Origin of the sequence: Vibrio sp. 1F255 (assembly GCF_041439145.1) — a bacterium.
Lineage (GTDB): Bacteria > Pseudomonadota > Gammaproteobacteria > Enterobacterales > Vibrionaceae > Vibrio > Vibrio crassostreae_C.
This window is the reverse complement of sequence record NZ_JBGONQ010000034.1, coordinates 1-57,671: the sequence shown is the minus strand read 5'-3', so window position 1 is coordinate 57,671 and position 57,671 is coordinate 1. Positions and strand designations below refer to the sequence as shown.

Annotated in this window: 56 protein-coding genes (1 of these 56 running past the window's edge); 28 read left to right on the top strand and 28 right to left on the bottom strand. The window is 42.7% G+C overall.

Features of this window, described 5'->3' with window-relative positions; all coding sequences use genetic code 11:
* Positions 1-105, top strand: the final stretch of a protein-coding gene (locus ACED41_RS17820) for a DUF808 domain-containing protein (RefSeq protein WP_017059964.1). Its footprint begins 801 nt before the window's first position; only the last 105 of its 906 coding nucleotides appear in the window; its start codon lies beyond the left edge, outside the window; the stop codon is at positions 103-105.
* Positions 106-222: 117 nt separating this feature from the next.
* Here the strand turns inward: ACED41_RS17820 and pyrC are convergent, their stop codons facing one another.
* The 3 genes from pyrC to ACED41_RS17805 form a co-directional block, all read right to left on the bottom strand.
* Positions 223-1,251 carry a dihydroorotase gene (gene pyrC, locus ACED41_RS17815; protein ID WP_371725373.1) on the bottom strand — a complete coding sequence of 343 codons (1,029 nt, stop codon included), beginning with the start codon at positions 1,249-1,251 and terminating at the stop codon, positions 223-225.
* Positions 1,252-1,443: 192 nt separating this feature from the next.
* Positions 1,444-1,602, bottom strand: coding sequence for a YqaE/Pmp3 family membrane protein (locus tag ACED41_RS17810; RefSeq protein ID WP_017059962.1), 159 nt, complete (start codon positions 1,600-1,602; stop codon positions 1,444-1,446).
* A 296-nt stretch (positions 1,603-1,898) separates the two neighbouring features.
* A complete protein-coding gene (locus tag ACED41_RS17805) occupies positions 1,899-3,884 on the bottom strand; it encodes an adhesion domain-containing protein (protein ID WP_371725372.1) in 1,986 nt (661 codons plus the stop codon).
* A gap of 467 nt (positions 3,885-4,351) precedes the next feature.
* Here ACED41_RS17805 and ACED41_RS17800 point away from each other — a divergent pair, with 467 nt between their 5' ends.
* The 7 genes from ACED41_RS17800 (at position 4,352) to ACED41_RS17770 (ending at position 11,613) form a co-directional block, all read left to right on the top strand.
* Positions 4,352-4,882, top strand: coding sequence for a hypothetical protein (locus ACED41_RS17800; RefSeq protein ID WP_229647383.1), 531 nt, complete (start codon positions 4,352-4,354; stop codon positions 4,880-4,882).
* A 66-nt stretch (positions 4,883-4,948) separates the two neighbouring features.
* Complete coding sequence (locus ACED41_RS17795; protein ID WP_371725371.1) at positions 4,949-5,476, top strand: hypothetical protein; 528 nt, start codon at positions 4,949-4,951, stop codon at positions 5,474-5,476.
* Positions 5,476-8,277 carry a CS1-pili formation C-terminal domain-containing protein gene (locus ACED41_RS17790; RefSeq protein ID WP_371725370.1) on the top strand — a complete coding sequence of 934 codons (2,802 nt, stop codon included), beginning with the start codon at positions 5,476-5,478 and terminating at the stop codon, positions 8,275-8,277. Before ACED41_RS17795 ends, ACED41_RS17790 begins: the two co-directional genes overlap by 1 nt.
* Positions 8,278-8,290: 13 nt before the next feature.
* Positions 8,291-8,995 carry a hypothetical protein gene (locus tag ACED41_RS17785; protein ID WP_229647381.1) on the top strand — a complete coding sequence of 235 codons (705 nt, stop codon included), beginning with the start codon at positions 8,291-8,293 and terminating at the stop codon, positions 8,993-8,995.
* Entirely contained in the window at positions 8,952-10,079 is a 1,128-nt protein-coding gene (locus ACED41_RS17780; protein ID WP_017059956.1) for a hypothetical protein, read from the top strand. The genes ACED41_RS17785 and ACED41_RS17780 overlap by 44 nt, the downstream gene beginning before the upstream one ends.
* Entirely contained in the window at positions 10,076-10,816 is a 741-nt protein-coding gene (locus tag ACED41_RS17775) for a LysM peptidoglycan-binding domain-containing protein (RefSeq protein ID WP_017059955.1), read from the top strand. The genes ACED41_RS17780 and ACED41_RS17775 overlap by 4 nt, the downstream gene beginning before the upstream one ends.
* 533 nt (positions 10,817-11,349) lie before the next feature.
* Positions 11,350-11,613, top strand: a complete 264-nt coding sequence (locus ACED41_RS17770) for a hypothetical protein (RefSeq protein WP_017062773.1) — start codon at positions 11,350-11,352, stop codon at positions 11,611-11,613.
* A 255-nt stretch (positions 11,614-11,868) separates the two neighbouring features.
* Here ACED41_RS17770 and ACED41_RS17765 read toward each other — a convergent pair whose 3' ends face one another.
* Complete coding sequence (locus ACED41_RS17765; RefSeq protein WP_108110722.1) at positions 11,869-12,879, bottom strand: helix-turn-helix domain-containing protein; 1,011 nt, start codon at positions 12,877-12,879, stop codon at positions 11,869-11,871.
* 96 nt (positions 12,880-12,975) lie between these two features.
* Complete coding sequence (locus ACED41_RS17760) at positions 12,976-13,932, bottom strand: helix-turn-helix domain-containing protein (protein ID WP_371725368.1); 957 nt, start codon at positions 13,930-13,932, stop codon at positions 12,976-12,978.
* 269 nt (positions 13,933-14,201) lie between these two features.
* On the opposite strand from ACED41_RS17760, the gene ACED41_RS17755 reads away from it, so the two are divergent.
* A complete protein-coding gene (locus ACED41_RS17755; RefSeq protein WP_017062770.1) occupies positions 14,202-14,966 on the top strand; it encodes an EAL domain-containing protein in 765 nt (254 codons plus the stop codon).
* A 209-nt stretch (positions 14,967-15,175) separates the two neighbouring features.
* A complete protein-coding gene (locus tag ACED41_RS17750; protein WP_017064304.1) occupies positions 15,176-17,047 on the top strand; it encodes a hybrid-cluster NAD(P)-dependent oxidoreductase in 1,872 nt (623 codons plus the stop codon).
* A gap of 106 nt (positions 17,048-17,153) precedes the next feature.
* Here ACED41_RS17750 and nadE read toward each other — a convergent pair whose 3' ends face one another.
* Positions 17,154-17,984: an ammonia-dependent NAD(+) synthetase gene (nadE, locus tag ACED41_RS17745; protein WP_017062768.1), complete on the bottom strand. Its 831-nt coding sequence runs from the start codon at positions 17,982-17,984 to the stop codon at positions 17,154-17,156.
* 109 nt (positions 17,985-18,093) lie between these two features.
* On the opposite strand from nadE, the gene ACED41_RS17740 reads away from it, so the two are divergent.
* Positions 18,094-18,615: a nicotinate-nicotinamide nucleotide adenylyltransferase gene (locus ACED41_RS17740; protein ID WP_017064305.1), complete on the top strand. Its 522-nt coding sequence runs from the start codon at positions 18,094-18,096 to the stop codon at positions 18,613-18,615.
* Positions 18,616-18,642: 27 nt separating this feature from the next.
* Positions 18,643-19,128, top strand: coding sequence for a hypothetical protein (locus ACED41_RS17735; RefSeq protein WP_017064306.1), 486 nt, complete (start codon positions 18,643-18,645; stop codon positions 19,126-19,128).
* Between the two features lie 133 nt (positions 19,129-19,261).
* Here ACED41_RS17735 and ACED41_RS17730 read toward each other — a convergent pair whose 3' ends face one another.
* A complete protein-coding gene (locus tag ACED41_RS17730; RefSeq protein ID WP_017067957.1) occupies positions 19,262-19,888 on the bottom strand; it encodes a hypothetical protein in 627 nt (208 codons plus the stop codon).
* Between the two features lie 175 nt (positions 19,889-20,063).
* On the opposite strand from ACED41_RS17730, the gene ACED41_RS17725 reads away from it, so the two are divergent.
* Positions 20,064-21,170, top strand: coding sequence for a 1-acyl-sn-glycerol-3-phosphate acyltransferase (locus ACED41_RS17725; RefSeq protein ID WP_017062764.1), 1,107 nt, complete (start codon positions 20,064-20,066; stop codon positions 21,168-21,170).
* A 157-nt stretch (positions 21,171-21,327) separates the two neighbouring features.
* On the opposite strand, the gene ACED41_RS17720 is transcribed toward ACED41_RS17725, so the two are convergent.
* Positions 21,328-21,927 (bottom strand): hypothetical protein, encoded by a 600-nt coding sequence (locus ACED41_RS17720; protein ID WP_371725367.1) that lies wholly within the window; start codon positions 21,925-21,927, stop codon positions 21,328-21,330.
* Positions 21,928-22,030: 103 nt separating this feature from the next.
* Here ACED41_RS17720 and ACED41_RS17715 point away from each other — a divergent pair, with 103 nt between their 5' ends.
* Entirely contained in the window at positions 22,031-22,327 is a 297-nt protein-coding gene (locus tag ACED41_RS17715; RefSeq protein ID WP_017067955.1) for a YnjH family protein, read from the top strand.
* A gap of 36 nt (positions 22,328-22,363) precedes the next feature.
* On the opposite strand, the gene ACED41_RS17710 is transcribed toward ACED41_RS17715, so the two are convergent.
* A complete protein-coding gene (locus ACED41_RS17710; RefSeq protein ID WP_017062761.1) occupies positions 22,364-22,663 on the bottom strand; it encodes a YfcZ/YiiS family protein in 300 nt (99 codons plus the stop codon).
* Between the two features lie 530 nt (positions 22,664-23,193).
* Here ACED41_RS17710 and ACED41_RS17705 point away from each other — a divergent pair.
* Positions 23,194-23,655 (top strand): TetR/AcrR family transcriptional regulator, encoded by a 462-nt coding sequence (locus ACED41_RS17705; RefSeq protein ID WP_004731875.1) that lies wholly within the window; start codon positions 23,194-23,196, stop codon positions 23,653-23,655.
* A gap of 385 nt (positions 23,656-24,040) precedes the next feature.
* Here the strand turns inward: ACED41_RS17705 and ACED41_RS17700 are convergent, their stop codons facing one another.
* The 6 genes from ACED41_RS17700 to ACED41_RS17675 form a co-directional block, all read right to left on the bottom strand.
* Entirely contained in the window at positions 24,041-24,823 is a 783-nt protein-coding gene (locus ACED41_RS17700) for a heme ABC transporter ATP-binding protein (protein ID WP_050620596.1), read from the bottom strand.
* Complete coding sequence (locus ACED41_RS17695) at positions 24,823-25,860, bottom strand: FecCD family ABC transporter permease (RefSeq protein ID WP_371725366.1); 1,038 nt, start codon at positions 25,858-25,860, stop codon at positions 24,823-24,825. Before ACED41_RS17695 ends, ACED41_RS17700 begins: the two co-directional genes overlap by 1 nt.
* Positions 25,861-25,963: 103 nt before the next feature.
* Entirely contained in the window at positions 25,964-26,851 is an 888-nt protein-coding gene (locus ACED41_RS17690) for a hemin ABC transporter substrate-binding protein (RefSeq protein WP_017064313.1), read from the bottom strand.
* Between the two features lie 165 nt (positions 26,852-27,016).
* Positions 27,017-27,430, bottom strand: coding sequence for a biopolymer transporter ExbD (locus tag ACED41_RS17685; protein WP_017064314.1), 414 nt, complete (start codon positions 27,428-27,430; stop codon positions 27,017-27,019).
* Positions 27,427-28,128, bottom strand: coding sequence for a MotA/TolQ/ExbB proton channel family protein (locus ACED41_RS17680; RefSeq protein ID WP_371725365.1), 702 nt, complete (start codon positions 28,126-28,128; stop codon positions 27,427-27,429). The genes ACED41_RS17685 and ACED41_RS17680 overlap by 4 nt, the downstream gene beginning before the upstream one ends.
* 2 nt (positions 28,129-28,130) lie before the next feature.
* Entirely contained in the window at positions 28,131-28,922 is a 792-nt protein-coding gene (locus ACED41_RS17675) for an energy transducer TonB (protein ID WP_102321339.1), read from the bottom strand.
* 161 nt (positions 28,923-29,083) lie between these two features.
* Here ACED41_RS17675 and hutW point away from each other — a divergent pair, with 161 nt between their 5' ends.
* The 4 genes from hutW to ACED41_RS17655 all read left to right on the top strand — a co-directional run bounded on the left by hutW (position 29,084) and on the right by ACED41_RS17655 (position 32,423).
* The gene (gene hutW, locus ACED41_RS17670) at positions 29,084-30,493 is read left to right on the top strand and encodes a heme anaerobic degradation radical SAM methyltransferase ChuW/HutW (protein ID WP_371725364.1); all 1,410 of its coding nucleotides are present in this window, start codon (positions 29,084-29,086) and stop codon (positions 30,491-30,493) included.
* A gap of 48 nt (positions 30,494-30,541) precedes the next feature.
* Positions 30,542-31,063, top strand: a complete 522-nt coding sequence (gene hutX / locus ACED41_RS17665; protein WP_371725363.1) for a heme utilization cystosolic carrier protein HutX — start codon at positions 30,542-30,544, stop codon at positions 31,061-31,063.
* 155 nt (positions 31,064-31,218) lie between these two features.
* Entirely contained in the window at positions 31,219-31,749 is a 531-nt protein-coding gene (gene hutZ, locus ACED41_RS17660) for a heme utilization protein HutZ (protein ID WP_004731858.1), read from the top strand.
* Positions 31,750-31,862: 113 nt separating this feature from the next.
* Positions 31,863-32,423, top strand: a complete 561-nt coding sequence (locus tag ACED41_RS17655; RefSeq protein ID WP_371725362.1) for an ATP:cob(I)alamin adenosyltransferase — start codon at positions 31,863-31,865, stop codon at positions 32,421-32,423.
* Positions 32,424-32,517: 94 nt separating this feature from the next.
* Here the strand turns inward: ACED41_RS17655 and ACED41_RS17650 are convergent, their stop codons facing one another.
* Positions 32,518-33,432: a chemotaxis protein gene (locus tag ACED41_RS17650; RefSeq protein WP_371725361.1), complete on the bottom strand. Its 915-nt coding sequence runs from the start codon at positions 33,430-33,432 to the stop codon at positions 32,518-32,520.
* Between the two features lie 170 nt (positions 33,433-33,602).
* Here ACED41_RS17650 and ppiC point away from each other — a divergent pair, with 170 nt between their 5' ends.
* Both ppiC and ACED41_RS17640 read left to right on the top strand, forming a co-directional pair.
* Positions 33,603-33,923 (top strand): peptidylprolyl isomerase PpiC, encoded by a 321-nt coding sequence (ppiC, locus tag ACED41_RS17645; protein ID WP_017630085.1) that lies wholly within the window; start codon positions 33,603-33,605, stop codon positions 33,921-33,923.
* Positions 33,924-34,206: 283 nt separating this feature from the next.
* Positions 34,207-35,613 carry an alpha-amylase family glycosyl hydrolase gene (locus ACED41_RS17640; protein ID WP_017062749.1) on the top strand — a complete coding sequence of 469 codons (1,407 nt, stop codon included), beginning with the start codon at positions 34,207-34,209 and terminating at the stop codon, positions 35,611-35,613.
* Between the two features lie 128 nt (positions 35,614-35,741).
* Here ACED41_RS17640 and ACED41_RS17635 read toward each other — a convergent pair whose 3' ends face one another.
* From ACED41_RS17635 to ACED41_RS17620, 4 genes are all read right to left on the bottom strand, one after another.
* Positions 35,742-37,613, bottom strand: coding sequence for a methyl-accepting chemotaxis protein (locus ACED41_RS17635; protein ID WP_371725360.1), 1,872 nt, complete (start codon positions 37,611-37,613; stop codon positions 35,742-35,744).
* Between the two features lie 435 nt (positions 37,614-38,048).
* Complete coding sequence (locus ACED41_RS17630) at positions 38,049-39,419, bottom strand: YjiH family protein (protein WP_017067418.1); 1,371 nt, start codon at positions 39,417-39,419, stop codon at positions 38,049-38,051.
* Between the two features lie 228 nt (positions 39,420-39,647).
* Positions 39,648-40,322 carry a YoaK family protein gene (locus ACED41_RS17625; RefSeq protein WP_102427987.1) on the bottom strand — a complete coding sequence of 225 codons (675 nt, stop codon included), beginning with the start codon at positions 40,320-40,322 and terminating at the stop codon, positions 39,648-39,650.
* 175 nt (positions 40,323-40,497) lie between these two features.
* Complete coding sequence (locus ACED41_RS17620; protein ID WP_170926836.1) at positions 40,498-40,980, bottom strand: GFA family protein; 483 nt, start codon at positions 40,978-40,980, stop codon at positions 40,498-40,500.
* Between the two features lie 32 nt (positions 40,981-41,012).
* Here ACED41_RS17620 and ACED41_RS17615 point away from each other — a divergent pair, with 32 nt between their 5' ends.
* The 3 genes from ACED41_RS17615 (at position 41,013) to ACED41_RS17605 (ending at position 43,625) form a co-directional block, all read left to right on the top strand.
* A complete protein-coding gene (locus ACED41_RS17615; protein WP_017064322.1) occupies positions 41,013-41,666 on the top strand; it encodes a hypothetical protein in 654 nt (217 codons plus the stop codon).
* Between the two features lie 124 nt (positions 41,667-41,790).
* Positions 41,791-42,090 (top strand): isoamylase early set domain-containing protein, encoded by a 300-nt coding sequence (locus ACED41_RS17610; protein WP_009845720.1) that lies wholly within the window; start codon positions 41,791-41,793, stop codon positions 42,088-42,090.
* Between the two features lie 224 nt (positions 42,091-42,314).
* Entirely contained in the window at positions 42,315-43,625 is a 1,311-nt protein-coding gene (locus ACED41_RS17605; protein WP_371725359.1) for a peptidoglycan DD-metalloendopeptidase family protein, read from the top strand.
* A 106-nt stretch (positions 43,626-43,731) separates the two neighbouring features.
* Here the strand turns inward: ACED41_RS17605 and ACED41_RS17600 are convergent, their stop codons facing one another.
* Positions 43,732-45,576, bottom strand: a complete 1,845-nt coding sequence (locus tag ACED41_RS17600; RefSeq protein ID WP_065583705.1) for a bifunctional diguanylate cyclase/phosphodiesterase — start codon at positions 45,574-45,576, stop codon at positions 43,732-43,734.
* Positions 45,577-45,718: 142 nt separating this feature from the next.
* Positions 45,719-46,615, bottom strand: a complete 897-nt coding sequence (locus ACED41_RS17595) for a LysR family transcriptional regulator (RefSeq protein WP_017062741.1) — start codon at positions 46,613-46,615, stop codon at positions 45,719-45,721.
* A 108-nt stretch (positions 46,616-46,723) separates the two neighbouring features.
* Between ACED41_RS17595 and ACED41_RS17590 the strand changes: the two genes are divergently transcribed.
* The 3 genes from ACED41_RS17590 to ACED41_RS17580 all read left to right on the top strand — a co-directional run bounded on the left by ACED41_RS17590 (position 46,724) and on the right by ACED41_RS17580 (position 48,800).
* Complete coding sequence (locus ACED41_RS17590; protein WP_371725358.1) at positions 46,724-47,929, top strand: multidrug effflux MFS transporter; 1,206 nt, start codon at positions 46,724-46,726, stop codon at positions 47,927-47,929.
* Between the two features lie 100 nt (positions 47,930-48,029).
* Positions 48,030-48,380 (top strand): hypothetical protein, encoded by a 351-nt coding sequence (locus ACED41_RS17585; RefSeq protein WP_017057980.1) that lies wholly within the window; start codon positions 48,030-48,032, stop codon positions 48,378-48,380.
* Positions 48,381-48,665: 285 nt separating this feature from the next.
* Positions 48,666-48,800 (top strand): hypothetical protein, encoded by a 135-nt coding sequence (locus ACED41_RS17580; protein ID WP_371725357.1) that lies wholly within the window; start codon positions 48,666-48,668, stop codon positions 48,798-48,800.
* Positions 48,801-48,953: 153 nt separating this feature from the next.
* Here ACED41_RS17580 and ACED41_RS17575 read toward each other — a convergent pair whose 3' ends face one another.
* The 3 genes from ACED41_RS17575 to ACED41_RS17565 all read right to left on the bottom strand — a co-directional run bounded on the left by ACED41_RS17575 (position 48,954) and on the right by ACED41_RS17565 (position 51,659).
* Positions 48,954-49,571, bottom strand: a complete 618-nt coding sequence (locus ACED41_RS17575; RefSeq protein ID WP_017062739.1) for a glutaredoxin domain-containing protein — start codon at positions 49,569-49,571, stop codon at positions 48,954-48,956.
* A 68-nt stretch (positions 49,572-49,639) separates the two neighbouring features.
* The gene (locus tag ACED41_RS17570; protein ID WP_017068384.1) at positions 49,640-50,530 is read right to left on the bottom strand and encodes a DMT family transporter; all 891 of its coding nucleotides are present in this window, start codon (positions 50,528-50,530) and stop codon (positions 49,640-49,642) included.
* Between the two features lie 154 nt (positions 50,531-50,684).
* Complete coding sequence (locus ACED41_RS17565) at positions 50,685-51,659, bottom strand: porin (RefSeq protein ID WP_371725356.1); 975 nt, start codon at positions 51,657-51,659, stop codon at positions 50,685-50,687.
* A gap of 376 nt (positions 51,660-52,035) precedes the next feature.
* Between ACED41_RS17565 and ACED41_RS17560 the strand changes: the two genes are divergently transcribed.
* Positions 52,036-53,049: a succinylglutamate desuccinylase/aspartoacylase family protein gene (locus ACED41_RS17560; protein ID WP_371725355.1), complete on the top strand. Its 1,014-nt coding sequence runs from the start codon at positions 52,036-52,038 to the stop codon at positions 53,047-53,049.
* Between the two features lie 277 nt (positions 53,050-53,326).
* On the opposite strand, the gene ACED41_RS17555 is transcribed toward ACED41_RS17560, so the two are convergent.
* The 3 genes from ACED41_RS17555 to ACED41_RS17545 form a co-directional block, all read right to left on the bottom strand.
* On the bottom strand, positions 53,327-54,046 hold the full coding sequence (locus tag ACED41_RS17555) for a DsbA family protein (RefSeq protein ID WP_371725354.1): 720 nt from the start codon (positions 54,044-54,046) through the stop codon (positions 53,327-53,329).
* A 127-nt stretch (positions 54,047-54,173) separates the two neighbouring features.
* Complete coding sequence (locus ACED41_RS17550) at positions 54,174-54,743, bottom strand: protein disulfide oxidoreductase (RefSeq protein ID WP_371725353.1); 570 nt, start codon at positions 54,741-54,743, stop codon at positions 54,174-54,176.
* Positions 54,744-54,746: 3 nt separating this feature from the next.
* The gene (locus tag ACED41_RS17545) at positions 54,747-56,810 is read right to left on the bottom strand and encodes a protein-disulfide reductase DsbD family protein (protein ID WP_371725376.1); all 2,064 of its coding nucleotides are present in this window, start codon (positions 56,808-56,810) and stop codon (positions 54,747-54,749) included.
* Between the last annotated feature and the right edge of the window lie 861 nt (positions 56,811-57,671).

Genomic DNA, 57,671 nt, shown 5'->3' with positions numbered 1-57,671 from the left:
GCGACTGCGGTGGTACCAACGCTATTAAATGGTGTGATTGGGGTTTTATCTGGATTGATTGTCGTTGCTATTTGGACTGCTATCGGAAAAATTCGCGGTAAGTAATCGTTAAATTACTGCTGGGAATAAGACAGTCTTTCATCGAAACAAAAAAGGGTCACCATAATTACTATGGTGACCCTTTTCGCTAAATGGAGGGTGTTTATTTAACAGCCCAAGTGCTTATTTTACAGACCAAGCAATCGCCTCGCCGCCACGGATGGGCACAACAATGTCTGAACCGAAAGGCATTGTCTCAGATACATTCCACTCTTCTTTTACTAGAGTGATGGTGTCTGTGTTACGTGGGATACCGTAGAAGTCAGGGCCATTGTGGCTCGCGAAACCTTCTAGGTTCTCAAGCTTACCTTCTAAATCGAATACTTCAGCGTACAGTTCAACCGCAGCGTGCGCTGTGTAAGAACCTGCACAACCACACGCTGACTCTTTTGCACCTTTAGCGTGTGGTGCAGAGTCTGTACCCAAGAAGAACTTCTTGCTACCGCTTGTTGCTGCTTCAATAAGTGCTAACTGGTGTGTGTTGCGCTTAAGGATAGGTAGGCAGTAGAAATGTGGCTTAATGCCGCCAACCAACATGTGGTTGCGGTTATAAAGCAAGTGGTGAGCAGTAATGGTTGCCGCTACGTTCTCGTTAGCGTTCTTAACGAAAGTCGCAGCATCTGCCGTCGTGATGTGCTCTAGAACGATCTTCAGGTTAGGGAAGTCGTTAACAATCGGTGCTAGAACTGTGTCTAGGAACTCTTTTTCACGGTCAAAGATATCAACATCGTGAGCCGTTACTTCACCGTGTACCAGCAGCAACATACCCACTTCTTGCATTGCTTCGAGTAAGTGGTAAATCTTTTGAGCTGAAGTTACACCTGAATCAGAGTTAGTCGTCGCGCCAGCAGGGTATAGCTTCGCTGCTACAACAGCGCCAGATTCTTTCGCTTTACGAATTTCATCAGGTGTTGTGTTGTCTGTCAGGTAAAGTGCCATTAGAGGCTGGAATTGTTCACTTGGCTGCTCTGCCATGATGCGTTCACGGTAAGCAAGAGCCATTTCGGTATCGGTTACCGGTGGGATGGTATTTGGCATGATTAACGCTCGACCATTGTAACGGCTGATATCGCGAACTGTATCTTTTAATACTTCGCCATCGCGTAGATGAACGTGCCAGTCGTCAGGACGAGTAATCGTAAGTTGTGTCATTGAAGGCTCCCACCATTTGAAGTGTTATGTAGTTGGAGCCTAAACTCAGCGAAATCTGTGAAAGCAATCGCTTACGTTTAGGCGACAGGATGATAGTGGAAAAGTACTTTCATTTCATCCTATTTTTAACTCTTCATGGCTAGGAGCTTGTTTTTATGGATATTTTATTCGGTATCTATTTGTTAATAAGGGTTAGCGGGTGGCTACCCACAGACCATGGATCATTCCTGGAACCCAGAAGAAGAAAGTAAGAATGATATTAATCACCAAATCTTTCCCGGCGCCGCGAGCGAAGAACACGCCAACAGGCGGAAGCAGTACACATAAGATGATAATGACGAGTTTGTTCATGATAAATCCTTTTTATTCAATGAAAGTTCAATGCGGTAAACGTGTTCATATTATAGAACGTCTCGAGAGTGTTACTGCATTGCTGCCTTAATGTATCAAGATAGAAAGCTAAACATCTCAAGATACTAGCCTAGTATCAAGTGTTTAATGCCTGCCAGTTCGACTAAAGTTAGATTGGATGTAATAGTGAGGTTTGAGTTGAAATTGTTTAAATTGAAACATAAATAGTGTGCAGTCTAGCGTTAAACTAGTTACGAATAACTAGTTTAACGCTAGCGTCTTAGGATTATTCGGTATCAATCCCAAAGCTCTAATCCATTTTCGGTATCAACCCAAAGCTCTAATCCATTTAGGTAGCTGTCTCCTGTGGCCCTAAAGCCTGTTAACTGCTCATCTGCGGTTAGAGTATATTCATCGGCATAGTGACCTGAGTAAGATTTGTTACCACAGGTTAACAGTAAGCCACCAGATCTATTATATAGAAAGAGTCGAGACATATCGTTTCCAGACCCAAACTCTGTGGGTCCCCAGAGAGCTCTAACTCTACCTATGTCAGCAACGTCTATTGTATGTTTGGCTCCGCCAGTGCCTCCAATATGAGCACCTCCTACCTGCGAGATAGAATCTACAATAAACCCACAGCCAAACGTCACTTGAGCATTGATACGAGTATCAAATAGATAATCATCACCAATGTCATCACCAAGGAATTTAATTGGATGCCCTGGAGGTGTTTCATCGACGCAAGCAGTAAATCGAACACTCGAATTGACATCATTTGTACTAACAACTCCATCTGCCATGTTTACGGAACGATGATAGCTAATTCCACTTGTTCCTTGGTCACTAGCCCAGTAGTTAACGTCAATTGGCCAGTTGTGATTAGTAAACAAACGGCCACTAGTATTGCCATCATCATATAGGCTTTGAAGTTCCATCGCCGTTGGCAATCGTGCTCCTCTAGCTTGGCACAAGTAATTAGCAGTGTGCCAATCGTGAGAAGCCGTGGTGATACCATTTAAAGCGGTAGTACCGTTACCAACTTGAGGTGTGGCGATGATTTCAGCATCTTTAGTATCTGCGTACATCAACGGTGGTAGGTAGATATTCACTGAGACGATTGGCTCATATGGGTTACCGACGTAACCTTGCAAAATTCCTGTGGCATAGCCCCCTTTTCCATCAGACACAACATAGGACACAGATGTTTCTCCAGGTTGGGTACTAGTGAAATCAAACTCAGTATCATTGAAAAGATTACCATCGTTGTTGGCATCGTTTGGAATTAAGATGGTTGCACCAAAGCTATATATGTCAACGAGATGAAGAGTATCACCGTCAGGGTCACTTATAAGATCCGCAACATTGAACCTTAATTGTTTACCATAAGGAATTTTAGCTACCTCGTCACCAGAGTCTGGATCTATATAACTGATTTTCCTACGAGATTCTGCTGTTGGTGCACTGTTTGTGTCTGTTGAGACCGCGATATCAATACTACCAGCTAACACACTTGAACCATCACTATAGCTATATAGGATGCGTTCTACGCCGCTTGGTATGCCATCTCCTGGGGTGTAATCAATCGTATTAGTTGATGTGTTTGCAATAGCAGTTGAATTTGTCGCATCACCATTAGGCAATGTAACCGTGGTTGCTAATGCATATGTGCTTGTGTCTAGAGAGTACCCCGCGTTCCCAAGCTCTTTAGCGATATCTATTTGTACAGATGTGAAAGAGGAGGTTAGTCCTGAAATCGGTGTAAGTTGCTCAGTTGACTCACCGACAGCCGCACGAACTGTCGCTTCAGCAAAACCATCTCCTGATGTTGCTGAAGTAGCGCTAATACGCGCCTCTCCATAGTTACTATGGGAGCTCATAGCGATGTCAGAAGGTAGCGCAGCGCCAACTCGATAGCGGTAGTCGCACACTTTTGCACTTTGAGCGCTAATGGTGAAGCCATTGGCATTTTGGGATACAACATTACAATCATAGCTATTATTCAAAGACGTAACTGTCGTTAATGTAACTGACGAATCATCAGATGACTCCATATTATTCGACAAATCAACAAAAAAGGTATTTGTGGGAGTGCTTTGACGAATTACATCCTGAGCATAGTAAAGGGTATCTCCTGATGTTGGAGATTCGGGTTTGGAGTTAGTAGTCGCTTCGTCGCTAGATGCACCACACCCAAACAGCGCCAATGATATCGCTACTGACAGGGATAATTTATGAAAAGGTGCGTATGTACTTATTCTCATCATGTATTTAATACTCATTAGTGAATGTTATGGGAATTAAGCAAAGAGAGCACAGCCCATTATTTATTTGCGTATTCTAACAAGGCTAAATCACTTAAAATTAGCACGAGCTAGTATTTGGCACTGGTGAGTGCCTAGTTGACAGCTGGCGCTATTAGCAATGATATAAGTTAAAACTCAAACTGTTATACGTCTCTAGTATTTATATTGAAGTGGGGTTGTTCATGTGAATAACTACTTTTATAAGATAAGACCGAAGGTGGGATCTAATACCAGTTACTAAATTAGCGAATGAGTAACCTAAGGAATTAAATGCCTAGGTTATTTTTTAGGTGAATGGTTTTCTTGCTCAAATATCCACTAGGCATATCGGAGGGTCACTTTTCTTTACTTGCTAACAAAAACGTTTATTCATTGCATATCATACACCCGAAGTTAGCAAGGGGCTAACTAATCATATTATGAATATATCGAAGGAAATAAAAGTGAAAAAACTAACACTTATTACACTGCTATCTGCAATTACATCTGTTCCAGCTTTTTCTGCACCTGGCGATACCTCTACTGGTTCTGCAGTATTCAGCGGCTTTGTTCCTGGTTTTGTAACCAACGGTGACATCCTTGTTACTGGTGCGGGCGGTAGTGAAGACTCTGCTTCTTTTGTTGGTACGTTACAGGTGAACGCTGACGGTACGTTCGAAACAACTAAACCTGTTGTTTTGGAAGCGCATGACTACACGGGGGCTGTGCTTGGGGCTTTAACTCCAGCTAACTGGACGGTATCACAAGTAAATGTGCTTCCAGCTTTAATGGGTGAAGTACAGCCTAACATTGTCGTCGGCGATAACCTTTCAGCGACGGAACTTACTGCAGCTGAATACTTAGCTTCAACTCAACTTTCAACAGGCGATACGATTCAACTGTATGTTGCTAACGATACAGCACACTCAACTCCAGATGATATTGCTGGTACAGAAGTTATCGTTAACGTTGATATGATTGCAACTTTGCCATAAGAAAAAATCTCATTATTTGATAGGCACTTAATTAATTAAGTGCCTTGTTTTTCGAGGCTGATGAAAATGAATATCTATATAAATTATTTCTTTCTATTATTGCTTGTTATTTTTAGTTTCAATAGCTTTGGCTATGAAAGCTATTCATTTCCAGTAAATACAAAAATAAATAGAGCGAATTTGTATGACTATTCTATAAATGTAGATTTATCTGATGAGTTTATTGCACTGAAGTATGATGGTGAGAACGAAACCTTTCTAAATGGGCGTTTTTATTCTTATATTAGAACGAATATACCAACAAGCTCTGGGGATTCGTTTGAATACAGTTATAACATATCAGAGTTCACTTCTAAATGTGTTTTCAACGATAGCGGTGAGACTATGTATGATGATTTTGTCGATCTCTATATCGATAGAAAACATTACTCTGATATTTCAGATATACCAAACTTTGAATTTAATAATATTAAAAATACTGAATATGAAAACTCTACCAATGAATTTGAATTAGTGACAAATAAAAATATACCGAGTGATGAGCCATTAGATTGCAATGGTCGTATTACGTTCAATGTGGAGCTTCAACTATAATGTTTATTAGACTTTGGTTTGGTTTAAACTTAATTATCATATTTTTCTTGGCCATAATATATAGTTCAAAATCCGTCGCAAATATTCCAGATGGATTTGAAGATATGTTTGAAGAGAAGTTGATAAGAATGCCACTAATTCTCTCGGCTGATAACAACAAATTATTCTATTCGGAAGCTTTCATCTCGGGTGATGAAGTAAGAATTCCCACTTCACAAAAACAACTTGTAGCACAAGCATTGGCGAATGAACTTGGTATTGAGAAAGATGTTAGCGATGCGATGGCAACAACACTGGTAAATGGGGTTGAATCGAGCCTAGATTGTAAAGGTTATCGAAGTGAATGTGGTCTACTACCTGATTTATATGATTTTGTTTATGTGCCAGATAGCCAATCATTGATTATTCATGTTAACTCACAATTCTTAACTGAGATAATAGAAGAGTCAGAAATAAAATTTGTAAAAGAAGAGATCGATCAAAACGCGATCATTATGTCACATGGTTTGAATCTATCTGGTTCTTATAGCGACAACACTGATTATACATCGTCTTATTCTTATCAACATGAAAATTATGCAGGTTTTGGCAAGTATGGCTATTTGCATAATGATCTAAACTTTAGTGATGTCAATGGTTTCAGTTCGGATGACTCATCGTATAACTATGTTGGTGGTAATACTCGTTTCTCTGTCGGGTATAAATACCAAGAACGCTCTTGGAATAGTACTCAGTTTTTAGAAAATGGCAGCAAAACTTCTGGTTACATGTTGTCGATTGGATCGACGAGAGAGCTAGTAAAAAAATCATCTCCTAATTCTAGACGAGTATATTTGAACATTTCAAGAGCTGGTCGACTAGAAATTAATGATGATAGAGGCCGTGTTCTATTAAGTCGTAATGTGGATGCAGGGCAAGAATACTTTGACTATAACGAGCTACCATCTGGTACTTATACTGCGACAATTCGAATATTTGATGGCAGTGAAGAGTTTTACACAGAAGATAGGTTGATAGTCAATACAAGCTCTTCGTCGATTAAAACCGGCGAACTAGATTATCATATTACAGCCGGTTATTTATCAAGAGACCTGACGAATACGGGACTAGAGGACGATTTTGACCAGAAATCCATCAACTTTGCTTATGATAATTATGAAAGTCCAATGTTCACCAATGGGAAATTGAGCTATCAAGTTACGGATTTTTTTGCACTGGGTGCAGGTTCGTTTATTACAGGGGAAGATAATTATAATTATGTTGGTGGTCACTTATCTTTAGGGGAAGTGTCCAGAATATCGGCAGTAACAGGATTATTTGACGATGGATCTAGTTTTTATAATTTTGATGTGGGGATTTATAACTTAAGTGTATCTTACACAAAATTTGATAGTGAAAATGATAATAGTATTGGAGATATTAGTTTGTCTCAACTTTTATTCAGTAACTCGAACTATACATCATTATCAGTAAATTACAACAAGTACTTAACGAGAAATATATCATCATATATATCGGGTATATTAACAAAAAACCAATATAAAGATTTTAGTAATCGTTATAATAATGAATCAGAAAGTTGGTCTGCAAGAAGTGGCGTGCAGATATCATCATTACCACTTGACTCAAAGGTGAACTTAGAGTTATCAGCAAGTGAATCGAGCGATATAAATTATGGTGTTATGGCCTCAATAATTATTCCAATAGGCCAGGAAAACACATACACACATAGTACACAAGCACAAATAGATGATAGTGGTGATGTTGCGCTATCGCATAGAGATACAGTCTCAAGTAGTCTAATTAACAGAAACAATCTAAATGTATCAAGCTCTGCGGGACTTTATTATCAAGATTCTACTGAAGACCAAAGCAGTGCCGATTTATCATTGTCTGCAAATTATAAGAATAAACATATTGACTCAAACTCTTATGCCTATATCAATTCAAGTAGTAATACAAGTGTTTCTGCATATATTGGTACAAGTAATATCATAACTTCTCAAGGAATAGAGTTTACGAGTGAAAAGTCATCTTCTTATTTTATTTCGAATAATGATACAGGGGAACTGTCTTCGGATGGAAAATTCTTGGCGGTAGTTAACTCCGAGCAGAATGGAAAACAAAGCAATGCTTATGTTAGTGGAGATGCTTTGACGGTATATCCATTAAAAGAGTTCTATGAATATGAATTCAAGCTTGATACGGAAGCCTCTGATTTTTACAACAATGGTGAGTCTTATACGTCGGCTACTAGTTATCCAGGAACTGTTATCCGTTTGGATACGTCGTTGTCTGAGTTGAAATCATTTATATCGACGTTTAGTGATATAAATGGAAATCCAATAGACGGAGTTGAATGTATCGGTGGAGGTTGTGTTTCTACTGACAAGCTTGTTGAAGGTGTGTATCAATTTAAGGTGAAAGATAAACAACCTTACAAAATTATATCTAAGGCAAATCAATGTGTAATACCGGAGTTATCATCGGTTAATAATTTGAATTTAGGTAATAACTTCTGTATGCCATCATTCGAAGAAAATAGTGAAGGTTATCAGATAGCCCTAGTTGATGGTGTTTATTATTACTACTTAGGGCAATACAAGGATAGTAATATTGTATTGAACTATCAGAACAAACTGAACAACTCAGGTGTTGAAATTATAAACAAAAAGCTTGGCGGTTATTTGTATATATTCGCTAAGTCTCCTGAGCAACTAACTACGGCAAACAAACTGTATGTTGATGAACTCATTAATTATGCAGTTCATATGGAGATGACGCCATATGCTTATAACTAACATAGAGAAAATTATGCAACGTGTAATATTTACTTCGATACTATTAATGACGACCTCTTTTAGCCATGCATTTAGCATAGATAAAATGCTTCTTATAGCTGGAGAAGATGGTAATGGAGTTTTTACTCTGACTAGTTCGAAAACTGAACCTGAATATATAAAAGGTAACGTTAGCCAAGTAAAGGTTGAAAACGGAGAGTTAGAAAAGGTAGAGCTAACAAAAGATAATTTACCTTTATGGGATCTTGCGCTATTACCCAATAAACTGATATTAAATCCGGGGGAAAGACGTCGTGTATCAGTAAAGAATTTATGTCAGGTTAATTGTGATGATTTAGAGAAGGACAAAGTTTATCAAGTGACTTTCATGCCTAGCGTTATCGATGGAGATAAAAAAGAAAGTATAATTGGTATTAATTATGGTTATGCTCCTTATTATATTGTACCTGCAAAAAATACTAATGTTGACTACAAAGTTAAATATAACGGTTCAGAAGTTTATGTGGAAAATAATGGTAACACATTTTTCTACATGCAGTTTGATAACTGTAAACCGAATTCTGTTAGTAACAAATGTAAACAAACTAATACAATACTATCTGGTCGAAAGAAAACCATAAAATTAGCAGAAGGCCTGCAAAATGTCGATTCGTTATCCGTTAAGGTAGCCAACCATGATTACAGTTATAACAAAAATATCACTATTAAAAAGAAATAGCCTAATTAGTATAGCGCTATTATTCACGGCTTTAGATAGTAGCCATGCTGCAGATGTATACGGAACGATTACAGCAAACAACTCTGTGGTTTGGAACAATGCGGCGCCAAATAGTTATTTCGGTAGTGAAGCTATATCTCCATCTGCATGGACGATAGCGCAAGAGCAACCAACGGCAGAGTGGTATCCCGCAACGATGGATAACCAACCCGTTAATAACGTTAGCTTTGTTAATCATTCTACAGGCGAAAGTTTTAACACCAGCCTGGAGTTGTTAGGCGTTGAGTACAATTTGGGTAGCTCGGCTAGTTATTTCACATCAAAAGACTACGGGTCAAATGTGGGAATGGGAGTTGCCAATGAGTGTGCAGCTACAAATATAAGTGGTTCGAGTGCGAAAGTGGGCCAAGAGTCGACTTTGTGTGTGTCGCGAATGGGTTACACAGCAACAAGCCGAATAGAGCCTTTTAAGTTTTATCGACCTGCTTTCGCTTTGCCTAATATCAGTAATGATGTGTTCGCAGCCCCTGTTGGATCTGGAACTTTTACGGCATCAATTAACCTTTCACCCACTTACTTTTTTACAAGTCAAACCGGTACGATGACTTATACCAGAGTGCCGGAGACGTTAATTATCACGATTGATTATCAAGCTGCGATCCTTGAATCATTAACGGTACTTGGAGACGGGAATATTGAACCCCAGTATGATACTGCAACAAAAAGGATCTCTGGTACAACGAGGTATGATGTTAGCTTGTTAGGGACTTTACCTACAGGCGTTATTATGACATTTAGCCCTACGTCAGGTGACTATGAGCTTACAAATATTGATAACTCGCTAGAAAAGATACCCTACACAATCACGTGTGCCATTGGCTGCGAAAGCCCTGACAAGGTGATTGTCCAAGACGGAGTACTTAATACCGCATCTTTTCCTGATTCAGAAGTGATTACAGTGAATGGAGAAGGTAGTAACAAAGTTGATGTAGCATACGATGTTAGTTTTGATGTCGATGGAAATGCACTTAGTTCAGGTAATTACCAAGGGTCGTTTAATGTTGTTTATGAGGTGAACCTGTGAACCGACTAATTAATAATATTTGTTTTATGTTTCTAGTACTAACCAGCGGTGCAGCGGTTGCTGAGAAGCCAACTGCTCATATTTTGGGGGTAGGGGCAAACTATGGCTATAATTTTGATGGAGATATGTATGAAAATTCTCAATCTTTTTATTTTCTCTACCAATATAACCGACTTCAATTGAATCTAGGTATAAAGCACTACAAGTTATTGGGTGATTCAGAGTACATACCTGACCTTGATTTGCTCTATAGTATACATGATGGTGATACTCTTGATTTAAAGGTAGGAGTTGGAATCGAAGACAAATACCCAACAATAGAGTACCTTGTCGAGTATGCTTTGAATGAATATTTCGGTGCGAGTATCGCACTTAATCAAACGTTGAATGATGATTTTGGGAAAAACCAACGAGAAGCCGTGGTTGGATTATCTTATTATTTCAATGACAGCAAGCGTAAGATTGAGTCTGATCAAGTTGAACCTCGCCCTTCTTCGCTTGAAATTACAAAAGCTCCGGATTGCACATCTGACCCAGATGATATGGACTGTGATTTCGATACTATGTCTAACAGTATATCCGAAGTTGCTGTTAAGCCGACATTACCTTATGTCGTACAAGAAGGTGATTGGTTATATGAACTGCGTAGAAAGTTCGGCTTCGATTTAGAAGAGATCATTGAGAGTAATGATATTGAAAATCCGGACTTAATCTATCCCGGCCAAGTCTTAGAATAAGCTCTTACCGGTAACCTGATCAATATTAAAGTATTACTAGACCTATTTCTTATAAGGTATGGTGATGCTTTTTTTTTGCACTCGATTAAATCTGTCTAACTATTCATCTATGATCTTACATAGCTTACGTTGATGTGAATAATCAAGTGTTGCCAAGAATCATGGTTTACATTCCAGATCTTAGGTTCAGGAATTAAATATTACGAAGTTAGATAAAATTTAATTCTCTTAATGTAAAACCATTAAACTACTATGAAGACTTGCAAGATATGTATTAGCGTTTTACTCTTCGGTCTCTCCCTAAGGTTTAACTGCCATCAAATAGCTAACCAGCGCATAATATGTATAAGCCTGGTGAATTGATGTGGCTGTATCCATGCTATATCATGATTATTATGAATGGACTTTTCTGAACAAATTAATGTTTACAAATCTAACATCACGGATGCAAGAGTGGCTGGTAGGCATTAGACTTCTTTTTTCCTGCGAATAAGCTAAACTCTCATATGTAACCAATTACATTTGAGGTGTTTATGAAGTCGTTTGTCAATATTAAGGTCGTTTTATGTTCGTTTTTATTTTTTGCAACCTCAGCGATTGCTTCTATTAGTGCTGATGATGTCACGTTTTCAGGCCGAGTCGATGGAGATATACGAGCAATTTATTCTGACAAAAGTCTAACGAATGTGGATGGCATGCAAAACACGAAAGCTGTAAGAGGCATGACTCAGAGCAGTTATGTAACATTACTAAACAATGAAGTAGATGATGTAATTGTTCGTGAGGTTGACATGTAGTCAAGCGAACATAGCATATTAGATTCTAACTTTTTACCATATGCTTTAATACTCAATCGCTTAATTACATAGTATATAGATTGTACTGATAATTTAAGTGGGAAAATAATGAGGTATATTGGTTCAATAATATCGAATACGAATGTCAAAACTGTAGAGCTGTGTTTTGAAAGATTGAAGCAAGCAGGAGTTCATCCATCAGAACTATCTTTCGATGGATTGGTACTCCTGTTAATGTGCGCGGAAAGAGACCGCTTAGCAACACTGAGAGCTAATTGAGCATGGGTTTGAACAGGTTTGACAGCCTGTAAGCAAGTTCAAGAACTCGGGTTGAGTAAATAGCTGGCTTGTTTTTATGTGCATTAAAGCTTTAGAATAATAGTGTTTACCAATTTTGATTGCACCGTTGGTTGATTTTTTCTCGTACGAAACAACAGAAAATCCCATTTTTTCGAGTACTTCTGCTGAGCTCTTTATAGCAACTGTTGTGTAGTAGTCGGTAATGTTAGCGTGTTTTGCTAGAAACCTGAATTCTCTATTTAATTGTAGACGAAAAGGTCGCTCGTACAGCGAATGCTGGCTCACCGCAAAATAAGCTAATTTTCGGCTTTTATTATAAGGAACGGTTTTTCTTAAATCTATTTCATCAATCGACTTTTGAGAAAGTGTTTCAATTTCGGAGATCATACCTTCAGTCGTGAATATAGTGCCTATGTTATGTCCTAATAGCTCCCCTGTGACGCTGTCGACATATTTATAGGCAATGAAACGTTTTTCATTGCAATAGTTTAAAAAATCGATTTTATAGAGTCCATGCTTAATATTCTCATCAGAGGTTTTCTCATGAAAAACAAGTACAGAATTTACAATCTCACTATCATTAGAATTTCCAATCGGATATTCACAAACAGGATTGTGTTCGATCATCGATGTTGACTGATAATTTGCTCTGGCGATCAAGTTATTTAGACTACGGTATTTCTCTTCCATCAGAGTATTGAATTGATCAACTCTATTTTTAGAACTAGGGTCTTGATGTTGTAAATGACTAACTTTAGATAGATAAGGCTCAAGATCGTTGGTAAATTCTCGCAAAACACGAATACTACGGCTAAGAGTTGGTTTAGTTGTTCCTCTTTCCCATCGACTAAGTGTAACGGTATCAATGTTCGATAGATCTCCTCCGAGTAAGTTGAGCTTTGTAGCTGCTTGACTTTGTGTTAGTTCATTCGCGATTCGATATTTTTTTAAGTATTCGCCAAACACAGTAGTTTTCTCCAATCTTTTGCATAAGGCGAAGTATTATTATGTGTAGAAACTTAAGATGGTAGGCATCTTAATTTAAAGGCTGTTTGGCTATGCCTAATGATTTTTGATTGAGTATTGGTTATCCCACTGGGTTGTTTTTATGAGGGTTATTATTTCGGGTTGAGAAAGAAGTGTCGCTGTATCAATTTCGTATAAGCAATGTTCGAATGAGCGGTTGCCTAATTTAAAACCTCCTTTTTCTGACTCAATATCAAATGCTATTTTCTTAAATCCAAGTTGCTCTAAAATTTGTCCGCTTTCAGGCCATGCATTAAAGAAATAATAACGTTGAACATTTGAATAGTGAATTAGGTTTATAAATTGAGAAACTAACATACATCGAAATATCTGGAAATTAGAAGAGTAACGATTATAATTACAAACCGATAACTTAGTCGAATTTTTATAACTGACAGATTTTGTCAGGTCGATATCAATGATTTTTGAATGAGTAACTTTGTCAAAATAGTCACTTTCGAATATAAAACTAAGTGAGTGACCTACCAACTGCCCGCTTTCTGTTATAAATCTTTTTAAAATAGCTCGTTTGTTTTGTTGGTAGTCATATAGATTAATGTCGAAAAAACCCTTCGGTGTATGGATGGCTGTTTCGTAAAAGATTTTAAGGCTAGATAGTATCTCGTCATCATCTTTCAAAAGAAGTGGCATCTCAGTAATTAAAGCTGATTGTGGCTCTTGTGGCTCTTCATAACTTAATGATGAAAGCTTCGTTACCCTGTTATTAAAACGAAGTTGTTCAATCTCGTCTAGTAGCTTTGTTTCGTTTGGATTAGGTATTAATTCATAAAAGTCACTCAGGTCAACCTGTAAACAACGCAAGATTCTTAGGCATTTGGCAAGTGTTGGTTTGGTTTTTCCTCGTTCCCAACGACTGAGAGTTACCACGTCTACAGAGCGAAACTCTTCATTTGCAAGGTTTAACTTAACAGCAAGCTCACTCTGAGTAAGACCTAGTGAGACTCTCAATTCCTTTAAATAGTCACCAAACATACATTATCCCTAAGCGTAATTTGATCTAATTGAAGTATAGTCATCTATGATAGTTTATGGCGTTTTTAATAACCTATCTAAAAGTAACAGACTCGAGATTACCGTTTTGAAACGGCATTGTGTATTTGTACAGGAGTTCGTTTAACTACTTATGCAGTTTGTCTTCACGGTTAAGAAGTAGGCATGTAAAGCTACATATGATTTGTTCATGCTAATCCTTGCTAGTTATTGATCTGTAGTATGGATTAATCACAAAAAGAGGTTTGTTTATGAATACGAATATGTTGTCTGAAAATTTACAAGCCGAAGCACTTATTGACGATGTTAATCAGGGATTGTTTTATCCTGTTTTTCAACCGATAACTAATGGCAATGGAACTGTCGGTGCTGAGGTTTTGTTACGTTGGGAAAAAGGGCACGATGTTGAATCGTCAATTCGCTGTCTGTTAGACTCTAAGAAGATTGCATGGTTTACTCAAATATTCTTGTTAAGAGTGTCCGAGGAATTATTGTCTCAGAAGAAAATGATTGATTTTCTGACTATTAATATCTCCCCTGATCACGTTTTAAGTTTCACTTTTCTACGTGATATTTCCCCAATTTGGCAAGCATGCAACAAGTTAGGTATAACCTTATGGATTGAGCTTACTGAGAATGAACAATACCCGGTTGGCATTGACGAGAAAAGGATGATGTCCCAGTTTGGAGTATGTCGTGGTCTTGGAATTAAAATCGCGATAGACGACTATGGCAGTGGTTATAACACTGGTGAAGCACTGATTAGGGTTGTTAAACCGAACATAGTGAAAATAGATCGGTCGTTAATGAGAAACCGGAGTGATAATTCGACCTTTTGGGAGCGTCTTAGATTTTTAGCTCGGAAGTATCAGATTGAATTGTTATCTGAAGGTATAGAAAACCATGAAGATTTACGTTTTGCACAATCGCAGGGCATAGATTATTTTCAGGGCTATCACTTAGGCAAACCTGGCTCATTGAGTCAATTGTCGAAACAAGGTGCAGCATATTGCTGATCTACTTAAAAATAGCGTGAATAAATTCGGGTTACTTTTAGTGTGTAAAGCATCATCGTTAGTTTCAATAGTTTTAGGTTTGCCGGAACATAATGCCATTCTATTAGTTTAATCATGCCTACTTAGTATCAAGTGTTTAATGCCTGCCAGTTTATCTATTTATAACCATTTGTTAGCATTGGGACAAACAACAAAACATTGGAATCGTTATGTCGCAGTCACCTTTGGATCAAAAGGCTTTGGAGCAAGAGCTTTCAGGTCAACAGCCCTCCTTATCTCAAATTAATGTGTTTCCGGTTAAATCAGTAGGTGGGATTGCACTCTCTTCTGCTTGGGTCGAAAAACAGGGCCTTACCTTCGACAGACGTTTTATGTTGGCCTTGGCTGACGGCTCAATGGTGACGGCGCGTAAGTACCCTAAAATGGTCAAGGTGTCTTCTAGCTTGCAGCCAGACGGTTTTATTTTTACTTACGAAGGCAAAGAACCGCTGCGCCTAAAATATGCAAACTTCAAGATGCAAGAAGCGCCTGCAACAGTGTGGAAAGATAGCTTCACTGCGTATACCACCAACGACGAGGCGGATGATTGGTTTAGCGATGTGCTTGGTGTTCGCGTAGAACTTCTGTTCTGTGGTGAGCAATCTAATCGTGTTCGAGAAAAGCTTGGTCAGAATGTCAGTTTCGCCGATGGTTACCCGATGTTAATCATCAGCCAAGCTTCGCTTGATGAGTTGAATCGCCGTAGTCCTGAAACGCATTCCATGGATCAGTTCCGCACCAATTTTGTCGTCTCAAACACTGAAGCGTTTGCTGAAGATGGTTGGAAGCGCATTCGAATTGGTGAGGTTGAATTCGAAGCGGTGAAGCCTTGTGAGCGCTGTATCCTAACGACAGTCGATGTTGAGAGCGGCGAATTCAGAGCAACAAAAGAGCCACTCAATACCTTTTCTACGTTCAGAGCCAATGAACGTGGTGGCGTTTTCTTTGGTCAGAACCTTGTGGCGAAAAATGAAGGTCTGGTGAAAGCGGGTGACGTTGTTGAGGTACTTGAAACCAAAGAGAAAGAACACTACGAAGACTCTTGGGTCGAGTCACTGCACTTAACTTGCGTCGAGCGTGAAGAGATCGCTCGCGACTTCACAACCTTTTGGCTAGAGCCAGCGAAAGAGAACAATTTATTACCAAGCTATCAGCCGGGGCAGCATCTACCGATTGAAATGGTGATTAATGGCGAGAAAGTGTCTCGTCGTTACACGTTATCTTCTAGCCCTTCACGCGCAGGTCGTTTGGCGATTTCCGTGAAGCGAGTGGACGATGGTCAAATCTCAAACTGGCTCAATGATCACTTCCAAGTCGGTGACACGCTAGTTGCTCAGAATCCAGATGGCGCATTCTACTTAGAAGATAACCCAACACATCCATTACTGCTGTTATCAGCGGGAAGCGGCATCACCCCTATGTTGTCGATGCTTCGTTACTTAGCCGACCATGGTCAGATTGATGATGTGGTGTTCTATCACCAATGCAGCAGTGAAGAAGATATCCCTTATCAAGCTGAGATTGATAAGATCGCTCGCGAACATGCTGGTCTAAGTGTGATTTATTCACTAAGCCAACCAACGAAAGAGTGGGATGGTTTGTCAGGTCGTTTGAGTGTGTCTCATGTCGCCAAAATTGAGGACCTTCATAAGCGCCAAGCATTCGTGTGTGGCCCTGACGGCTTTATGGATAATGCCAAGAAATTGCTGATTCAAATGGGGCTGAATCCTCAGCATTATCATCAAGAAGCGTTTGGTGTTGCTCAATCAACGGAAGAAGCGGTGAAGCAACTGCAGTTGAGCGTTAACGGCTACCTGTTCGAAGGCAACAACCAATCAACACTACTAGAGCAAGCTGAGTCGGCAGGTGTGTCTATCGCATCAAGCTGTCGCGCGGGTTTCTGTGGTGCTTGTAAAGTGACCCTTGAGTCTGGGCAAGTTCATCAACCTGATGTACCGGCGTTGCAAGAGCATGAACGCAACATGGGGCAAATACTGGCGTGTTGCAGTGTGCCTCAAACTGATATCGAAGTTGTAGACTAACTCGGTAGGTCGGAAGGCCAGAAAGAAAAGCACATTGAATAGAAAAGGCCGGAAGTTCACTGAAATGAACTTCCGGCCTTTTTGATTCTAAGATTAATTCAAACAATTAATCGTAGATCGTTGGGATCGGTTGACGCTTGTGCTGTGTTGCTTTGTAGATGCCTACTAAGCGGTCTGACACGTCTTGAGGGACTTCTTTACCTTCAAGGAAATCATCGATTTGGTCGTAAGAAAGGTTCAATGCTGCTTCATCGGCTTTCTGTGGATCAAGCTCTTCTAGGTCGGCAGTAGGCACTTTCTTAACCAATAGCTCTGGCGCACCTAGCGTTGCTGCAAGTTCACGAACTTGACGCTTGTTCAGGCCAAACAAAGGCGCTAAATCACATGCACCGTCACCGTGTTTGGTGTAGAAGCCAGTGATGTTTTCTGCTGAGTGGTCAGTACCAATCACAAGACCACCAACGTAACCCGCAATTTCGTATTGCGCGATCATGCGAGCGCGAGCTTTCACATTACCTTTAACAAAGTCGATTTTTGCTGAGTCTGTTGGTAGTAAACCTGTACCTTCAAGTGCAACGTGAGATGCTGCGTGAAGCCCATCAACACCCGCTTTGATGTTTACAGAAACAGATTGAGAAGGCTGGATGAAAGAGAGAGCAAGTTGTGCTTCATCTTCATCTTTTTGTTCGCCGTAAGGTAGGCGAACCGCAATGAATTGGTAGTCGTTGCTGCCAGAGTTTTCATTCAGGCTATCCACGGCCATTTGTGCCAAGCGGCCACAGGTCGTTGAGTCTACACCGCCACTGATACCAAGGATCAGAGACTTGCAGCCTGACTGCTGAAGTTTCGTTTTAATAAAGTCCACACGACGAGTCACTTCGAAGTGAGGGTCAATTGAAGGTAGTACGCGCATTTCGTCACGAATTAACTGTTCCATTCGTATTCCTTTCCTGCAAGCAAATTAAAAATCTAGTGTTATCATACCTAAATCATCCGATTTAAAAACCTCTTTGCACAAGCTTAGAAAGAGAAGGCAGTAATAAACAATGGAAAAAATAGCCATTTTCGGTAGTGCGTTTAATCCACCGAGCCTAGGGCATAAAAGTGTGATTGATTCGTTGGCTCACTTTGACAAAATTCTACTCGTTCCAAGTATTGCCCATGCTTGGGGAAAAGAGATGCTAGACTTTGATACGAGATGTCAGTTAGTTAATGCATTTATCAGTGATCTTTCACTGGATCAAGTTGAGCTTTCGTTGATCGAAAAGAGCTTATTTACACCCGGCGAAAGCGTGACGACTTTTGCTGTACTCAGTGAACTGCAAAAGTTACATCGTGACGCTGAACTGACGTTTGTTATTGGCCCAGATAACTTCTTTAAGTTCTCATCTTTCTATAAATCAGATGAGATTACCGAGCAGTGGTCTGTAATGGCTTGCCCTGAAAAAGTGAAAATTCGCAGCACAGACATACGTAATGCACTGATAAGTGGAAGCGATGTTGCAAAACTGAGTACAAAGTCAGTTACAAAGATGTTGCAAGATAGTGGACTGTATCAGATAATGTGAGTTCACTAATCAAGAGGTCAGAGGACTATGCTAAAGAGCGCGATACCAGCGACGTTGATCATGGCAGCATGTAGTATGCCTGCGTATGCTGAGTGTGATTTTTTTAGCTTAGATTCAATCATGCTGACTTCTGATGAAGATGACAATTGTCTAGATTTCTCGACCAGCATTGAGTCTTTTGGCCAACGTATGATGGAAATCAGTGGGCTGAGCGATGATGAACCGGAAAGCACACCGGACTATTGGTCTGATTGGGTTCTTCAAACCAAAGACTCGCCATTGCTGACACAAAGCATTGAGTCAAACTATGTTGGCTTGGGTATGTGGTTTCCAGAAGACCTTGAAGATGAGCAGTATGATATGTCGACTGAAGAGTGGTTGATGAATCATGGTCTTCAACTCAGCATCGGTTTTGGCGAGAAAGTCGAAGGGCAGCCGCGTATGCGCTTTGATTATCGTTGGCACGACTCACGTGACGCCGACCTAATGATGCAGGTTGAGTTGCCATTTTAGACAGGCAGATACACAGATAGATTGCTATCTACGTCTAAATAGTAAGAATTAAAAAAGCCGCAAAAACTCAGTTTTTGCGGCTTTTTAGTATCTGGCTTGCGAGTTTTAATACCAGCACTCACTTTCCGCCAAGCTATAAATCTTCACCAAAAACAAGCATACACAGTTGCTCGAACTCTTCTTCTTTACCTGAGAACAGATCATCAATCACAAGTGAACGTTTTTGACCTGACTGCATGCGTTTCTTCGCTTCTCGCATCACCATCACCAGAGTGTGCTCTTGTGGCAGGTTTGAATCATCAATGTTCCATTGATTGAATCGCTGAGAAAGAGCACTTTCACAAAGCAGTGGTTTAAACGACAACACTTCTTGCTTCAATACAGAAAGCATATCTTTAAACGCTTGTTCCGTATTATTGGCATTGGAAGCGCGAGCTTTGGTTTGCTCTAGTTTTTCTAGTAGTGCCGAAGAGAGGTTGGTTTGCGTAATGTAACCCGCTTGTCTTGGGAATGAATCCGTCAAACGAACAGAAAAATCGACACGGTTAACCTGAGTGTTTGGAAAGTAGGTCAGTGACGTTAGGCAGTCGTGTGGAATCCAGACGCTTTGTCCTGGTTCAACGGCATACTCTTGTTTGCCTAACTTAATCAAAACCAAGCCACTTTGAACCGATACAAGGCTATGTTTAAGTACTTTCTTGCGTGGTGTGATCACCAAGTGTGAAAAGTAAGCCGATGTATATTCAATAGCGAAGTTCATAGATAGTACCTTAATTTTGGGGCGTCAAGATTACCGTTAATCTTAAAGAATGCCAACAATAACAGGGGATTTTCAATGTTTCTGGTCTGACCTTGTCAAAAGTATGGGCTCTGTAGCTGCGAGAAGTCAAAACAACGCGTAGAATGAGCCAGCTTTTTATTATATGAATTAAAAAATGACCTCTCCAACCGATCCATATGTTGATATTCGTCCTTACGGCGATGATGAAATTCCAGCGGCACTAAACCGTCTTATTAATGATGAAGAATTTATCAGTGCAATCTTGCATTACCGTTTTTCAAACCATGCGTCTTGGTTCAAAGCATTAATGAGCCCGATTTTGCGTGTGTACTTAAAAATGAAGTGGAGCAAGCTGACTAGCGTTGAATCCATTCAGATTGAAGTGAAAAAGTACTTACGCGACACGTTAGCGAAAACCACTAACGGTGTGACGTACACGGGTATCGAGTCACTGGATGCGAACCAAGCTTATCTGTTTGTATCAAACCATCGTGACATTGCTATGGATCCTGCGTTAGTAAATTACGCTCTGCATCAAAATAATCATCAGACTTGTCGTATCGCTATCGGAGACAACCTGTTGAAAAAGCCATGTGCGACTGAATTGATGCGTTTAAACAAGAGCTTCATCGTAAAGCGTTCTTTGAAAGGACCGCGTGAGATGATGAAAGCGCTAGGGCAGTTGTCTTCTTACATTAAGCACTCTCTAGAAACGGGCAACTCAATCTGGATCGCTCAAAAGGAAGGTCGTGCGAAAGACGGTAACGATTTTACTGAGCCAGCAATTTTGAAAATGTTCCACGTTGAAGGACGTAAGCAAAAAATTGCTTTCCCTGAATACGTGAAGTCATTGAAGATTGTTCCTGTGGCTATTTCTTACGAGAACGACCCATGTGACACGGCTAAAGCGATAGAGCTTTTCGAAAAAGACGTAAACGGCAGTTACGAAAAGGGTGAGTTTGAAGATATCGAAAGTATCATTCAAGGCATCATCGGTGATAAAGGACGCGTTCACGTTGGTTTCGGTCAGGTTATCGACCAAGATTTTGATACGCCTGAAGCGCTTGCTGAAGAGATCGATCGTCAGATCCACGATAACTACAAACTGTTCCCAGTAAACTTGCTGGCAGCAGAAAAAGAAGATGAGTCGATTACAGCGGCCGTTAAACAAGAGTTTGAAGCTAAACTGTCGAGCCTGCCACAAGGTGCGCGTCAGTACTTGATCGATAGCTACGCTAACCCAGTGAAGAACATTGGTTAACGAGCGTTAGTTAGCTTGCTAGTTGATTAGCAACTTGATTGAATTGAAAAAGGAGCCTTGGGCTCCTTTTTTGTTTCTGAATCACCATTTGTTGCTGCGATCGAGCATTAACGTATTAGAGCATTAGAGCATTAGAGCATTAGAGCATTAGCTTGAATTAGCGAGCGACTGCGCCACCGAGCTCTAGATTGGTTGGCCATGTGGTTACAGTGTTACCGCCCAGATAGATGTTGCCTTTGACTGTCATGGTCTCGGGGAATGTTGTAATCCCAGAACCGCCTATATAAAGGTCGCCGTCAATCACGATCCCGTTGGGTAACTCGGTTAAAGGAGTGCGGATCACGCTCAGATCGCCTTTTACTCTAAAGCCATTCGGTAGCCTTTCCAGTGGAGTGTCGGTGAGGTTGATAAAGCCGCCCACTCTTACACCTCTTGGCCAGCTGGTGATTTGGCTACCAATCAAGTTGACGTAACCTTTTATCTTAACCCCGCTCGGGACTCGAGCGAGTTGGCTGTTAGAGCCTTTAAGGCTGCCGTTCACTTCTAACCCTTTGGGTAGGCGTGTGATCGCAGTATTCTCTATATTGAGATTACCATCTACCACCAAGCCAGTTGGAAGTGATGTATAAGGCTTATTTCGTAGATATAAGTTTCCGTAATTATCGAGATGGTTCAATATTTGATAGTGATCGAGTGGTTCAGCACTGACATTTGTTATGGTTAAGGAACCAATAATAAGTGCAATTATTCTGAGCATAACAGGCTTCTTATTACGATAGACGCTTACACTATAATGGAAAAATTAATCTCGCATAGTGTTTTACCCATTTGGCGGTAGATTAACGAGGAATGGAGCAAAGATGATAGGTAAATTAATGATTAGAGTAAATATACGAATTATTAAGGTCTTTCTGATAGCCGCTTCAGTGTTTGGCTCAATGTCTGCGAGTGCCAACAAAGTAATTTCAACGCCCGGTAAAGCTGCGGTGGTGGTGACACAAGGCGGTCAACAGCAACGAGTTTGTTATTACGATGACAAGGCTTATAGCATTGGGGCAGTGTTAGAGGTGGGGGGCGTAGTGATTCAGTGCGCTGCAGAAAACGATTTTGAGCAAAATGGGTCACTGGCTTGGGTTCAATTAAAAAAAGACGAGTAATTCACTCGTCTTTTAATAAGCATATAAATGCTTATATTAACGCGCTAGAGAGCGAGTCTTAAGTTCAAAAATAATCTTCTCAGCGCTAACTTCAAATTTAAAGCGAGCGTGCAACTCTGTGCTTTCTTCAGTCATCTCTGATGCTTCGAACTCAACGTTGCTAGACACTTGTTTAGCAAGTTCAACATACTTAGCAAACTCAGCTTCAATCAGTGCTTTTGAGTTTCCGTAAACCGTTACTTCAGCAACATCGTCGCCTTCTTTAATGATGAACCCGATTTCGCCTGCACAGCCGCAAGCCTCACATACATCGTTGTTACCAATATCTTGGCTCATAAATAATCCTCTTACAAAGTCTGAGGTTATTCTAACGAGCAATTCGAACTGTATCTACAAAAATTAAAACCTTTGAACTAATTTATACTGGTATGCTATGTTGTTTGTTAAGGTGTTTGATGAATATCTATATTCGCGCCGCCAAATATGTATGTGATTTACCTCACGTTTTGTTGAAGAGGAATGTTATTAATATGTCAGAATATCATTCACTTAGTTGCGCCAGAAATGATTTTATAAGACTATCTATCGCTTGATAGGTATTTATACAATGAATTTTTCGTTGGGTATTTCATATTCTAAGTAGTTATTTAAACTTATCGACTTAGGATTGTAAGGTGATTTTCGAAGAATAATTAGACAAAGTGTCCAAAGAGGCATCACTGTAAAATTGTTCGTACATAGTATTTGTGTGAATTTAGTTATAAATACTTGCGAAAAAATACCTTGCTCACATAATGCTGATAACGATTTTCATTCTGACTTCATTTGATTGAGTTAGATGGATTTACAAAGAGAAGAGCCTGAATATGCCAAAGCGTAGTAAAGAAGATACAGAAATCACGATCCAGAAAATCATGGATGCCGTTGTAGACCAGCTACTAAGATTGGGTTACGACAAGATGTCATACACGACGTTGAGTCAACAAACGGGTGTTTCTCGTACAGGTATAAGTCATCACTTTCCAAAGAAAACGGATTTTACTGCTGCTCTAGACGGTCGTATTTTCAAGATGTTCATGGAACACATTGACTTCGAAAATGGCCTTGACGCATTTTCAGCTAGCTGGGTTGCAGCACTTGAAGACGCTGAGTTCCTAGCAATCTTACGTTTACTTTTCCATCATATCGTTACTGCTGAGAGCGCACATGAGTTCGCTGCAAACGGTATTGATCGTCTATACAAGCTGACTGAAACTCAGTTTGGCGATACTAGCGGTAAAGAACTAGAGTGGTTGATTGGTAAATCATTGATTCGTATGAGCCAATAATCAGCACTCAATAAAAGAAGCTCCTACGGGGGCTTTTTTTGTGCTTGCAGTTTCACTTCTTGTACGTTTTTCTCTCAATCCCACATCGATGTCGCAGTCTTGTTGAATGATGTTATTTCCTTTCTTTTTATATACTTACGCTCGCGGCTTGTTTTACTCTTCAGTGTTAAAAGCTAAGTAACCCTAACAAGTAGAGTTCATTTCTAGAGCCTCAAATGCTCAAGGTGAGTCGTTTTGGTGCTTGCTGTTGTGGTTATTAATAAAATTGAGTTTAAGCCGAGAGAGTGGCTGTGAGCCAATAAAAAGCCCCGAACAAATCGAGGCTTAGGATTACGTCATTGTTATCAAGAACGAATACTCAAAACGAGTCGCTCCTTAATCGGACTTATTGTGCGGGGTGAACCTGAGGGAAGCTCATGGTTGGGTGTTTTTCTACGATACTTTTGTAACCATACACATCTTCTATCATCGAAGGTTTCAGTGCATCCCAAGGCTTGCCATCACACACCAAATTGCCATCTTTCAATACCACCAATCGATCGGAATACTGCGCGGCTAAGTTGAGATCATGCAAAACCACGATAACCGCGGCATTGTGGTTATCGGCTAATTCTCTCGCAATCTTTAAGGTGTTGTGCTGGTGGGCAAGATCCAGTGCAGAGGTTGGTTCATCAAGCATCAAAATACATTGGTCACCAGAGTGGTGAAGCTGAGTTAATACTCGAGCCAAGTGCACTCGCTGCTTTTCACCGCCTGATAGTGAAGGGTAAAGCCTTTCACTCAGGTGAGTCACATCAGCAACATCCATTTTTTGGCTAGCAATGCTAGTTAGTTTTTTGTTGGATTCTTGCAGAGGAATCCCACCAAGCTCGACAACTTCATGTGCCAAGAATGGGAAGGTCAAGGTGCTGTGTTGAGGAAGCATAGCAAGGTGCTTAGCTAACTTGTGAGAAGGCCACTTGTCTTTGCTGTGTCCAAAATACTGGATATCGCCGTTGCTTGATATCTCTTGGCATAAAGCTTTAAGCAGCGTGCTTTTACCTGCGCCATTTGGTCCAAGCAGTGTAGTTACCTTTCCCGCTTCAATCTCAATAGAAACGCCATCTAATATCACTTTACTGCCGAACTTCACTTCGATATCGGTCGCTTTTAAAGCTGAAGGAAACATTAAAGGATTCTCCCTTTCTGTTGAAATAGTAGATATAAGAAGAATGGGGCACCGATAATCGCAGTGACAATACCTACAGGTAGCTCTGCCGGAGCAAGTACCACACGTGAGAACATGTCTGCGGCGGTTAGCAGCAGTGCGCCTAGTACCGCTGATAGTGGCAACAGAACTCGGTGGTCAGGGCCTGCCAACATGCGACCTAAATGTGGGATAACCAATCCAATAAAACCAATCATGCCAGACAGGCTAACTGTGATACCAACGCCCGCAGCCGTCAGTAGAATCAGCTTTCGTTTCAGCTTTTGAACTGGGATACCAAGGTGTTGCGCTTCTGACTCGCCCAGTAATAGAGCATTTAGAGACATCGCTTGGCGGTAGAAAACAACAAACAAGCCAACGAGCGTGACAGCTGCCAGCAAAATTCCTGACCACTTAGCGCCCGCCAATGAACCCATCGACCACAATGAAAGATCGCGCAGCATTTGGTCATCAGCAATGAAATTCAAGAAGCCAATACCTGCGCCAGAGAGCGCACTGATCGCCACACCCGCCAACAACATGATGGTGACAGAGGTGCCGAATTTACCTGTACCCAGCTTATACACCAGCAGCGTGGTTAAAGCGCCGCCAAGAAAAGCGAACACAGGAACCGCAGCAAAGTTCATGAAAGCAGGGTATTGAAGCGATAGATCAGAGAACAAAACGATAGCCAGTGCAGCACCTAATGCTGCGCCCGCAGACACACCTATGATGCCAGGTTCTGCAAGTGGGTTTCGAAACAAACCCTGCATCACTGCACCACACAAGGCGAGGATCGCACCAATCAGCATGCACAAGATGGTTCTAGGTAAGCGGATCTCTTGAATCACTAAGTTGATGTGAGGTGCTAAGTCATTGTTTGGTTTAATTAAGCTTGTGGCGCTGTCCGCTAAGCTAATGTTCATTGGCCCAACAGTGATCGAGTACAGCGCGACAAAAGCTAGGGTTGCACCTAGAGCTAACATCGACGTTTTCAGTGGGACGGAGCGTAACAACATAAAGGGCCTCAATATCTATCGCTAACTTCGACCTCCTTCAACAACAGCGTGAGTCAGTTGGTGAGGGAAGCGAATTAGCGATAGCAGAAATAGGGTGGTTGAGTTATAGCGGGTAGATAAGTGCGTTTAGACGCTTTGCTTCAGAGAGGCTTTCTAGGCCAAGCCCGCCAACCAAAGCACTGCCATTTACGGTAATGATTTGCTTGTTCATACCTGCAGGCGTTGCCGCTAGCATAGGCAGTGATTTCAGGATGGCATCTGCGCCGCCCATTTTTTGATAACTACGGCCGCTTACTAAAATGACATCAGGTTGCATCTCAACGAGTGATTCCATTGAAAGTGGCTTGTAAGACGTTAAGCTCTGAGCGGCAGGGTTGATACCGCCAGCTAACTCGATGATTGCGTTTGGTGATGTTTCACCGCCAGCAACGTTGGCAGGGCGACCTTCATGCAGCAACAGGAATAGAACTTTCTTCGCTTCGTTGCTTGGTACTTGGTTCGCTTTCAGTGCTGCGATCTTTTGATTCACATCGGTTTTCACTTGCTGCGAGTGGTCTTCGGTATGGGTGATCTTTGCGATTTGGTCGATACGCTTTAATAGCCCTTCCACGTTTGCTTCAGTGTTAACAATCTCTACATCGACGCCTGCCGATTTTAATTGAGAGATCGCGTTGTCTGGTCCCATTTCATCCGAGCCAATCAATGTGGTTGGCTCTAGGGCGAGTAGACCTTCAGCAGACAGGTTTCGGTGATAACCAATCTTTGGCAGGTTTTCTGCTTGAGGAAAGTGGCTGGTCACATCAATCGCGACTAGCTGCTCTTCAGCACCTAATGCCAAAACCAATTCAGTAACGGCACTACCGGCACTGATGATTCGAGGTTGTTCAGCGTCGTTGGCCATTGCGGGTGCGCTAAGTGCCAGGCTCATAGCGGCAACTGAAAGGAGATGTGTCTTGGTCTTTAATTTATTGAGCACGTTTAAGTTGTTCATAATAAGTTCTTTATATTTTCTTTTTGTATCGCGAAGATACTCAGTGAGCAGTCCGTTCGCATTGTGAGTTCGAATCGATAGAGAGGCTTAGTTCTGTCTATTTGGTCTTAGCTATCAGGAGCCAAATTTTATAAACGCTAGGCCTCATAAAAATTGAGTGTTGTTCTAGCCATCGTCCGTGAGCAGTTGAGTCGCTGGTATTCCGTTCTCTTGAAGGAATGAAAGCAACTTCACTAGGTTTTCAACATTGGCGGCTTTATCCGCGCCAATGATGATCGGTTTTTTATCCGTTGAGCCTGTCTCTTCTAACAAGGCAATCTTGAAGTTTTCCCAGTTGATATACTCTTGGCCGTTAATCGCCCAGTAGGGGGCATGGTCTAGGATGTTGACGCTAATCGAGTCTTTGTGGACTTCAGAAACGTTTTTAACATCCGAGCTTGGTAGCTCAACTTCTAGCGATTCCAGCTTTACCGATGCCGTAAGCAGTAGAAAAACCATCACGATAAAAATGATGTCGAGCAGCGGTGTTAAGTCTGGCGCTAGGCTCTGTGTGTGAGATGAGTGGGGCGTTTTAATCATGCTTGACTCACATCACCGATAGAGGTTTTGTTGATAGGCTTACCTTGAGTATCATCAGACTGATTGGTTTGAATCGACATGCCTTCTAGCCACACATTCACATAGTTCAATGTATGCTCCAATTGAGCCAGCACTCGATCGGCCCATAGCCCTAGTAGCTGAGCACCAGAAATAGCAGGAAGCGCAATCATCAAACCTGCTGCTGTGGTTCGCATTGCTAATCCAAGACCGTCTGCCAAATCATTAGGCGTGATGCTGCCTGTTGTCGCGGCAACGCCTTTAAACATCTCAATAAGACCAAGTACCGTACCAAGCAAGCCGATGAGTGGGCTGATCACGCCGATCAAACCAAGCAGTCTTAAACCTGCATGAAGCTGGTGGCGTTTTTCTTGTAGCCAGATCCCAGCGGCATCTTCACGTAACCCTTTTGAGAAAGAGTGGTGAGCAAGCAACATTGACACGCCCTTGTACAAGAGCGGGCGTTTACCTGAAATCGACTGAGCAAGCGCTTCAATCTCTTTGCTGTTGGTTGGTGAGGTTTGGTTTAACTCGCGACGAATGGCACGTTTGCCCACACCAATGCTGAGCATGACTTGGAAGACACGTTCAGCGATGATCATTGCTGTTAATGCTGAGCAGATAAGAAGAGGCCAAGTCATTAAGCCAAGTTGATCTTGTAAGTAACTGATTTGTTCCATGATTAATCCAACCTAAAACGAACAGGTATTTGTACTCGGTGAGCAATCGCTCGACCATTGACAGTGTGAGGTGAGAATTTCCATTGTTTAATGGCATCTAATGCGGCGTTATCGAGCATTAGCGCGCCTGATGAATTTACTAATGCTTGTTTAATTTGTTTGCCTTCAGCGTCTAGCCAGATCTCATAAGTCGCGACACCTTCAACGCCACGACGTCTTGCTTGGCGAGGGTAATTCGGTGGGGTAGGACGCGCAGAGAACGAAGGCTTAGTGACTAAAACCGGCTCTTGGTTTGATACGCCTTGGTTTACTTCCTGAGACTGGTTGGCAGATTCGTCCATATTCTTATCGACTTTCTTGTCGGCCAGTTTCTCTGGTTGAGTGGCTGGCTCTGGGCGTTCTTTCTTCACCACCTTTTTCTCAGTCACTGGTTTCTTTTGAACAGGCTTTTTCTCGACAACCTTCTTTTCAATCACTTTTTTCTCAACTTTCTTTGGTTGAGGTTTATTGGTGATCGCTTTTTTCTTTGGGGTTGGCTTAGTTTGCTTTGGCTCAACCGTTTTTGGTTCGGCTTGTGAGACGGTTTCTTTTATTGGCTCAGGTTTAACTGGCTCTGTGATTGTTTTTTGCTGAGCTTGTGAAGGAACGCTCTTAGGAGTGAAGTTGATCGATACCGTGTTCGATTGGCTACCTGCAGGCATCGCAAATACTTTGGATTCTTGAGCGACAAACAACAACGCGGCATGAATCACTAACGATGCACCGCCTGCAATAACATATCTAGGAACGTTCACAATCAATCCTTTACCAAATCAAAATTCTGTATCGGATTATTGCCTAGAATCTAAATAAGATCAATTATCAATTGCATTATCATTTGCGTGTATTTATGATTCTCTCAGTTTTTAGCGAATAGTCTTCCAGACTTTGCTATGTAAGTGTTTAGAGAGATTATATGAGTCTTAATATTTATAAATTTGACGAATCAATCTTGGGCATTTCTAGCCCTGATCCGCTTCGTTTTGCGTTTGCGAAAAAGCATTCTGCACACGCCGGAGGAAGTTCAATTCCGGTCGACCCCAGTAAGAAGTTAGAACTCTTTGACGAACTGATGCTGAGTGAAGGGAAAAAACAGGATAAGCGTTGCTTGTATATCCACATTCCTTTCTGTCGTGTGCGTTGTACGTTCTGCAATTTCTTCCAAAATGCCGCAAGCCGTAAATTGGTGGATGAGTATTTCGATGCACTGATGGTCGAGCTAAAGCAGAAAGCCAAAACACCTTGGGCTCAGTCTGGACTATTTCACGCCGTCTATATTGGTGGCGGAACTCCCACCGATTTGTCGCCTCAACAAGTTGAGCAGCTGGGTAAAGCGATTCGTCAATATTTCCCACTAGCAAACGATGTTGAGATGACATTGGAAGGGCGCATCAATCGATTTGGTGACGAGATGTTTGATCGTGCGCTTGAAGGTGGCTTCAATCGTTTCTCGTTCGGTATTCAAAGTTTCAATACTCAGGTTCGACGTAGTGCTAAGCGCCTAGATGACCGAGAGGTTGTGCTAGAACGTATCAGTTCACTAAGCCGCACCGAGCAAGCGCCAATCGTTCTTGATCTGTTATACGGATTACCACACCAATCTATGGAAGTGTTCCAACAAGATTTAGAAGACTACATGTCTACTGGCGCACACGGCATTGACCTCTACCAACTGATTGTTGCGGGCAATACACCTATGCTTAATCTTGTTGAGAAAGGAAAAATCCCACCGCCTGCGAATACGCCAGATAAGGCGAGCATGTATTTGGCGGCTGTGGAGTTCATGGCAAAAAATAAGGTCAAGCAACTGAGCGTAAACCACTGGACTCGTGATAACCGCGAACGCAGCATTTACAACAGCTTAGCGAAAACTTATGCCGAAGTTCTACCCATTGGTTGTGGCGCTGGTGGCAACATCGGCGGTCATGGTGTGATGCAGCATCGAACTTTAGACAGCTACATGGAGTCTATAAAGCAAGGTCAATTACCTATTGCCATGATGACTAAGCAAAGCTCATTAGAGCCTATCTTCTCAACATTAAAGGCAGGTTTCGATTCTGGTGTTGTTAGAAGAAGTACGCTACCGAGCTTTATGGGACAAGACACGTTCGACTACCTAAAACCTTTGTTCGCACATTGGGAAAATAACGGTTTAGTTGAGCTTTCGGAAGATTATCTGAGCCTGACTATTGCTGGCAGCTTTTGGGCGGTAAGCCTAGCGCAGAGTGTGATTCAAGTGCTTAACGCTGAATACCAAGCTATGCACCCAGCGCCTAAAGCGTCAGGTTCGAGCGTACACCCGCATGCAAGTTTGAAGCACGCTTAATATCGAATTTTTAGTTTATAACTTACTCGTTTATACGGAACATATTCAATGACAGATACAACATTAGAAATGACAGAAACTCTAGAACAACGTGTCGCTCGCATTCTAGAAGAAGAACCAAAACTGCTTCCTAATGCAATTGCTGAGAAGCTCGGAGTTTCAGAGGTTGAAGTGGTTGCTGCTTTTCCAAACGACATGGCAGTAATGCTAGATGGCAGACGTGCTCAAGAGATTCTAGAAGGTTTAGTGGGTTGGGGGCCTGTGACCACTATCGTGCATTCATTTGGTTCTATCTTTGAAGTAAAAGCGCCATTCCCGAAAGGTAAGGTAGCGCGTGGTTACTACAACCTAATGGGCAAAGAGGGCGAGCTTCATGGTCACCTTAAACTTGATAACGTTAAACATATCGGTTTGGTGAGCAAGGCGTTCATGGGTCGTGAAAGTCATTACTTCGGCTTCTTCAGTGAAACCGGTGAGAACATTTTTAAGATTTACCTAGGCCGCAACGAAAAGCGTGAGCTTATTGCCGACCAAGTAGAACGCTTCAAAGCGCTAAAAGAACAAGCTTAAGTTCAATTTACAGTAAATAATCAGCAGCAATCTTACATAGGGTTGCCAACTGGCTTAAACAAGACATCAATGCTCGAGGATCGTTTAGTTCGCTAATGATCGCTCAACCTTGGGCAAAAATAATAAATCAGAGAAAGTGAAGAAAGGAATTACCCATGGAACAGCAAGTAAAACAAGAACGTCTACAAGGTCGCCTAGGTCCAGAAATTAAAGAGTTTCGCCAAGAGCGCCGTACCCTTCAACTTGCAACGGTTGATGAAGAAGGTCGCCCGAACGTAAGTTACGCACCTTTCGTTCAGAACCAAGAAGGTTACTTTGTTCTAATTTCTGATATTGCTCGTCATGCTCGCAACTTGAAAGCGAACCCTCAGGTCTCTTTGATGATGATTGAAGACGAAGAGAGCTCGAAGCAACTTTACGCACGTAAACGTTTAACGTTTGATGCTCAAGCAAGTGTTGTGGAGCGTGAAACGGAACTTTGGACTCAAGTGATTGGCCAGATGCAAGAGCGTTTTGGTGAAATCATTGATGGTTTGAGCCAACTTCAAGACTTCTCTCTGTTTAACCTTAAAGCTGAGAACGGCCTGTTCGTTAAAGGCTTTGGTCAGGCATACCAAGTGTCAGGCGACGATCTGGTGGATTTCGTTCACCTACAAGAAGGTCACAAAAAAGTATCTAACGAGTAATCTCGTTTAATCGATTTCTTTAGGAGCCCTCCAATGTGAGGGCTTTTTTATGTCTAAATCAAAGAGTTTGGTATATTGGCGTTTGATGACTATTTATATGTAAGGATCGCTACGTGAAACCAGTAAGTCGAGATTGGGACGAGTTTTGTTATCCGTTTATCTATGAAGACAGTCCTATCTGTGATTTTGAGATTTTGTCGGATGAACTTTGTTGCCGAGTTGGATTGGTGTTGTCTTTAGAGCTAGAGCCTCAGGTTCGTGAGATCCTGCAACGCTTGCAGCCAAACATCTACCATTTGAATGGCTCTGTGCGCGGTAAGCTTGCCATCACCGAGTCTGAATTGGTCGAGCTCAAGCAAGATTATCATCGTATCCGTGAGCAGTTAGAAAGGGGGTTTAAAGGCTTTGTCTTACCCGGTGGACACCGAGTGTCTAGTGAACTTCATTTGTGTCGTTGTCAGGCTAAAAAGGTCGTGCGAGCTTTGGTGAGTATTGAACATCATGAAAGCAAAAAGTCGCCAGACCCGATTCTTTTTAAATACGCAAACCTAGTGGCGAACACTCTCTATGCATTGGCCTCTTTTACCAATCATGTCAATGAAGTCGAGGAAGTGGAATTTGTGAGTAAGAGCTACTCTATGCCGAAAAAGTCTATGCCAGAAAACAAAGACTAACGGTTAGCTCTATTCTTATTAAGATTTGAAGAAAGAAGAGACTAAGAAGCTAAACCATTGAGCACTATGCCAGGTTTAGCTTCTATAACAGAGCCTAAGCAGCCGTAGAGGCGCCGTTTAAGACTTTTGCGCCGCGTAGCATAGCTTCGATTAATTCACCCGCGTTGAACTTCTCAAGCGCTTCATGCGCCCCCACCTGATTAGCACGGTCGACACAGATCTCACTGGACAGTGAGGTATGCAAAATACAGTAAGCGTGACTTAAAGCGCTGTCGTTTTGCACTTCAAATGCAAGCTCATAACCATCTAATCCCGGCATCTCGATATCACTCACCAGAAGATCAATGGCATTGCCAGCGCTGGCTTGGCGTCGCATTAGGTCGATGGCATCTAAGCCGTTGTTACATATGCTGTAAGGGATGTTGATGCTGTCTAAGGCATCAGATAACTGTTTACGTGCAATCAAAGAGTCATCCACTAATAAGATGTTCAATGCTTTGAGGCGTTCCCTTTCTACATCGGTCAGCATCGGGATATGAGCATTCTCATAAGCTGGGTAGATCTTAGAAAGCAGCAGTTCCACATCGAGCATTTGCACAATACGGTCTTCAAAACGTGTAATACCCGTTACAAACACATTGCGACCCACACTGGTGGGTGGAGATTCAATGCTCTTCCAGTCGCATTCAATGATTTTATCAATTGAACGAACCAAGAACGCCACAACTGTTCTCAAACAGTCAGTAACGATGAGTACACAATCTTGGTATTCAGCGGGTGTTATCGGACGGAAGCCAATCGCAGCGGACATATCAATCACAGGAACTGTAAGGTCGCGGATAGTCACTGTACCAATCACGTGATGATGGGAGTAGGGGATCTGAGTCATCGGCTGAAAAGGGACGATTTCTCTGACCTTAAGCGTGCCAATCGCAAAACTTTGAGTGAGGGACAACTTGAACATCAACATTCCCTGTGACTGACTCGCTTTACTGATCGGTTTGACCATAAGTGGCTCCTACTTAATACGCGCTTAATTTATAAGGATTAATTTAAAGGGAAATGGAAGCCGCAGCAAGTCGCGATGCGGTTTTTAATGGCCTTTAAGGCAGTTGTTTTCGGTTATAGAGTGAAGAATAGCGGTTCTTGGGTTAAAATCACGCTAAATACTCGCTGTCGATGGTTAGTCGACAAGCAGACAGCAACAAACTGAGAATTATCATGGCAAGAACAGCAGCGGCGCTTCATATTCTGGTGAAGCATAAAGAACTAGCAGAAGACATCATGACGCAGCTTAAAAAGGGCGCTAAATTTCAAACGCTAGCGAAGAAACATTCAACCTGTCCATCTGGTAAAAAGGGCGGCGACCTAGGTGAGTTCAAAAAAGGTCAAATGGTGCCTCAGTTTGATAAGGTTTGTTTCTCTGGCGAGACGCTTGTACCACACCTTGTGAAAACAAAATTTGGCTGGCACGTCGTGAAGGTTCTTTACAGAACTTAGTTATAAATATGTGTTAGATTGAATAAAAGGAGCGTATATACGCTCCTTTTTTGTGACTTTTGTGCGCGTTTTAAAGCACTACGGTTGAGTGTTCATCCCAGACGTTATGCGATAATTGGTGCTACGCCCTCAACCATCCACCGTGAGTAATTGGTAGGAGGAGGAGGGTTTTTAATGAGTAACTCATATAATAAATGCCATTCTTGAGGAAATTTATTGCAGCTTTGCCTTTTAGCCTTTGCCTTTTCTAAAAAGCTGTAAACGAGTTTGGTAGGAGAACAACATGGAGAGTTCAGCTATGTTAAGCAAACCAGCGACAGATGTCATATTGCATGCCTTTGACTGGTGCTACGCTGACGTAATGAAGAACGCCCCACTGATCCAAGAGTTGGGTTATAAATCTGTTTTAGTATCACCGGCGATGAAATCGCTGCGCGGCCCTAAAGGTTGCGATCGAAATTCTGGTACTCAATGGTGGCAACGCTATCAGCCCCAAGACTATCGTGTGATCGATAATCAGTTGGGTGACACACAAGATTTTAAAGCGATGGTCGACACGTTAAAGCGACATGGGCTTCGTACTTATGTGGATGTGGTGTTTAACCACATGGCCAACGAATCGGGTATCCGCGGTGATCTAACGTATCCCAATCAGCAAGACATGGCGTCTTATCAAAAAGATGCTGACTATTATGAATCCATACGTTTGTTTGGTGACCTTTCTGAGCCTCTTTTTGATGAGAACGACTTCGTGGAAGCGTTTGGTATCAAGAACTGGAAAGACACGTGGGAAGTGCAAAACGGGCGTATTACCGGTGGCGCCAGCGATCCTGGCCTGCCAACGCTACTCGATAACGATAATGTGGTGGCACAACAAAGAGCCTACCTAAAAGCACTGAAAGAGATTGGTGTGAAAGGATTTCGCATTGATGCGGCAAAGCATATGACACTGGCACACCTACGCAAGGTGTGGACGGATGACATCTGCGAAGAAATGCACATCTTCGGTGAGATCATTACCGATGGCGGCGCGACAGAAGAAGAGTATGAGCTGTTCCTTGAGCCTTATCTTAAACACACTCGCTTAGGCGCTTACGATTTCCCGTTGTTCAACACCATCTTCAAAGCATTTGAAGAGCAGGGCAGCTTTAAGTCTTTGATTAACCCATACTGTTTTGGTCAGGCTCTGTCGAATATGCGAGCGATCACGTTTGCGGTCACTCATGATATTCCCAATAACGAGGTGTTTTTGGAGCATGTGATGGATGAAGTGGATGAGCGATTGGCTCATGCTTTCATTCTTGGTCGAGACGGCGGTGTGCCGCTTGTTTACAGTGAACTGAGCACCAGCGGTATTCTGGACAAGAGCGGTCAGCCTCGTTGGCTTAACGACTGGCAAGCGCCTTACATGAAAAGCATGATTCAATTCCATAACCATGTTCATGGCGAAGCGATGCGTGTGGTTGAAGCGAATGATGATTTGTTGGTGTTTGTCCGTGGCGATAAAGGCATTGTGGTGATCAACAAGTCGAAGCGAAGCAAAACAGCCTCATTAAATTGGACTGGTGCGGTAACCGATTTACTGTCGGATGATGTGTTTGAATGTGTTGGTAAGGATTTAACCATCAAGGTGGAATCGAACCAATGCATGATGTTAACGACGAATGAATTGAAGCCTGTCACGAGTTAACTTGGATAGACTAGAAAGAGAAGCCCCGCTTACTGGCAATCAGTAATCGGGGCTTTTTATTTTAAGCTATTGCTCGGTAACTAAACCAAATGGCGACTCAGCCAAACGGCAACTGAGCCAAACCTTGGTTAAACCGTAAACTTATTCAATAGCTCGTCTTGTTGGCGAACATTGTCAGTTTGCTGCTGCATTGCGGTATTCGCTTCTTGAGCTGCGTTGGATACTTGTGTTGAAAGATCTTTGATCTTGACAGTGTTGTTATTGATCTCTTCCGCTACCAAGCTCTGCTCTTCTGCTGCTGAAGCAATTTGAATGTTCATATCTGAGATGCGTTGAATCGCGTCACGGATACGGTCAAGTGAAGAGTTCGCTTGCTGAGCGCGTTCAACGGCGTCAGTGGCTGTGTCTTTACTTTGGTTCATCGCGTTCGATACTGAGCTTGCACCCGCTTGGAGCTGTTCAATCATGTTGCGGATTTCAGTCGTCGACTCTTGAGTACGCTGCGCCAGAGTGCGAACTTCATCGGCAACGACTGCGAAACCACGGCCTGACTCACCAGCACGCGCCGCTTCAATAGCTGCATTCAATGCCAGTAGGTTGGTTTGGTCTGCAATATCGTTGATTACTTTTAGAATCGTTTCGATGTTGGCTGTTGCTGATTCAAGTACTTGTACTTCGGCAACCGCTTGGTCGATACGAGCTGAAAGGTTATCAATCGCTTGAGTGGTGTCACTTACGACAGATGTGCCGTCTAGCGTTGCTTCATCAGCTTCACGAGCCGCCGCAGCCGCGCCTTGAGCGTTGTTCGCCACTTCAGTTGCAGTCACCGCCATCTCGTTCATTGCAGTCGCTAACTGTTCAAGCTCTTGAAGTTGCGTATTCATTGCGTTTGCTGATTCGCCTGCACCTTTAACCGTGATTTCAGTACCGCGTTTAATCTCAACACCAATCGCTTTCGATTGAATAATTTGATTTTGCAGGTTTTCGGTAAAGGTGTTGAAGCCTTTCGCTAGGTCAGAGAACTCTTTGTCTGTGTTGGTATCTAGGCGCTTAGTTAAGTCACCTTGTCCACTTGCTACATCTTGAATCGCTTGGTTAAGTGCATCCAGTGGACGCATTAACACGCGAATTAGAACTGTTAGAGCAATGATGCTGAGAATTACCGCAATCAAAGAGTAGATCATTGAGCTGTTCTTCAACTCTTCAACGGTTTGGAAAGCGATCTCTTCATCCAGGATGGCACCGATGTACCAATCTTCACTAGGGATGTGGGTGAAATTAACTAGGAACATTTTGCCGTCGACTTCAATTTCTTGAGAGCCTTCACGAATAGTCGCTTGTGGCATGTAGCTTGATAGCGTTTCACCGTTGTTTTTCGCATTTGGGTGAGCAATCGTGGTGCCGTCGGCTGTTACTAGGAACAGATAACCCGCATCAAACAAGTTCACTTGGTTGACCAAGGTAGCAAGGTTCGTCAATTCTAGGTCGTAGAACATACCCGCAGTAAAGCGGCCGTTGTCTTTAACTGGAGTACCTACTGATATGATGACTTTCTTACTTGATGCATCCACATAAGGAGCGGTAACAACTAAACTGTTTTTGGATTTAGCATCAATGTACCAAGGACGAATTCGTGGGTCGTAGTCTGGACCGGCATCCCAACCATCATCATTTTCAATAACGAAACCGTTTGCTTCATAACCAAAACCAACCGCTAGGAAGCTGTTTTTAAGCTTTGGCTTTTCTAAGATTTCTTTAACGTAAGCGCGATCTTCAGGGTTGATCTCGATGACTTCAGTCGTCGATTGAGCCAACGCTTTCTTGGCGTTCATCTCCGATACGACGGTATTTTTCACGCCCGAGACCATCTCTTTCAGGCTCGCATTGACGTGGTTTTCTACTGCACTTCTTACAGTGTAAAGTTGTTGTATTGAAAGCAATGATACTGTCACTAGCAGCAAGGCTGATGATGCAGCAACCACCTTATGGCTAAATTTCATTGAGTTTTCCCCTTCTCACAGGCTTTGCGAAGACTAAAGTTAATCGTGTTTTTGTAATTATATATATCGACTAGATTGGATTTTACTTGAATGTAATTTCACAAAATAGACTACAAAAATACAACAACCTAAACAATGCAAAATTCACTAAAGCGCATATTTGTTGCTTTTAGTATTTGGTTCAATGAGTTGGGGAATGGGGCTAGACGGAGTTTAAGGAGGAATTAAGAATGTATTAATTTGATAGTTATGCGTTCAGTTTTCTATTAAAAAGAGGCGGGGTGAACAAACGATATGAAATCAAATGACATGCAGAGCTTATAAATTAATTGAACTCCAAATAATACTGTGTATATATTTTCGCAAATAAAAAGCCCCACAAAAGTGAGGCTTTATAAACTGAATCTTTATTGAGTTACATAAGTAGTATCTAATTTAGAATATTAGATGCGCTACACCAGCGATAACTGGAAGCGTAATTAACGTACGTAGAATAAAGATAATAAACAGTTCTAAGATGTTCACTGGAATCTTACTGCCTAGAAGTAGAGCGCCCACCTCAGACATGTAGATCAGCTGAGTTACCGACATTGCTGCAATAACAAAGCGAGTCATCTCGTTGTCGATAGAAGCGGCAAGAATCGCAGGAATAAACATATCCGCAAAACCAACAACAATCGTTTCAGATGCTGCAACCGCTTCAGGAACACCAAGTAGCTCTAGGAATGGAATGAAAGGCTGACCTAGGATTGAGAACACAGACGTGTATTCCGCAATAACCAGTGCCATTGTACCTAAACCCATAACAACAGGCAGTACGCCAAATACCATATCTACGGCGTTACGAACGCCTTCGCCAAATACAGATTTAGCCGACTTTACTTGAGATGCTTTATTTACCGCTAGCTCAAGACCCCAAGAGAACGTTGAGTGACCTGCTGGGATCGCGTCAGCGTCTTTGTGCGGCTTGCTGCCATCAATGAAAGTATCTTTCTTCATGCTTAGTGGTGGAAGGCGAGGGATGATCACCGCTGCCACAATACCCGCTAAACAGATTGCTGCGTAGAAAGGTAGGAACAGGTGCTCTAGTTCTACCTGAGCAATAACCACAAGACTGAATGTGATAGATACTGCTGAGAAAGTCGTACCAACAACCGCAGCTTCACGCTGAGTGTAGAATTTCTTCTCGTACTGTTTGCTTGTAAGCAGGATACCAACACTGCCGTCACCCAACCAAGAAGCCATACAGTCAATAGCACTGCGGCCTGGTAGGTTGAAGATTGGACGCATGATTTTACTTAGTAGCGTGCCAAACAGCTCTAGTAGACCAAAGTTAAGTAGAAGCGGAAGTAGCAAACCAGCAAAGATGAATACTGAGAACAGTGTCGGAAGCAGGCCTTCTAGAACCAGACCACCAGTATTTTCTTCCCAAATAACCTCAGGCCCAACTTGGAAGAAAGCCATAACGGCTGCAGCACCACCAATTAAACGAACCAGCAACCACAGTGGAGATGGGTTGAAAAGGCCGTTTAAAAATGAATTTGATGTAATGAATGTAGGCTTAAAAATGGTGCTTAAAACTGAAGCTACAGACATGAAAGCAACGATCGCAGTGATGATAGGAACTAGATATTCACCGAAAACCGCTTGAATTGATTTGGCTAAGATAGCTACAGGGATGGTTAGATCACCTTGATAGCTGATTGGCGCCATGAAAAGGAATAAACCAATCAATGATGGGATTAAGAAAACCCAGAAACTGCCTTTAGATTTCTCTGTTTGAGCAGTATTCTTGTTGTTAGACATGTTATTGTTCTCGAATTTCTACACGTAAAAAAGCCACATCCTTGGCATTTTTATTCACTAAACGTCCGTATTTTCTCATTGGGTGCAAGATTACCCAGTATTAATATCGCTTGCAATACTATTCATCAAATATAGCTAAATATTCATACTGGTTATTCTGCAACGTATTAAGAGTTTAGAATAAAGTGTTGCGGATGTTACGTAGTTTGAGGTTATATTGCCAGATATTTATAAATTGACTGGGGTTTCAGTTCGATAGGTCAAGTATAACCAGTAGCTAAACGCAATAATGAAAGCAAAAGAGGCAGGGAAAGCCAATGCCAAGATTTCGAAGCGTTGGAACAGACAAGCGCCAATTAAGCCGCCAAACAGGAAGCCAACCACAATGAAAATTAGCAGTTTGGCTTTACGGCAGTCAAAAGGCATCCCCTTTAAGCGAGCGCCAATCATGATCCCAAGATCGGTAATGATCCCGCTCATGTGTGTTGTTCGAATGATTGCCCCGCTGTAAGTGGTGATCATCGCGTTCTGCAAACCACACGCGGCTGAAGCGAAATACTGACCTGAAGTATAGCCTTGCAACAGTGTCCACAGCGCCAAAAACAGCAATCCACCCTCAATACATAGTGCAACACCGTAACGGCGTCCTAACTTCAATGCTTGGTTTTCAATAAAGAACCCGCTGAACGCCGCACCTAACATGAAGCTCATGATCACCAATAGGAGGTGAACAGAAGCCGAGGTCGGTGTAAGCAGGCTACTGCCTAGCAAAGACATGGTGCCGGAGATATGGGAGATAGCTTGATGTTGGAAGCCAAGTAAGCCGATAGCATTAACACTGCCAGCAAGACCAGCTAACAAAAGGGCGCCGTATTCAACCCAGCGAGGTAACTTAGAAATCATGTGGTTCACCCTGGGTTAAATAGAGGAGCAAGATTATAACGCTAGACAAAAGATACGCTAGCGCTGTGAAGCGTTGATATTTGATCTTAGGCAACAGTATTGCAGTTTGTTTTAATACTGTTGCTATATAAAGATAACGGTCAATAACGAGATAAAGATAACGCTCAATGACGAACTAGTTGTAATGGCTCATTTGGTGGTCGAACTTAACCCAACCGTGTTTGCGTTCTTCATAAACCGAAAAGCTCGGCAGTGGGAAGTCTTGCTCTTTAAATAATCCGAGCGGGACGATATAAAAATCAGCGGCGGCAACCGACTGCAAAAGCATGGTGGTGCCACACTTGGGACAAAACTGATAGGTGACTTCATTACCCGTATCGCTGATGCGTGAAAAAGAGGTCACTTCACCGCTGAGTGTAACTTGTTCTATTGGGAACCGAGCCTGAACGCCGAACACACTTCCGGTGCGTTTCTGACACTCATAGCAATGGCAGACAGATGTACGTTGAGGTTCACCTCGGCATACTAGGTTGACTGCTCCACAGCGGCATTCGCAACTTCTGATATTTCTGTCTTTAATATGATTGATATCCATCCATGCTCCACTTCTGGTTAACCCTGTATTGATAATTATACTAAAGCCCTTTATGGTCTGCACAACTGGATGAAAACAAAAGAATATAATTGCCCATGAAAAAGAAAATCTTACCTATCCCTCTGATTCTACTGATTCCAATTGTCATGCTGGTTGTGGTGATAGTAGCGGGTATTTATCGCTTTAGCTTAAGTGATGAAGAGATCTTGGCGAAGTTTCCTTCTTCTCAAGTGAGTTATGACCCAGTCGTAGAAACCGTTTTTGATTTGAAGACGACCAATCCATGGACAATTAAAGTTCCTGAGACTAACGCCTACGCTTTTATCAATGAAGTTGATGAGCCTAGAGCCATCGCGTTTGGACGCTATGACTCAGGTGTTGAGCGCGGTGTGGTAACGGTAGACACCAATAATCTTTCAGCCGCCACGTTGGGCAAGGCGAGTTTCTTTGTCGCGCCGATGTGGATATCTAACCAAGGCAGCGGTGTTTTCTATTATCTAGGCCTGTTTAAGCATGACCAGCAACGAAGCCGTGTGGTGTTAGTCGACCAACTTTTACTGGGTGATCGTATACAAATTCAGACATTGGAGGTAGCTCAGCAGCCAGGTTCGCAATCACAGAATAAACTTACTGGGGAAGGTTTTATCGGCTTTACTCAGCATTCTGCGGAACAATCATTTGCAGAACCCCCTTCTGAAAAGGTGTTAATGAGTTTTTCTTTTGATACGCAATCAATTGGTAAGCAATAACGTTTTCGTGAATGTAAGGATCTGTTGTTTATGTGAGCCAAATTACATATTATCTTAGTTAGATGAATGAAATTTAGACACAGTTAGCTTTGTGTCCGCTTATTATTACAAATGGAGCTTGCGAATGATTAATAAACGTTTTTTTAAGACGAAAGATGAAGTTGAAGTGACCTTCGAGCTAGAAGCTCAAGAAGCGAACTCTGTATCCATCGTTGCTGACTTTCTTGATTGGAAAGCCACCCCAATGAAAAAACTGGCCAAAGGTAAGGTTTACAAGTTTAAAACTCGCCTACCTAAAGATGGCGAGTTTCAATTCCGCTACCTAGTTGATGACCAACAATGGGTGAACGATGCGAATGCCGATCGTTATATCCCGAATGAGTTTGGTGAAGACAATTGCTTGGTATCGACGGTTAACGCTTAATCGAGATGAAGTAGCGTGAATCAATAGAAAGCAGAAACTAGCCGTTTCTGCTTTTTTATTTTGGCGGTTAATATTATTAATCGTGAAGCGGGTTTCCACTTACGGTAACTCAATGACTTAGTCCAAATTGGGCAGATTCACATCATATTATGACAATGCAATGATGATTTATGCGTTTGAAAAGCATATCCTATGCCTTTATATCGTAGAAAGACCTGTTTACCGTGTATTCAAAAATATTTCCCTCTCCGTTTACTGAGCTTTCACCTGTAAAAAAAGTAGCTATTTTGGGACTGCCACTTATTGCTGCGATTGGTGTTGCTTTGCAATCGTCACAATCGGATCTGACGAAAACGATCGATCTTGATTTGCCCGACTCAACCGTTATTGAGTCAATTCTGTCACCATCTTCTGTTACCGTTATTGAGCCGCCGACATTTGAGTATCAAATTCAAACGGGCGATAACTTGAGTAGCATCTTCACTCAGCTTGGATTTTCTTACAAATCGATGATGAGCGTGATGGAAACTGATTTGAACTTCCTTGCTTTAGATACGCTTCGTCCGGGTAATACATTACGCTTTTGGCGTGATGAAGCGACCGGCGACCTTTCTAAAATGGAACTTCAATTTAGCGTCGCGGACAAAGTGGTTTACCGATTACTTGATGACGGCAGCTACGAATTCGAAGACATCTCTATTCCTGGTGAATGGAAGCAAAAACCTTTAGTGGGTGATATTCAAGGCAGCTTCTCTATGTCGGCGAACAAGGTTGGCCTGAGCAGTCTTGAGATTGACCATATTGTGACTCTTCTTAAAGATAAGCTGAACTTTAGCCGAGACCTACGTGCTGGCGATCAGTTTGAAGTGCTTCAAAAAGCGCAATATGTTGATGGTGTTGCAACCGGAAAACGTGAAATTGAAGCAATTAAGATCATGAATCGTAACCGCGTTGTGTCAGCATACTTACACACTGACGGACAATATTACGATGCTAATGGCGATAGCTTACAACGTGCTTTCCAACGTTACCCAGTGAGCAGTAGCTGGCGCCAAAGTTCTCAGTTTAACCCTAAGCGCTTACACCCTGTGACTGGCCGCATTTCACCGCACAACGGTACGGATTTCGCGACACCAATTGGCACACCTGTTCAAGCAACGGGTGATGGCAAAGTGATCATGACGCGTAAACACCCTTATGCGGGTAACTATGTGGTGATTCAACACGGTAGCACTTATAAAACGCGCTACTTGCACTTAAGCAAGATCCTTGTTCGTAAAGGACAAACGGTATCTCGTGGTCAACGTATTGGCCTATCGGGTAAAACGGGTCGAGTGACAGGTGCTCACTTGCACTATGAACTGATCGAACGTGGTCGCCCTGTTGATGCGATGAAAGCGAATATCCCAATGGCCGATTCTGTGCCTAAAAAGGAAAAAGCGACATTCACAGCCGCGAGAGATGAAGCCGACAAGCTATTGAAGGCAGCGTTAGAAACGCGTAATCTAGCAATGGTTAATAATGCTAGTAAGTAGCTAGCCATTAAACTGTTTTAAAGCCGCAAGAGCATCACAAAGCACAGTCAGTGTTAAGTGATGCTCTTGCGGCTTTTTAGTTCTCAATAGAAGGTTCGGTAAGGGTTTAAACTAAAGGCTCTGAGTGCGCGACATAGCTAACGATAGCTTCAGGCCGCATTGGAGGTGAGTAGAGGTAACCTTGGATCTTGTCACATCCCATCGCGTGCAGCTTTTCTAATTGCTCACGCTTCTCAACACCTTCCGCAACCAAAGATACATCGAGTCTATGGGCCAGTTGAACAATCAGCCATACTACGCTCTCTGAGGTCGAACTAGTTAACAAGTCTCGAATAAAGGTCGCATCAATTTTAATGCAATCGATAGGGTAGCTGTGGATGTAGTTCAAACTGGAGTAGCCTGTACCAAAGTCGTCGAGTGCAATCGTGAAGCCTTGTCCTCTCAGAAAGTTAAGCGCGGATTTTGTCTCTTGTGTTGGCGATAACAGAACGGTTTCGGTTAACTCGATAACAAACTCATTCGCCTTAAAATGGTGCTGTTCAATGGTTCGAGTCAGGTAGGATATATAACGTTTCGAATCAGTAAGCTCGTGCGCAGAGCAGTTGATTCCAAGTTTAACCTTGTAGCCCAAGCCTTGCTCTAGTGTGGTTTTAGCGCGGCACACCAATTCAATAATGCGTTCACCTAATTCGACAATCAGCCCTGACTCTTCTGCCACTTGAATAAACTCTACGGGTGAGATGTCTCCATGTCTGGCGGTTTTCCAGCGAGTCAGTACCTCGAAATATTCCCATTGCGTTTCACCTTGACCCACAATCGGCTGTACCACTACGTACATTCCATTGCTGTCGGGGATATAGCTTTGTGAAATTGGGTTTTCCAGCTCACTTCGTAGCGCTGCGACTAGCTCGGTTTTTCTTTGGTAACGAACTCTTAAGTGAGTGTCATAACATTGAATATGAGTATCTTGGCTGTGTTTACACTCTTTAAGCGCCAAGCTGGTATTGAAGATGATTTGCTCAACGTCTTTGTTGTCTCCATCCGAACTGGCAATACCGATGCTGACGTCGAAATCTATCTTGATATCAACGCTACTGTAGCCCTGCTTAATTTTGGCCAGTATTTGTTCGCACACGGCTATCGGATCAGAATGGTAGGTGATGAAGGCGAACTCGTTGCCAGCAGTCCGGAAAGTCAGGTTGCTTTCGGGTAAGGTTCTCCGCAAGGTTTCTGCGACAAATTGAAGTACTTTATCGCCAATATAATTGCCGTGCATGTCATTAATGGCTTTGAAGCTATTGATATCGAGTAAAGCCAATGTAAACGGAGTGACGCTCTGTTGAGTAATCGACTCTAAGGTATCTGATAAACAGCTTCGGTTGAGTAACCCGGTTAGGCTGTCGTGTGACACCTCATAACTAAGCTGATTTACAAGTTGTTCGGAACGATCGTTAAACCACATTTCACGCAAGGTGTGGATGATGATGTCGGCGAACAATTGATGGTGCTTTACCACGTCTTGTTGCTGATCAGGGCTAAGAGGCGAGGTGAACGTTGAAAACAGCACGCCCATCACTTCGCCACTTTGAGTTCGAGTCGGGATCGCGATGGAGTTTTGTGAGGTGATTTCCTGCCTAAATGCCGATGTTGGCAATGACTGGACGATGTACTGAGCAAATGAGCAATCTGGGTGTCTTTGATTGACGGCTTGTTGGTAGATGTGACCATGGCGCGCATTGATTTTGTCATGTAATACATGATCAGAATGGGCGATCACCAAAGGAACGGTTTGGTCAGGGAAGTACTTCTTCTCAATGATGCTAGTGTATTGAGTATCAAAGGTCTGATGTAAAGTAAGCACAGCTGACTCTAAAAGGTCGATACCTTCCAATTTCAGCAAACGGCCAATGCGCTCTGTGTCTATCATGCTATTGTGCGTATGTTGAGTCATAGCCACCACCCCTAGTTAACCAGATTCACTGTGTAAGCGGTATACGTATTATCTTGTATATGTGCGAACTTGTATAATCTATATGCGTCAAGTTTATTATTGGCCGTGTTGTATAACTTTTCAAATTAAAATGTGACTTATTTCACAGAGCTTGCGTGCTACGCTCTTTGTCTAGCCTGTCTTTCAGATGGTCCAAAAAGAGCTTGGTTCGCGTGTGCGAGTAATCAAGCTTAGGGTAGTATGCGTAAACCATCACTTCGTCGGCGGTAATATTTGGCAATACTGGAACTAATGTCCCTTGCTTTAGATCCTCTTTGATCATCGCTTTGATGGTTAACAGTACGCCCATTCCTCGCTTCGCAGCATGAAACAAAGCCTCTGGATTGGTGGTCGCAAAGTTACCATTGAGGGTGATGCGTTGCCCTTTGGTGAGTGTGACTTCTCGGGTAGGGCGCTCTCCCCAAATCAAAGAGTTGTGTTGTTCTAAGTCCTGCTCGTTGGCGGGGTAACCATGTTTAGCTAAATAGCTTGGCGCTGCATAGAAGCTGGCTTTGTGTTCAAACAGCGGTGTTTTCTTGAAGCTTAAGGAGTTGAGCTGTTCCAGTTCACGACTGATCACCAGATCTAAGCCCAGTTCAGGTAATTGGCCTGGCGTGGTCGTGATCAGCTGCACCTTAATGTCTGGGTATTTTTCTAAGAAGTCGTCCATGTATTGCACCAGAAACTTAGAGCCAACCGCAATCGTAGCGCCAATCTTTAATAGGCCTGCTGGGGTTTGGTTAACCGAGCGAGTCTCATCAATAATGGACTGCCAATTGTCGAGCTGATCCTTGGCTCGCAGGTAAAAGAGCGCACCTGCTTCGGTTTGGCTAATTGATCGCGTGGTACGCTTTAACAGTTGGGTGCCGATGCGCTCTTCTAACCAGTTCACTCTTTTACTGATCGCCGAGCTGGTGGTGTTCAGCTTTCGAGCAGCACCATTGAAGCTGCCTTCTTCGACTACTCTGACGTAGCTTTTTACGTTAAGAATCCAATCCATATTATTTCCTGTTAGGACTTAATAAAATTCCAATTTAGCTAATTATCAATTATTGGTTTTGAATGTAAACTCATCTAATGAACAAATATCAAACGAATAGGGAATTTTTTGAGCCAATCGACCTTTAAAAAAACGCCGTTACTCTTAGCAATGATGATTATTGCTACGGGGCAGGTGGGTGTGAGCATCTACTTGCCAGCATTGCCGTTAATTGCTTCTGACTTAAGTGCTACTCAAGTAGATGTACAGCTGCTCGTCACGCTGTTTCTGGTGGGTTTTGGCTTGTCTCAGCTATTTTACGGACCGATGTCCGATGCGGTGGGAAGAAGACCTATTTTCTTGTTAGGTCAGGGTGTTTATTTGATTGGTACAGTCGTTTGTGTTGTGTTTTCTGACAATATGACGGCGCTAGAAGTTGGTCGCTTGCTACAAGGTTTAGGGGCGGGTAGTGCCTCGGTTCTTGGGCGAAGTGTGCTTCGTGACAGCTATGATGGTTCACAGCTTACCAAAGCGTTGTCTTATATCTCGATCACCGCGTCGATTATGCCGATCATTGCGCCGGTATTCGGTGGTTGGATTTCATTTCACCTCGGTTGGCAGGAGGTGTTCCTGTTCGTTTTATTGTATCTACTAGCGATATTCACACTGGGTTACTTTGTTCTGCATGAAACTTTGCCATACGGAAAGAGCCGCTTTGATGCGTGCCAAGTGGTGAATAACTACGGACGCTTGTTGACCAATCGCCAAGTGTTGACCAGTGCCAGTTACAACTGGATGAGCTACATGGCGAGTTTGGTATCGCTATCGTTGTTTCCATTCTTAATGCAAGAGCAATTGGGGCTGACCGCCGCTGAGTATGGTTCATTGATGATTGTCCCTTCGGCAGGCTTACTGATCGGTAGCGTCGCTTTAAACTTACTCAATCGTAGGTTTAGTACGCCCCAACTGATGAGCCTAGCTATTTTGATTATCTTGGCATCGGGAACTTGGCTTCTTACTCATGAGTTATCCATCTTTAACTTGGTTTGGGCGTTTACTTGGTTGGCGATAGCACAAGGCATTTCGTTCCCATTATCAATCAGCATGTTATTAGAACCTCATAAGAAGCAAGCGGGCGCAGTATCGGCATTGTCGGGCTCTATTCAGATGTGTTTAGCGGGTTTATTGGGTGGGTATCTGGTAGAAAGTTGGGTCACGACTCATCTACAGTTAGGCGTGTTCTACCTCATTATTGGCGCAGCCATGGGCGGAGTGCTTTGGTCTTCAACCAAAATGAACAACAAAGGCGATACTGTTGAAGTGGAATATAGCTAAACACTAAATTCACTATCGTTTAACGCACCATCGTTAATACGTTGTATTTGTGCTGATGGTTTTCTACAATGCTTCGGTCCATTGAATAGGTAAGAACAAAATGCAGCAAAATGAATTTGAAGTACTGGTAAAAGCTATCTGCGCACTAGATGGCCTGCCTCAAGCGCTTGAGCTATTGAAATCCAATGAGGATACAGAAGTCGCTGAGGCTGCTGCATCACTGACTGGTCAATTTGCACTTGCTGAAGTGGAAGGCGAAAAGCGTATTTACCACGTGACGCTTCAAGAAAATGAACAAGGCGAAGAGCAAGAGTACATCGAACATGTTATGAATGAAGGCGATGACTTAATCAAATTTGCAGCTTGGTTCTTTGAAACGATGTTTGAATTGAAGCAAAAAGACACATACCAAATTGCCGGTAAAACTTACAGACAGCCAAAGCGCAGCTAGGTTTCTCAGTAAAGCATTTTAGAAAGCAGCTCTATTGAGCTGCTTTTTTTATCAGTGTCTAAATCAATGTCTTGGGTTGTTATTAGGAATGGAGCATTAAGCTCAAACCAGAATTTAGGTTAACTCATTGATATACAAAAACAATGCTGATTAGCACAGAGACAAAATTAGGCTAATTGCAAGTGAATGCTTAATATTGCATTAAAGTGTGATTTAGATCTTGTTTTTGGGCGTTTTAAGTGTAGAATCCGCGCTAAAGAAAGTTGATTATGTGCGGAGATAAGCATGAATTACGAACTAGGCCACGCATACCTTGGTCAAATGGCAGCAAAAAACATGATGCACGACGCATTGTACGGCACTTCAAAGCCAAAGAAACCATCGTTCTTTAAGCGAATGATGAAGAAAATGGCTAAATAAGCATTTTCAAAAACGGAATTTTAAAAGGCCTTAAACTCGATGAAGTTTAAGGCCTTTTTCGTTTTAGCGATTGGTGAAAGTTATCGCTTTGTTTTGTTGTGGATGGACACAAAAAATACCAATTAAGCTTCTGACTAATGGCTTTTAATGAACTCAGCCAGCAGATTGATTGGATAAGTCGACCACATTATTAGGGATGCTATCTAAGCCATTCTCTTTCATCCACGCTTCTAAGTTATCGGCACCACCGATGTACTTACCATCAAGCCAGATCTGCGGGACGGTGACCGGTGTTTTCTCACCAATGTGTGCTTTTACCTCTGGAATCATACGGTACAAAGCGGCGCTGTCTTTTACGACATCGTGGTATTGGTATTCAACACCCGCTTCATCCAGCATTTTCTTCGCTTTAACACAGAATGGGCAGGTCGCCTTACCATAAACGATGTTGCCTTTTAGGCTGTCTCGTTTGGTCCACTCTTTGATCACCGATTGGATTAACACACCGCGATTCAGCGCTTCACCTTGGCTGACCACTTTGCCTTCAACAACAAGGATTGGAGCATGCCAAGAGCCTAGTTTTAGCGGCTCCCACCAGTGAGACAACCAATCTTTCACTTCCAGTTCGACATCGACATCGGCCAACTCATTCTCAAAAGTATCCTTCAGAATGTCTTTGGTAAGGGTACATTCTCCACATGGGATGTTAACTTTAAATGGACCCCAGCTGCCTGCCCAACGGTATAGTGTAATCTTGACTGGTTTCTTCATGGTTACGGCCTCGTTTGAATTCTCTTATCTATATAGAACGGACTGTTGAACTATTTATTTCACCAACCTTAAACTTTCTTCACTTTTGAAGGTTTTTTAGTTTCCCAGTGCGTTATAAATGCAACTGACGCAATAATAATAGCAGCCCCTAGCCATAAACGACCCGGTGGAACCCAACTAAACACAATCCAACCTGCTAAAACGTTTAGCGGTAATTTGGCGTGGTCAAAAGGTTGCACAAACGAAGCATCAGCGACTGAGTAGGCTTTTACAATCGCCCATTGAGCGAGTGCCGTCATAACACCGATAACAATCAAGATAGCCCAAATTGTGCCGCCGCTTGGCGTCTGCCAATCTGGCGCGGCAAGCAGGATGTTAAATGGTGTGATTAATAGCAGCAGGTAAACCACCATGGTTGAAGGGCTGTCTTGTGAAGAGAGCTTTTTCACCATCAGTGAGTAGCATGCCCAGAAGAAAGCGGCACCGACTGGTAATAACGTTGCCCAGTTAAAATCTTCAGCCCACGGCTCTAGAATCACCATCGCACCTACGAAACCGGCTAAGGTCGCGCTCCAGCGAGCAGCTCCAACTTTCTCCTTGAGGAAAAGCCCTGAACCTATGGTTGCAAACAGTGGCGACGTCATGAGAAGGGCAATGCCTTGCCAAATTGGTACTGGGTAAGCCAGTGCCCATATCCAAAGTTGAATACCAATAACAGACAAGAAGACACGAAATACGTGCAATTTGAGGTTGTCGGTTTTTAGCGCGCGACGAATGCCCAGCGTTTTCAGATAAGGAAGAATAGCGAACAACGCGATAGCGTATTGAATGACGGCGACGGTGGTAGAAGTAAGTCCGAAATGAATGCTAGCAATTTGAGTTAGGCTGTTAATAACGGCAAAGGCTAGGCCTGCGGTTAGCATCCAGCTAGCGCCTTGGATCGGATGGTGTTGTGACATGATGCTTCTAATTATTTGATGTGGTACACCTATGATACGGATTTAGCACCACTTAACCAGAAAAAGCATTGATGAAGTCAGTCAGAATATTTGAATATGAAAAAAGGTTGAGCTATTGCCCAACCTTTTAGTCTGTATCTAAAGTCGATTTAGATTAGAAGTCGTAACGGATGCCCGCTTGTAGTTGGTCATCTTTATTGTCTCGCTGTTCAAACTTGTAACCAGCATATGTGCGAATGTGGCCGTTAAACTTGTACACCGCTTCAATAGCAAAGTTATTTGCTTCTTCGTCAGCCGCTTTATCGAACTCGCCGTAGTTGTATACACCAATTAGTGATAGCTGTTTAGTTGCCTTGAAGATAGCTGAAAGCTCATAGCCTGTGTAGTCTTCATCTGCAACTGAAGCCATTGTGTATAGACCACCAACAGTAAGCGCATCCATAGAGAACTGAGCTACAAGGTTGATTTGGTCGTCATCGAAGTTACCATTTTTTTGAGAAACATAACCCGCACCAAGGTCAAAAGCACCTAGGTTGTACATAGCAGCGAGGCCAAAGCTATCGGCATCTTTTTCATTTGCGGCGATATAGTTCGCTTGCACTGTCAACGCGTCAAACTCACCAGAGTAAAGGAAGTTATTCTCACGTTTATCTTTGTTGCCATCAACGGCATCAGCAGCATCTGCACCAAATGTTGCCATTGTATCTGTAATGTCAGTCAGCATTACCTGTGAAGAATCTTGCTTACCGTATGAGAACTCACCGAATTTGGTTCCTAAACCTGCGTAGTAGTAGCGATTGGTAAGAGATTCATTTTCAATTTTTACAGTATTGCCACTTCCGTCTTCGAACTCTGTTGTTGATGCGCTAGTGAACTCTGCTTCATACTTACCGAATCCATATAAACCGTCAGAAAGTTCAGATTTACCTGAAATATTCACACGAGCTCGTGACTTGTCTTTGAAAGAACTGTCAGATGCGCTTTCGTTGTTGTCAGATACGTTGAAACGAGCCTCCGCACGACCGCCAATTTTAAGTTCTGTACCATCAGAGCTGTAAACTGTTGCTGCTAGAGAAGAACCTGAAACTAGTGCCGCTACCACTGCAGAAGCTAGAACTGCCTTTTTCATAATCACTTACCTTGTATTTTAAAATCCGTGAGCAATGTGCTCTCCGTTTCGATATGAAGCTAATTTAGAGCAGCTAAATTAAGCTTTCATTTCTATAAAATTACATTTTCGTGAATAGGGAACTTTTTAAGTGTTGATTTTATTGCACTTTCATTTCAATAGACTGAGTGGTTTGTGAATGGTTATATAACTTATCGGTTCTTAAGTGCAGACTTTCACAAGCTTTTATTTAGGGGAAGTGATGATGATATGCGTGAGTATTATGGGAAAGTCAGAGCTTGTTCATCTTATTAACTGTTTGTACTGATTAAGATATCCTCTATGATGCAAAAACTTAGAAGAGAATAGATTTTGCTCAACAAGATGGAGACGTTGGATGAAAACAGAGTACTTAGGCGATGTTTTACAAGGTAGGCAGGTTATTGGCTCCTTGAATGTTGAAGACCTACCCGTTGGAGAGCACCAGTTTTGGTTTCAAGTCACCAGTGATGGGCTAGGGCAACCTAAGAACATGCCGGTTTCTGTTTTCAAAGGCAGTCAAGAAGGTCCTAAGTTGATGATCACCGCCGGTATTCACGGTGATGAGCTAAACGGAGTGTTGGCTGCACAGCAAATTATCAGGGACTTAGTCGGTAAAACGCTCAAAGGTACGGTAACGATTGTGCCTACTGTGAATTTGTCTGGCTTGCTGAACCATAGCCGTGATTTCATCTCTTCGGATCCGGGCTCTTGCCCTGCCAACCTTAATCGACTCTTTCCGGGTGATGCGAATGGCTTAGCGGCAGAGCGCTTTGTTGCGTCTTTGTGGGATCGCTTACTCAAACACAATGCGACATTCGCCGTTGACCTACATACCCAAACTCGTGGCGCGGTCTACCCACTTTATGTTTTTGCTGACTACCGAATTGAACAATGCCTTGAAATGGCAAGGTTGATGACGCCAGATTGTGTTCTCAATGATCCGGGCGACCCAGGTATTCTCGAAACGGTTTGGAATCGAAGTGGAATTCCTAGCATTACGGTGGAAGTGGGGATGGGTAAGTTTACTCAGCCTGATATGATTCAACGAGCCGTGGACGGTGTTTTTAATATGCTGTCTTACTACGAGATGCTTGATGGTGAAGAACCGTTTGAGGCAAAGCAGCTGCCAAGTATGGACTGGATAGAAGGCAACAACGTCGTGTCTATCCGCGCCGATATCGGTGGCTTTGTGCTGCCTCAGATCGAGCTTTTGCAAAGTGTCGAACAAGATGATCTGTTGGCTATTCAATATGACGCTTTTGGTAATGAGTGTCGCCGTTATCACGCACCATCTTCTGGTCGTGTACTCAGCTATAACGTGGATGCATTAAGGGAGCCGGGCGCGCTTGTTTGTCGCTTGCTGAGTTAAGCAAAAAAAGACCGAGCAAGGCTCGGTCAAAGGACAGTTGTCTTGAGTTAACACGTCTTTGACTCATCGACAGAACTGCTTTTAGCGTAGCGAGGGTAAATTAAGAATCTATTGCGAGATGGTGACACTTCGACTTTTTTTGTTTCAAAACCATGACTTCAAAACTGTCGTTTCAAAGTGTTCTATTGTTTCGAAGCAATGAAAAAGCCGACTGCGGGTTGCGCGAGTCGGCTTTTATTCACTTCTCTTTCGAGTCTTTATCTCTATCTACACTCGACTAAAAAGCGTCATCCACGATATCTTTAAGTCGGTCGTAAGGCACATACCCTGGTAAAACATTTCCGTTCATCATCATGGTTGGAGTGCCCGTTAAGCCGAGTGCACTGAACGTTTGATGGTTAGTGGTTAGAACCTGGTTTTGTTCTTGAGTTGTTTTTAGTTCCGCCTCTGTTCCCGTCTTCTTGGCAACGGCTTCTAGTGAGCTTTTCGAGTGAATACCGCTTTTCGCCATCAGCAATCTATCAACTTCAGGGAATGCTGCTGGGTTATCTTTCCATACTTTCATCGCGTATAGCGCCGCGTTGGTGTCTAGCCCTGCAACTTGTTGTTGCTTAAACGATAAGTACACGTTGATCACTTTAATGTCGCTGTTTTCAGAGGCTAATTGAACCAAGCCTTTTTCCAAGCGCTTACAGTAAGGGCAGTTGTAGTCAGTAAAGTTAACGATGACTGATTTGCCATCCGGATTGCCCGTGATTGGGTGAGCGTCATTGTTGTACAACCAATCATGGCTTCCTGCTTGAGCTTTCTTCGACTGTTCTTGACCTGCTACGTACTGCTCTAAACTGGTATGCAATCCAGAGATCGTCGATGGGTTTTCCTTCAGGAATTGATTAATTTCTTCAAGTTGTTGAGTTTGTTCTTTGTTTAATTCTGCGAAGGCATTAGTACTCATTAATGAGCCTAAAATCAGTGCGCTTATCAGATGCTTTTTCATATTGTCTTTTCTCTAATTCGTGATAATCGTGAGCGCTTATTAGGTTGCGCTCACATTAATATTGTTTGTTAAACTGGCTGAGTCGGTTTATTTACTTAGCTTTGCTCTGTTTTTCTTTGTGAGCGATTTAGGCAAAGTAGGTTCTTAACCACAGGCCGATAGGGGATGTAACGCCGGTTGCGATACTGCTAATCTTTCCATCTTTGATGATGACAATACTTGGCGTGACATTAACGCCCCAACTTCTGCTGATTGACCCAGAAAGATCATTGATAACAGGGAAGTCATACCCTTTTGCATCCAAGTAGCGCTGGACACGTTCGTCTGGACCAGACGATAGAGCGACCGAAACCACCTGATGGGAATCACTGAAGCTATTAACCGTCGGGCTTACAAATTTGCAGGCACCACACCAAGTCGCCCAAAAATAGACAATGACTGGCTTACCATTTTTGCTTAGCTCGATAACATCAATATCTTCGCCTTGGAGCGATTGACCCACAATTGGAATCGCATCACCCTGAGGCATGCTTCTGCTGTGATAAAAGTCCATGGCAAATGAAACCACGCCAACGATCAATATCATTGAAACCAGTTCCTTTCCCCACTTCTTAAGACGACTTGGCTTTTTGGCCTCACCCTTTACAGCGTCGTCTTCAATCGTGCTAGATTTATCTTCATTGTTGGGAGTCTTCATCAGTTATCTCGCAGCGTCGATGGCTTGAACGACAGTGTCACTGTTGAGAATGACAGGCAGTGGAATACCGCTTTTATAGCTCGGGCCGTAGACGATATTAAATGGCACACCAAATCGCCCATTACTTTGTAAGTATTGAGTGACACTTTCACTTGGTGTTGTCCAATCACCTTTCATCAAAACAATGTCTTCTTGCTGTAGGTGACTGTAGACAGGGTCTTGAAGGATGACGCCGATCTTGTTGGCTTTACAAGTGATACACCAATCAGCAGTCACATCAACAAACACCGTTTTGCCTTCATCAACGAGCTGAGGGATTTGCTTCGCATCCAGCTTTTGCCAAGCGAGATCGTCAACAATCGGAGTCGCCCAGTTATCAGCGGTGACACTACCGACGATCAATGCAGCACCAAACACCAAGGTTGTGGTTGCGACGATAGGAATAAGCACCTTGCGACCCAACTTACGGCCAATCCAAATCAATACTGAAATCACGATAAATAGCGACAGCAGGATAGTTGGGAATTTACCAATGAATGGGCTAAGGAGGCTTGTTAGCCATAGGCTGGTAATGAACATCATTAAGCCAAATACCAGCTTAACTTTGAACATCCACGCCCCAGGCTTTGGAAGCAATTTGGTTAGGCTTGGGAATAGCGCAAAGATCAACCAAGGCGCACTCATACCGATACCAAGCGTGATGAAGATAGCCCATAACTCTTGGTAACTTGCTCCAAGTGCATACGCGACAGCGGTTCCTAGGAATGGCGCGCTACACGGCGTTGCTAACAGCGTTGCAAACATGCCTTGAACAAAGTGGCCTGAATGTGAGTCATCGCCTTTGGTTGCCATCCAGGTGTTTAAACCTGATGGTAGTCTGAATTCGAATAACCCAAGCAGGTTAATCGAAAACAGCAAAGTGATGATCAGCATGAACCCGATGAACCAAACATTTTGGAACTGGATTCCCCAGCCAATTGCATTACCACCCATTTTTAGAGCGGTCATACCTAGGGCTAACAGCGCAAATGATGTAATGACACCTGAAGCAGAAGCTAAGAATGAGAGTCGAATATGACGATTAGATGCACCTTGGTTTTGAAGGATGCTGTTTAATTTCATTCCTAAGACTGGCAACACACATGGCATGATGTTGAGGATCAAACCACCAATTAAAGCGAAGCCTATCATCGCCAAAAAGCCGTTGTTGCTTGTTTGGTAAGCGATCGGTTCTGAGCCAACTTGGGCCGTCATCTCTTCGGCGAAATTAGTGTCTGAAACGGTGACACTCACGTTACGGTCCGTTAAGTCGACTTCACCTATCCAGTTGCTCACATCAAATACGGCCGTCATTGTATTGTCTGTGATGTAGACGCTTGGTTGAGAGAAGAAGTCATCAATCACTTCTTGCCCGTCAATCAACACCATCGGCTTATCCCAGCCATTTTTACTTGTCAGCTGAGTAACCAGTTGCTGCTTGCTCTTGTCCCAAAATAGACCATTGACTGAAGTGCGATTAGCTTCTCGTGGAGATTGGCTCATGCCTTGGTTGAACAAGAACATCGCTTCTTCATCGAGCGCTAAAGTTTGTGGGTCAATCGGCAGTTCGATATCGTAATCGGTTAACACACAGATATTGGTACACGACGGAAAGGTAAACGATGCCCTGAATATCGCAGGCTTCGTGTTGTCTTTCAGGGATAAAGTGACAGGAAAGCTGACATGTTTTTTGTAGCCTAACGTCATGACGTCAAGCTGCTCGTAGTATTTAGGTATCGGCCAGTGCCACTCTACTGACTCAATGTTTGTTGAACCAGACCAGTCCCAGCTTGGCGGAATGCCACCTTCGCCTGGGCTGCGCCAATAGGTTTTCCAGTCGCCGTCGAGCACGACATCGAGCACGGTTTGGATCTTAGAGCCGTCATCCGACTGTTCACCCGTCGACATCATTCGCATTTTAACAGGCGGATGCTCAGGCACACTAAGCCAGCCCGTTGTCTGTGCCAAGGCGGTAAATGACGTCATAACCAAAAGGGCAGTGACTAAGGTTTTCGCGCATGTACGCATAGAGAATGCCAATGAATCGACAAACTTAGTTAGTAGTGTGTTGTACACAAATGTATCTCCAAAAAATAAATAAAAGGGTGTAGTAGCCCGGTTATTTACTCTCTAAATATACAGTGCTTTAGATGCAATCGGTGTTTTGTCGGTCGAGTAGAGCGATGATTGTCTCTAGATAATCTCGAGATGTGAGGAGGTAAGTTAAACGCAACAGCAATAATAAGTACGAATGGGATCAGCCAGCCGGTTTTTGGGGCGGCAAAGGTCAGCATTTTCGAACTTAGGCTGCATGAATTTGAATTGGGGGACGTTAACATTTTTGAGGCTTCTAAGCCGAAAACGCTGGCGTATAGAGCAGCCATTTTTTCTGAAGAAGCGATGTTGGTTTGAGGGTTACTGGTTTCTGTATGAGTTTGTGTGCTAACTAGGACTGATTGGCCATTAGCGGATGCAGATAACGATACTTTCTTGACGGCCAGAGTGCTCGCCAGACAAGTTACGATAACCAGTCCGGTAAGGAAGAGCGCCCAAAGCGAATGCTTTTGTCGGCGGTTCTGTGTGGATAAGAAAAGTAGCGATGTGTTCAGCAAATTAGTCAGTAATCAAATCTGTTAGTCGTTAAAGCAAGCTCATTGAATTGTGGTTAGCTTAGATAAGTTCTCTTCGTGCCACAAGTCATAAAATGGTTAAAGTGAAACTATGTATAAATGCGGGAAACGGCAGATACACGATAAAAGACGCATAAACACCAATTCACGCGAATACGACATTGAGCTGTAGCTAAAGTTCACAACAACTGAAAGTTATCGCTAATTCATAGACAGGATCTTAAGAGCTAACTTGTTTATTTAGATAGAAAAAAGGCTT

Coding starts and splice junctions, on each gene's coding strand:
- pyrC (WP_371725373.1), bottom strand. CDS start 1,251: ATGACACAACTTACGATTACTCGTCCTGACGACTGGCACGTTCATCTA.
- ACED41_RS17810 (WP_017059962.1), bottom strand. CDS start 1,602: ATGAACAAACTCGTCATTATCATCTTATGTGTACTGCTTCCGCCTGTT.
- ACED41_RS17805 (WP_371725372.1), bottom strand. CDS start 3,884: ATGAGTATTAAATACATGATGAGAATAAGTACATACGCACCTTTTCAT.
- ACED41_RS17795 (WP_371725371.1), top strand. CDS start 4,949: ATGAATATCTATATAAATTATTTCTTTCTATTATTGCTTGTTATTTTT.
- ACED41_RS17790 (WP_371725370.1), top strand. CDS start 5,476: ATGTTTATTAGACTTTGGTTTGGTTTAAACTTAATTATCATATTTTTC.
- ACED41_RS17785 (WP_229647381.1), top strand. CDS start 8,291: ATGCAACGTGTAATATTTACTTCGATACTATTAATGACGACCTCTTTT.
- ACED41_RS17780 (WP_017059956.1), top strand. CDS start 8,952: ATGATTACAGTTATAACAAAAATATCACTATTAAAAAGAAATAGCCTA.
- ACED41_RS17770 (WP_017062773.1), top strand. CDS start 11,350: ATGAAGTCGTTTGTCAATATTAAGGTCGTTTTATGTTCGTTTTTATTT.
- ACED41_RS17760 (WP_371725368.1), bottom strand. CDS start 13,932: ATGTTTGGTGACTATTTAAAGGAATTGAGAGTCTCACTAGGTCTTACT.
- ACED41_RS17755 (WP_017062770.1), top strand. CDS start 14,202: ATGAATACGAATATGTTGTCTGAAAATTTACAAGCCGAAGCACTTATT.
- ACED41_RS17750 (WP_017064304.1), top strand. CDS start 15,176: ATGTCGCAGTCACCTTTGGATCAAAAGGCTTTGGAGCAAGAGCTTTCA.
- nadE (WP_017062768.1), bottom strand. CDS start 17,984: ATGGAACAGTTAATTCGTGACGAAATGCGCGTACTACCTTCAATTGAC.
- ACED41_RS17740 (WP_017064305.1), top strand. CDS start 18,094: ATGGAAAAAATAGCCATTTTCGGTAGTGCGTTTAATCCACCGAGCCTA.
- ACED41_RS17735 (WP_017064306.1), top strand. CDS start 18,643: ATGCTAAAGAGCGCGATACCAGCGACGTTGATCATGGCAGCATGTAGT.
- ACED41_RS17730 (WP_017067957.1), bottom strand. CDS start 19,888: ATGAACTTCGCTATTGAATATACATCGGCTTACTTTTCACACTTGGTG.
- ACED41_RS17725 (WP_017062764.1), top strand. CDS start 20,064: ATGACCTCTCCAACCGATCCATATGTTGATATTCGTCCTTACGGCGAT.
- ACED41_RS17720 (WP_371725367.1), bottom strand. CDS start 21,927: ATGCTCAGAATAATTGCACTTATTATTGGTTCCTTAACCATAACAAAT.
- ACED41_RS17715 (WP_017067955.1), top strand. CDS start 22,031: ATGATAGGTAAATTAATGATTAGAGTAAATATACGAATTATTAAGGTC.
- ACED41_RS17710 (WP_017062761.1), bottom strand. CDS start 22,663: ATGAGCCAAGATATTGGTAACAACGATGTATGTGAGGCTTGCGGCTGT.
- ACED41_RS17705 (WP_004731875.1), top strand. CDS start 23,194: ATGCCAAAGCGTAGTAAAGAAGATACAGAAATCACGATCCAGAAAATC.
- ACED41_RS17700 (WP_050620596.1), bottom strand. CDS start 24,823: ATGTTTCCTTCAGCTTTAAAAGCGACCGATATCGAAGTGAAGTTCGGC.
- ACED41_RS17695 (WP_371725366.1), bottom strand. CDS start 25,860: ATGTTGTTACGCTCCGTCCCACTGAAAACGTCGATGTTAGCTCTAGGT.
- ACED41_RS17690 (WP_017064313.1), bottom strand. CDS start 26,851: ATGAACAACTTAAACGTGCTCAATAAATTAAAGACCAAGACACATCTC.
- ACED41_RS17685 (WP_017064314.1), bottom strand. CDS start 27,430: ATGATTAAAACGCCCCACTCATCTCACACACAGAGCCTAGCGCCAGAC.
- ACED41_RS17680 (WP_371725365.1), bottom strand. CDS start 28,128: ATGGAACAAATCAGTTACTTACAAGATCAACTTGGCTTAATGACTTGG.
- hutW (WP_371725364.1), top strand. CDS start 29,084: ATGAGTCTTAATATTTATAAATTTGACGAATCAATCTTGGGCATTTCT.
- hutX (WP_371725363.1), top strand. CDS start 30,542: ATGACAGATACAACATTAGAAATGACAGAAACTCTAGAACAACGTGTC.
- hutZ (WP_004731858.1), top strand. CDS start 31,219: ATGGAACAGCAAGTAAAACAAGAACGTCTACAAGGTCGCCTAGGTCCA.
- ACED41_RS17650 (WP_371725361.1), bottom strand. CDS start 33,432: ATGGTCAAACCGATCAGTAAAGCGAGTCAGTCACAGGGAATGTTGATG.
- ppiC (WP_017630085.1), top strand. CDS start 33,603: ATGGTTAGTCGACAAGCAGACAGCAACAAACTGAGAATTATCATGGCA.
- ACED41_RS17640 (WP_017062749.1), top strand. CDS start 34,207: ATGGAGAGTTCAGCTATGTTAAGCAAACCAGCGACAGATGTCATATTG.
- ACED41_RS17635 (WP_371725360.1), bottom strand. CDS start 37,613: ATGAAATTTAGCCATAAGGTGGTTGCTGCATCATCAGCCTTGCTGCTA.
- ACED41_RS17630 (WP_017067418.1), bottom strand. CDS start 39,419: ATGTCTAACAACAAGAATACTGCTCAAACAGAGAAATCTAAAGGCAGT.
- ACED41_RS17625 (WP_102427987.1), bottom strand. CDS start 40,322: ATGATTTCTAAGTTACCTCGCTGGGTTGAATACGGCGCCCTTTTGTTA.
- ACED41_RS17615 (WP_017064322.1), top strand. CDS start 41,013: ATGAAAAAGAAAATCTTACCTATCCCTCTGATTCTACTGATTCCAATT.
- ACED41_RS17610 (WP_009845720.1), top strand. CDS start 41,791: ATGATTAATAAACGTTTTTTTAAGACGAAAGATGAAGTTGAAGTGACC.
- ACED41_RS17600 (WP_065583705.1), bottom strand. CDS start 45,576: ATGACTCAACATACGCACAATAGCATGATAGACACAGAGCGCATTGGC.
- ACED41_RS17595 (WP_017062741.1), bottom strand. CDS start 46,615: ATGGATTGGATTCTTAACGTAAAAAGCTACGTCAGAGTAGTCGAAGAA.
- ACED41_RS17585 (WP_017057980.1), top strand. CDS start 48,030: ATGCAGCAAAATGAATTTGAAGTACTGGTAAAAGCTATCTGCGCACTA.
- ACED41_RS17580 (WP_371725357.1), top strand. CDS start 48,666: ATGAATTACGAACTAGGCCACGCATACCTTGGTCAAATGGCAGCAAAA.
- ACED41_RS17575 (WP_017062739.1), bottom strand. CDS start 49,571: ATGAAGAAACCAGTCAAGATTACACTATACCGTTGGGCAGGCAGCTGG.
- ACED41_RS17570 (WP_017068384.1), bottom strand. CDS start 50,530: ATGTCACAACACCATCCGATCCAAGGCGCTAGCTGGATGCTAACCGCA.
- ACED41_RS17565 (WP_371725356.1), bottom strand. CDS start 51,659: ATGAAAAAGGCAGTTCTAGCTTCTGCAGTGGTAGCGGCACTAGTTTCA.
- ACED41_RS17560 (WP_371725355.1), top strand. CDS start 52,036: ATGAAAACAGAGTACTTAGGCGATGTTTTACAAGGTAGGCAGGTTATT.
- ACED41_RS17555 (WP_371725354.1), bottom strand. CDS start 54,046: ATGAAAAAGCATCTGATAAGCGCACTGATTTTAGGCTCATTAATGAGT.
- ACED41_RS17550 (WP_371725353.1), bottom strand. CDS start 54,743: ATGAAGACTCCCAACAATGAAGATAAATCTAGCACGATTGAAGACGAC.
- ACED41_RS17545 (WP_371725376.1), bottom strand. CDS start 56,810: ATGCGTACATGCGCGAAAACCTTAGTCACTGCCCTTTTGGTTATGACG.